The organism is Heliomarina baculiformis (assembly GCF_019966545.1).
Taxonomy (GTDB): Bacteria; Pseudomonadota; Alphaproteobacteria; order Rhodobacterales; family Rhodobacteraceae; genus Heliomarina; species Heliomarina baculiformis.
Genome location: NZ_JAIMIC010000009.1, coordinates 57672 through 115342, shown reverse-complemented (window position 1 = coordinate 115342; position 57671 = coordinate 57672). Strand labels below are relative to the sequence as shown.

Sequence of the window (57671 nt, the reverse complement as noted above, 5' to 3'; positions counted from 1 at the left end):
ATCGTCCAGCTGAAAACGGGAACCTCGTTATCTTCTGCTTTTGTCGCGATGTAGAAATCGGTGACCTTGCCGTGGGGAACATCCTCGCCCCAGCCTTCGATCATGCCCAAGGCACCTTTTTTCTTGAACATGTCCCAGCCTTCGTCGGCCATTTTAACGTAAGGCTCTTTGTTGCCCTTGGGGACGGCCAGCAGGAAACCCTGATAATATCCGGCATCGGTACCATTGCCGCCTTCGTAGATCGGCGCGAAGCCGCCGTAGATCATGCGGCTGCCGTCAAATGGCATATCAGCCAGCGTGGCCATCTGGGGATCGGACGGCATTTTCTCCCAGGCTGCGTCTGCCGTCACCTTGTCGGGCCACTGGATCCAGGAAAACACGATTGCTTCTTCGGGCTTTGCCTGCACGGCCCCAAAGAAATCTGTGACTTTACCTTTGGGAACATCCGCGCCCCACGTCTCGACCATCCGGATTGCGCCATAGCCTTTGAAAATGGGCCAAGAGGCAGCGGCGTGCTTTACGTAGGCGTCTTTATTCCCGTTGGGTACTGCGGCGACCATGCCAGTAAAGTAAGTCATTTTCGAAACTCCCGTCGAAAGACAGCAGAGCGAATCTCGCTTGCACATGTAGCGTGCCAAGGTTAGTATTAAAAAGCAACTGTTGGTATTTTTTAATGACTGAACCGGCAAAAAACCGGAATATGCGATATGATGAGGGCTGTCTTGCCGCGCATGCACTGAATCTGATCGGGGATCGATGGGCACTGCTTGTGGTACGTGAGCTGATGTTTGCTCCAAAGCGGTTCCAGATGATCCGGGCCGGGATGCCCGGCATTACGGCAAGCGTTCTTACCGGGCGACTGGCGCAGCTGGCCGAGGTTGGGGTCATCAACCACGACGAACGGCTTGGCTTCTATACCCTGACCGACCAGGGGCGCGGGTTATTGCCCGTGCTCGAAGCGCTTTGCCGTTGGGCGTTGATCGTCCCCGGGCATGATCCAAAGCGTTTCATCAGCCCCTCTGCGCTGGTGATTTCAATGGGTGTCAATCTGGTCGCTGATCTTGCGAGCGGTGATGAAATAACCGCAGGGCTGGATTTTGGCAGCGAAGCCTTTGAATTGCACTTGGCCAACGGCAGCTTGCATAGCAGATCGGTCAGCGCCGCTGATGCCAGCTTTGTTCTGCGCGGTAATGGCAACCAGCTTGCCGCTGCCGCCTATGGTAAGCTGCCGCTGGACGAGTTGATCGCGAACGGGACGGTCAGCGCAGAAGGCGATCTGGACGCGGCCCGCAAATTTCTGGCCTTGTTTCGCCTTGCGCCACAAAGTCAGCCCGCGGTGGCCTAGAAGGATCCGCCCGCTGCCGGGTTTCTTATACGCGGTTGGTCATAATCTTGTAAGAACAGCCGGTCACCCTATCGGATGTCCGGCTGCATGGTCGGTTTCGACAAGGTCGAGCCGCGCTTATTTCCGCGACAGCTGCTCAACATCACGCACGGCGCCACGCGCCGCCGATGTCGTCAGCGCGGCGTAGGCCTTGAGGGCAGAGGAAACCTTGCGGGTCCTTTTTTCCTCGGGCTGCCAGCCCTTGGCGGCGCGATCTTCGCGGCGCTTTGCCAATATCGCGTCATCTACAGAAAGCTGGATCTTGCGAGCGGGGATGTCGATTTCGATCAGGTCGCCTTCTTCGACCAGACCGATGGTGCCGCCTTCGGCAGCTTCCGGTGAGACGTGGCCGATGGAAAGGCCGGAGGAACCGCCGGAGAAACGTCCGTCGGTCACCAGTGCGCAGGCTTTGCCCAGACCTTTGGATTTGAGGTACGAGGTCGGGTAGAGCATTTCCTGCATGCCCGGACCACCGCGCGGTCCTTCATAGCGGATCAGCACCACATCGCCTTCATGCACCTTGTTGGTCAGAATGGCGTTTACCGCGCTGTCCTGAGATTCGAAGATACGTGCCGGGCCTGAAAAGACCAGGATCGACTCATCGACACCGGCCGTTTTGACGATGCAACCATCTTCGGCGAGGTTGCCATAGAGCACTGCAAGACCACCATCTTTTGAAAACGCATGTTCGGCATCCCGGATGACGCCGTTCTCGCGGTCGACATCCAGCGTTTCATATCGGCGCGACTGGGAGAATGCGGTTTGCGTCGGTACCCCGCCGGGCGCCGCGCGATAGAAATCGTGCACGGTCTGAGAATCCGTCCGGGTCACATCCCAGCGTTCCAGTGCCTCGGCCATGCTGCCCGCATGAACCATGCCGACAGAAGTATCGAGCAGGCCGATCCGATCAAGCTGACCGAGGATCGACATGATGCCCCCTGCCCGGTGCACGTCTTCCATGTGAACGTCGTTCTTGGCAGGCGCGACTTTGCAAAGCACCGGCACGTTGCGCGAAAGCCTGTCGATGTCCGCCATGTCGAAATCGACTTCGCCTTCGTTTGCCGCCGCAAGAAGGTGGAGCACGGTATTGGTCGAGCCGCCCATCGCGATGTCTAGCGTCATCGCATTTTCAAATGCTTTCACCGTTGCGATGGACCTTGGCAGAACCGAATAGTCATCCTGTTCGTAATGCCGGCGGGCCAGATCGACGATCAGATGCCCCGCCTCGACAAAGAGCCGTTCGCGATCCGCATGGGTGGCAAGGGTCGAGCCATTGCCCGGCAGGGAAAGCCCCAGCGCCTCGGTCAGGCAGTTCATCGAGTTCGCGGTGAACATGCCCGAACAGGAGCCGCAGGTCGGACAGGCCGCTTGTTCGATGGTTTTGACCTGTTCATCGGAATAGCTGTCATCTGCGGCAGCAACCATCGCGTCGACCAGATCCAGCGCGGTTTCTTTACCATCCCAGACGACCTTGCCGGCCTCCATCGGACCACCGGAAACAAATACCACCGGGATATTGAGCCGCATGGCCGCCATCAGCATACCGGGCGTGATCTTGTCGCAGTTCGAGATGCAGACCATCGCGTCGGCACAATGCGCGTTGACCATGTATTCGACGCTGTCGGCAATGATCTCACGCGAGGGTAACGAATAGAGCATGCCATCATGGCCCATTGCGATCCCGTCATCGACCGCGATGGTGTTGAATTCCTTGGCCACGCCACCTGCCTTTTCGACCTCGCGCGCGACCATCTGGCCAAGATCCTTGAGATGCACATGCCCGGGCACGAACTGGGTGAAAGAGTTCACGATGGCGATGATCGGTTTACCGAAATCGCCTTCTTTCATGCCGGTCGCCCGCCAGAGACCACGGGCCCCTGCCATATTACGTCCATGCGTTGTTGTTCTTGAGCGATAGCGGGGCATCTGGCTTTCCCTTGGCTGGATTGGTCCGGCCTGACTAAGCCACTCGCCGATGCGAGTAAAATATATTAAACATGTATTATTGATATTTTTTGAGTATGAGAAGATGAACGCGCGACAATTGAAGCACTTTCTGACAGTGGCCGAGACACTGCATTTCGGGCGCGCGGCAGAACTGCTGGGCATGACGCAGCCGCCGCTCAGCCAGTCTATCATGTCCCTTGAGCAGGAGCTTGGCGCGCCCTTGTTCCTGCGGAGCCGCCGCCATGTTGAACTGACGCCCTTTGGCGCTCAATGGGCGCCGCATGTTGCCAGCGCGATTGCCGATCTGGAGACGTTGCCCGAAATCGCCGCGCGCCTGATCGAAGGGCGCGCAGGCAGCCTCTCTCTGTCATTCGTCAGCACCGCAGATTACAGCGTTTTGCCGGTTCTGGTTCATCGTTTTCGCCAGCTCTACCCGGATGTGAACCTCTCCCTCACTGAGGCGACGAGCGACAAGCAGACGGCGGCGCTATCGAATGGGGTCGGCCATGCAGGGATCATCATCCCGCCCAACCGGGAAAGACTTCCGCAGGAATTTTTCTATCGTCGCCTGATACGCGAGCCGCTTGTCGCGGCCGTACCTGAAAGCTGGATCAACGAAAAACGTCTGAACCCGGTTGGTGGGCAACTAAAATCAGAAGACGTGATTGCCTCGCCCCTGATCGTGTTTCCACGTGATGCAGCGCCCCTGTTCCATGATCTCGTCACCGAATATTATGCCGCCAGAGGGGCATCGGCCGATGTCATTCAACATGCCATTCAGATGCAAACAATCATCAGCCTTGTCTCTGCCGGAATGGGCATTGCGCTTGTGCCGCAATCGCTGCGCCACCTCGCCCGGACCGGTGTGCGCTACATTGATCTTGAGGGAGCCGCGCCCGAACTGGAGACCGGCCTGATCTGGAGGCGCGACGACAATTCATCCACCTTGGCGAACCTGCTTGAACTGGTGGAGGAAATGGAACTGGATTGAGCAGTCTTGCCTGAACTTCCTTAATTAGGCCCAGCCTAAGCCAAGCTCAGGAACTAAGTGCTTTCCTCCGAAGCATGACCACGTCAGGCTACGGTTAATCATTGCTGAACCAGTGTGCCGAGGGCCAAAGAGGCTGATACCGATGCAAAAGATCGAGATAACAGATGTGCTGGTCGTTGGAGCAGGACAGGCCGGTATTGCGGCAAGCGAACATCTAAGCGCCAATGGCATCGACCATATCGTGCTGGAGAGAAATCGTATCGCGGAACGCTGGCGTTCGGAGCGCTGGGATTCTCTGGTGGCAAACGGTCCCGCGTGGCATGATCGCTTCCCGGGGATGGAATTCCAGAACGACGGTCCCGATGAATTTGTGGCCAAGGAGAGTGTCGCCGATTATTTCGTCGACTACGCCGACAGGATAAAGGCCCCGATCCGTACCGGTGTCGAGGTCAGGAACGTCTCGCGTCTTAACGGATGTCCGGGATTTCGCGTTGAAACATCGGAAAATGTCATCGAAGCCAATTACGTGATCGCCGCGACGGGGGCTTTTCAGATTCCCGTGATCCCGCCTCTCGTACCCGAAACTGCCATGCTAACTCAAATCCATTCATCGGTTTATCGCAATCCGGCGGCCTTGCCCGCAGGCGCGGTGCTGGTGGTCGGGGCCGGGTCATCGGGTGTGCAGATTGCCGACGAATTGCTGGAGGCCGGACGCAATGTCTATCTGTCGGTTGGTCCGCACGACCGCCCGCCACGCGCCTACCGAGGGCGGGATTTCGTCTGGTGGCTGGGTGTGTTGAATAAATGGGATATGGAAGCGACTCCGGGCGCAGAACACACGACCATTGCGGTCTCCGGCGCGCGCGGAGGCGAGACCATCGACTTCCGTCGTCTGGCGCATCAGGGGATGACGCTGGTCGGCAGGACGGAGACGTATTCGGATGGCAAGCTGACTTTTGCCACTGACCTGACCCGCAATATCCGCAATGGCGATGCCTATCTGCAAAACCTCCTTGATGAGGCCGATGCCTTTGTCGCGCGCAATGGGCTTGAGCTGCCAGAAGATCCAGAGGCACGCAGGCTTTTGTCCGACCCGGTCTGCATGACAGATCCGATCCTGTCGCTGGATCTCGCCGAGGCGGGAATCACCACGATCGTCTGGGCGACCGGCTTTTCTTCGGACTATTCCTGGCTGCCCTCCGGCGCATTGGACGACAACAATCGCCCGAAACACCAACGAGGGGTTTCCGCCGAGCCGGGCATCTATTTCCTCGGGCTGCCATGGCAGACCCGTCGCGGGTCTTCGTTTATCTGGGGAGTCTGGTTCGACGCCCGGTACGTCGCCGATCATATTGCAAAGCAGCGCGGCTACATGGCTTATACCACCGCTGCGCACCGAGAAACCATCGACGCCTGAGCGTCACCCGGAGACAGACTGACATGGCCCATACGCGCATCCGCAAGTTCAACACGCGGGATACCTACCCTGAACAGAATCTCGACAACGACCTCTCTCAGGCGGTCGTCGCCCGCGGGCGTTTGGTCTTTCTGCGTGGCCAGTGTCCGCAGGATCTGGATACCGCGAGGAACATCGACAGCCACGATCCCGTTGAGCAGACCCACAAGGTCATGCAGAACATCCGCCAGTTGATGGAGGAGGCAGGCGGCGGAATGGAACATGTTTGCCGCGTGCAGGTGTTTCTGACCGATGTCCGCAACCGCGAAGCCGTCTACCGGACCATGGGTGAATACATCAAGGGTGTGCACCCGGTTTCGACCGGTTTGGTCATAACCGCCCTCGCCCGACCCGATTGGCTGGTCGAAATCGAAGCCACTGCCGTGATCCCGGACTAGGCGCATGACCTTTTCTCTCGTCGCCCGTTGCCCCGAGACCGGCATGTTCGGACTTGCGATCTCATCCTCCTCTCCTGCCGTGGCCGCGCGATGTGCCTATGCCCGCGCGGGCGTCGGTGCGGTCGCCAGCCAGAATGTCACCGACCCGACTCTGGGTCCCCTGACACTGGACCTGATGGAGAGTGGACTTTCCGCATCCAACGCCATTGCAGAGGTGCAATCCCGGGCGAAATTCATTGACTACCGCCAGGTTCTTGCGGTGGATGTGAATGGAAAAACAGCTATCCATTCCGGTCCCAACAGCCTTGGCATCTGGACGCACGCGCAGGCTGAAAATGTCGCTTCTGGCGGTAACCTTCTGGCCAACGAAAGCGTGCCACAGGTCATTGTCGATGGCTACCTTGCCGCAACCGGCCATATCGGAGACCGGTTGATCGCCGCGATGCGTGCTGGTCTTGCAGCAGGGGGCGAAGCCGGGCCGGTCCATTCTGCCGGCATGCTCATCGTTGACAGGGTCAGCTGGCCGGTGGCCGACCTGCGTTGCGACTGGACGGAAGACAACCCGATCGAGAATATTGCCCGTGCTTGGGAGGTCTACAAACCCCAGCTCGATGTTTATATCCAGCGTGCGCTGGATCCGCGCGAGGCCCCCTCCTACGGTGTGCCCGGCGACGATTAGAGAAAAGTTACGCTCAAATTTTCGCGCCACTTTTGCGAGAATTCAAAATCGCTTTCTTGACCAGGCCAGCGCATGTAACGGGTCAACCCCTTGTTCCTTCTTTGGGTGTCAAAATATCCCCGCCGGAGGCATCCGACAGAATCCTCAGAACGTGCCGGTCTGTTCCAAAAGCGCTTGAAGCACGGGATAACTACTCTATGTCCGTTCGATTTTCTTGACCCGGAACGCCCCGCATCTTAGCCAAAAGCTAACAGTAACCGAGTCAGGCTTTGACATGCCCTTACGATTTACCTTGCGACAGCTGGAATATTTCGTAGCCGTCGGCGAAGCGCGCTCGATTGCCCGGGCCGCAGAGAAGGTGAATGTTTCCTCGCCCTCTATCTCGACCGCGATTACACAAATGGAGGCTGAATTCGGATTGCAGCTGTTCGCGCGCAAACATGCGCACGGTCTTGCTCTGACACAGGCGGGCCGGCAGTTCATTGAGCAAGCCCGGACCGTTTTGTCCGAGGCAGACCGTCTCAACAGTCTTGCCAATGAAATCTCTCGTCGGGTGCGTGGACCGCTCAACATGGGGTGCCTGCTTACCTTTGCCCAGATCGTTCTACCGCATCTGCGCCGAAGCTTCATTGCGCGGTTTCCAGAGGTGGAATTCCATCAGTTTGAACGCGATCAACAGGCGATTTTCGACGGCTTACGTCATGCCGAACTGGATATTGCGCTGACCTACGATCTCGGAATTCCAGACGATCTCGAGTTCGTTCCCCTGTTCAGCTTGCCGCCCTATGCGCTTTTACCGGACATGCACGAACTGGCCCATCGCCGGGTGCTGACCCCGACGGACCTTGCGCCTCATCCGATGGTTCTGCTCGACCTGCCCCATTCCGGCCCGTATTTCCTGTCGTTCTTTTCTCAAGCCGGAGTCGAGCCGAACATTGTCGAGCACACACGTGACCTTGAAGTCATGCGTTCCCTGGTGGCTAACGGGTTTGGATACTCCATCGCCAATATCCGCCATACCTCCGAACGCGCGCCCGATGGCAAACCGGTGCGCTTTGTACCGCTTTCAGATGCTTTGCGGCCCTTGCGTATGGGTCTAGTTCTCGCTGACGGTGTCAGGAACACCCTGACTGTGCGTGCGCTGATCGACCATTGCAGGGAAAACCTGACGCCGGAACTTACGCCGGGTTTGAAACTGTAGGCACCTGCTCCCGGTCCCTAACAGTGATCTAAACTAAGGCGAATGTGCCGAACCCTCACGCATAGGGTCTGCCTAAGTTCAGCTTTATCAAAGCCTTGTTTACCCGGCGCGCGCTTTGCGAAACACTGGCCCGCATAATGTGAGGCCACATGAATTCGAAAGAGATTCTTGACCACCTGATAGGCTTTCCCACGATCAGCGCCGAGAGCAATCTGGACCTGATCGGCTGGGTCGAACGGTACCTCCGCGATCTGGAGTTCTCTCTGTGGCGGATCGAAGATCCAACAGGAAAGAAGGCCGGTCTCTTTGCCCGTATCGGGCCGGACCTGCCGGGCGGTATGATGTTGTCAGCGCATTCCGATGTGGTCCCGGTCAGCGGACAGGACTGGAGTCATCAACCGTTTCGGCTCCGCGAGAGTGGTGGGCGTCTTTATGGACGCGGTACAGCGGATATGAAGGGGTTCCTTGCCAGCATGCTCCGCGCCGCTGCAGCGGCTTCGAAAGCTCGGTTGCAAGAGCCGCTTAAGCTCGTCGTTTCCTACGATGAGGAAGTCGGTTGTAAAGGCATCGCCGAGATGATGCCCGTACTGGTACCTTTGATGGAGCGACCACGGCTGTGCATCGTGGGCGAGCCGACATCGATGCAGATCGCGACAGGGCACAAGGGCAAGGCGTCTTACAGGGCGACCTGCACAGGAGAGCCCGGCCACTCAGCCATGGCACCCCTGTATCGGAACGCGCTGCATCTGGGGGCGGATTTCATCGGCGCACTGCGGGCGCTTCAGATGGATCTGTCGGCCTCCGGTGCGCAGGATACAGGCTACGGTGTTCCCTATTCCACGGTTCACGCCGGACGTATGGCCGGCGGTACGGCGTTGAATATCATCCCTGATCTTTGCCATATCGATTATGAGATCAGGCACCTTGCCGCTGATCCGCTGGCGTCTTTGGAAGCCCGTCTTGAGGAAGCTGCTGACCGGATCGGACATGTGACAATTGAAAAGACCGGCGCGTATACGGGTCTGGAGGTGGACCCCGGTTCCACGGAGGTTCAGATGCTTTCTGCGCTGCTTCCTGCTCCAAAGTTTACCAAGGTCGGTTTTGGAACCGAGGCTGGCCATTTCCATGCTGCAGGCATACCCACGCTCGTCTGCGGTCCCGGGAATATGGATCAGGGCCACAAGGCTGATGAGTTCATTGAAATCAGTGAACTCGAGGCCTGTGACAGGATGATGGACCATCTTGTCGAAGAACTCGCGGGTTGATCTTGGGATGGAAGCTCAACTGGATTGTGCTTGGGTAAAAGAATCCGCCGTTTGACCTGGGAATGCGGGCAGCCGGTGGAGTGATCCTTCGCAGTATTTATCGGGTGATTTCCCCCGTCGTCCTGCACTTTTTTTCAAGCCATTCGTCTAGCAAAGCGAACAGCCTTTCGCGGTGCTTGAGATACGTGAAGGTGTGATCGCTGTCCTTGAAGTAGTGAAGGTCAAGTTGTTCGCCAAAGTCGACCTTTTGCAGCGCATCCAGCAACTGCCTGCGGTAGTTGTGCTGAAAACTGTGGCCCCCCGTAAATACGGCGAGCATTTCTGCCCCGTTGGTTACGGCCTTCTGGTAGGTTTCTTCGAGAAAGGCGATGGCTTCGGGGGTTTCCAGCTGTGGCTGGGCAAACTCTCCCTGTCGCGGTTCGGGGGCCTTGCCGCCAAAAAGGTGCCGGATACGAGCCCAGGTACTGCCGCGACCGCTCAGGATGTTCCGATAGATCACCGGTCGCTTAAGCCGGCTTAGCGTGTCGCGCAGGAAAAACTGCCAGGTTCGCGGGATGGTCGGGTCAATCAGAACCACACCGGCGACCCGTGGGTCGCGGGCCGCGTAAATAACCGAGTGGTCGGCGCCGGAACAAAGACCGATCAGCACGAAACGCGACAGTCCCAGATTGCTTTCGACCCAATCGCAGACCTCGCCGATGCTGATGAGATTTGCGTCGAGTGGAGGCAGTTCGTCGCTTTGTACCGGGCTGTCGCCGATCCCGCCGAAATCAAAACGCACAACGGGATGGCCCTGCGCGGCCCAGCGACGCGCGAGAGTCACGTACATGCGGTGATGCCCGACCCGGTGGATGATCCCCGTGTTGAGTACGACAATCGGGATCCCGGGCGTCTTGGTGGTAGGATGGGTCACGATACCGCAAAGGGATTGTTTAGCGCCGAACAGGACAACTTGCTCACGCGGAGGTTTTGCGTTGCCATCCTGCGGCTGGTTCATGTCATCCATGCCTCGATGCGGGAAATGGCGAGTGCAGGAACGTTTCCGGCGTTGAGCGGCCAATCTTCTTTCCAGGCGGCGCGGTCTTCAACCTGTTCAAACCGGGGGTTCTCCGGGGAACCCTCGGCGTCGAGGGCAGATCGAAAGATTTCATGGGATTTCAGCGGTTTGGTCACCAGCGTAAACCATCGCCGAGGCAGCTTTGAAAGATGCGGCATGATATCGACGCCCGCTATTTCGCTGCGTTGCGAGTCCGTCAGGGGAAAGCCGCAGATTTCATATTCGCCGTTCGGCGTCCTGGGCAGGTTGTGTGGATGTTCAATGCCGATTGGCATGGTCGCGGCTGCCTCGAACAGTGCCGCCACGTATTCTTCGCCTTCGATGATGGGATCCCAGAGCACGACACGGTCGATCCTCTGAGGATCGCTCGCAGCGACCTCGACAGCCAAAGTGGCACCAAGACGCAGACCGACTAGCGAAACGCGGTCGGCGCCGCTCATGTCCAGAAGTTCTTCGATGGCCATGTCGATGTCAGCACGGCAACCGGCCAGGGTAACATCGCGTGCCTCACCGCCGGAATCTCCGGTTCCGAAGTAATCAAAGCGCAATACATGGAATCCGGCGGCGGCGAGTGTCGTGGCCAGTCTTGCCATGGACCGGTGGGAATAGATGTATTCATGCCCGAACGGTGGGCAGAGGACTACGGCACGTTCAGCACCTCTCGAGAGGCGCGGCGGATGATAGACGCCAAACAGCCGGCGTTTTGAATTGCCCAGAAAAAACGGGTTCATATGAAAATTTGTCTTTCAACTTAATTGTTGTGTCAATTCGAGAGCGATCTGACGGAGGCTCTTGAAAAACAGCAGCCGTGGATCGAGAGCCAGCCCCAGTTCAGATCGCACCCTTTTCGCAACTCGCAAAGTTATAAGCGAATGCCCTCCGAGTTCAAAGAAATTGTCGTCCGCACCCACGTCATCCAGTTGCAGGACGTCAGCCCAGATATCCGCCAGCGCCCGCTCCATTCCCGGGCGTGGGGGTACCGCTACCGGGCGGCCCAGACCGCCGCCCTTGAAAGGCGCAGGCAGCGAGCGACGATCAAGTTTACCACCCGGCGTCATCGGTAATTTCGGCAGTTCCATTATTACGGACGGGATCATGTAGCGGGGTAACGTGGCCCGCAGATTTCGCCGGACTTCGCTGGCAGTCATTTCTTCGCCATCCTCGAAGACGAGATAAGCCACGAGGCGCAGATCTCCCTGACCAGAGTCCTGAACGAGCACTGCCGCCTGACGTATCTGGGGCGATGCCAGAAGCGAGGCTTCGATCTCGCCAAGCTCGATCCGCACACCGCGAATCTTTACCTGATTATCTCGTCTCCCCAGATGGTAGAGTTGACCGTTCGGCGCCCAGCGTCCGATATCGCCGGTGCGGTAGAGCTGCGCGTTCTGCGGTGAGATTGGATCCGTTACGAGGCTTTTCTCGGTCTGTTCAGGTTTGCCGACATAACCCTCGAACACCCCTGCCCCGCCTATGCAGATCTCGCCTTGCATGCCGATCGGCACCAGTTCCCCGGTTTCGTCGAGCAGCAGAACCCGTGTGTTGCGCACCGGTCGTCCGATACTGATTGCGTTTCGCCCCGGTGTGATCCAAGCCCCAGTCGAGTAGATCGTGGTCTCGCTGGGTCCAAAGCCGTTCCAGAGACTACCGACACGGTCAAGCAGATCATCGGCGAGATCTCGGGTAAGCGGTTCGCCTCCGGTGATCGCAAGAATGTCTCGGCCACCTTTCCATCCGCCTTCTATCAGAAGTCGCCACGCCGAGGGGGTTGCCTGAACGATCGTAGCGCCACAGGCGGCCAGAGTTGCGGCAAGATCTTCACCATTGGTGGCGACCTCACGGCTGATCAGTTCGATCGTGGCTCCGACGGTCAGTGGTAATTGTAATTCGACCGCCGCGATGTCGAAAGACGCCGTTGTGGTTGCGGCAACAATGTCGTTGGGACTCATTCCCGGTTCGTCGCGCAAAGCGGCCAACAGGTTGGACATTGCGCGATGGGAAATCTGTACGCCCTTTGGCCGCCCGGTCGAGCCTGATGTATAAATGAGATGCGCGCGCGAGTCCGGATCGACGTCGTGGTCCAGATCATCCGGAGACACGGCGTCGATCACCTGAGTGTCCGAGTGCAGATTGATCTCGGTTACGTCTTCGGGGAGCGTCAGGTATCCGGCTGTGCCCTCGCCGGTCAGCACCGCAGTGGCCCTGCTGTCTGAAAGAATGTAGTTCAGCCGGTCTTCGGGAAACCCCGGGTCCAGCGGCAGATGTGCTGCACCTGTCTTTTGCACGGCGATGATCGAGGCGATCAGATCGGGCGTTCGATCAAGGCATAACCCAACCACCTGACCTGGTCCGATGCCGAGAGACGACAGATACCGGGCAATTCGGTTCGCACGTGCGGCAAGTGCCGCGTAGCTGACCGTTTCACCTTCGTGCCGGATTGCGGCGGAATCCGGGACCTGTTCGGCAATCCGGGAAAACTGGATTGGATAGGGAACCGCATCGCATTCGACTTCGGTGGGTATGAATTCATTCGACAGAATTCGTCGGTCGCTTTCCGATAACAGGGGAATGTCGGCTAATTTGATTTCGGGGTGATCAAGCATACAGCGCAGGATCAGTTCAAGCCGTTCGATGATGCGCTCTACCGTGTCCCCGAGATATATATCGGAGCGATATTCCATTGCGCCCATGACCTGTCCGCCGGACGTACGTACGATCCACGTCATGTCGTGAATCGCACCACCGCCGAATATCGGTTCGACCTGAGTGTCGTCGGCGTTTTGAAGTACCACGGCAAACTGAAAGAGCGGTGACCGGTTCAGGCTGCGCACCGGCTGAAGCCGGTCTACGACCATTTCAAATGGCACGTGACTATGCGGGAATGAATCCAGCATGGAAGTCCGGCAGGCCTCCAGAACCTCGGCCACCGAGGGATTGCTGGAAAGGTCCATCCGCAATACGTGAGTGTTCACGAAGGGGCCTATGATGCCTTCAAACTCAGCCCGTTCACGAAGCGCGACAGGGCTACCGAGTACGATATCCTCGAGGCCGGTGTGGCGATGCAACGCGATCGAAGCGGCGGCGAGAAAACAGATGTACAAGCTGATATTGCGCTCGTTCGCAAAGGCTTGCAGCCGGTCTGAAAAGTCTCTGTCCCAGACAAACGACCGGCTGGTGCCCTCAGGTTCGAGCCCCGGAACAAGGTCGGCGTGAAAGGTGCACATTTCGGGGTGGCCGCCAAGTTTCTTTTCCCACCAATCGAGATGCTCGGAAAGGCGCGACGGGTCCAGTCGCCGCCGCTGCCACCCTGCATAATCGGCGTATTCTGGAACCGCGGCCTGTTTTGAATAAGCGGATGGTTCAGAAAGCGCTGCTGTCAGCTCGCGCCGCAGGATCGAGAGAGACCAGTGGTCGATGGCGATATGATGTACCGCAACAAGAAGCGCGGTATCGCCATTCGCCAAATCTAGTATCACGAAGCGTGCTGGCGGTGTCTTGTCCAGCTCGAAAACACGGTGGGTTTCGCGCTCCACAAGTTCGGCCAGCGCTTGTTTGCTTTGCGCTTCGTTCAGGTCCGACAGGTCGACGTCCACGATTGAGACGCGATCCGGCTCCAGCACCTCTGCTTCGGGGCCGGTTGGAGTTTCATGAAAAACAGTGCGCAATATGCTGTGCCGTGTCACGACGTTTCTTAACGCCGCTTCGAGTGCTTCTGCACCAGTATGCTCCATGGCCCAGACCGTAACCAGATTGTATTCGGTCGCTGACGGATCAAGCTGCTGGATGATCCAAAGGCGTTCCTGGAAATGGGACAGCGGCAGGGGACCGTCTTTGGGGAGGATGGTCGCGCCCTTGTTTTCCTCTTCGCGTAAGATCGCCATGATCTGGGATTTGTGATCGAGGATTTTCTGGCGCAGTTCCTCGCTCAGGCTACCGACATGTCCCGACAAGCGGAGGTTTTCGCCAGCCAATGCAATGCGACCGCCCCGCGCGCGGACTTCCTGCAATAATTCTGTCGCCGTCACAGAATGAACTCCTCCCGGTCCGCGTCATGTTCATCGCCATCGGATGCTCCATTAGAGCTTGCGATTTTGCTGGCAATCGCAGCAATCGTTCGACCGTCGAAGACATCCCTGAGAGTCAACTGCGCGGATGTCGTGGCTTCCAGCCGTGACAGGAACCGGGTCGCCATAAGGGAGTGCCCTCCGAGTTCGAAAAAGTCTTCTTGCGGGCCGGTGATCTCGGTCTGCAGCAATTCGGCCCAGAGCAACGCAACCTGATATTCTTCCTCACTTTCAAAGCTGTCTCGCGTCGCAAACTCGCTGCCGGTGAGCCGAGCCTCGGGCGCGATTTCAGGTTGTTCGGTGGGGGTGGGTGCAATGGCCGCACGCTTCATCTCGACCGCGAGCCTTGGTAGGTCGTGGGGCGATACGACAACCTGACGCTCTGGACCGGCGGCGATGCGCATGAATAGATCAGTCGCGGCGGCAGGATCAATCATGCGCAGGTCAGGGTCTTCGCGTTGCATCTGGCGGCGCGCGGCCATGCCGATATCCGCCCACGCGTCCCAGTTGAACACGGTTACCTTTTTCCAGCACTCGGGGCGTTCCGCGCTATGCGGCCAGACATCCAGAAAGGCGTTCGCGGCGGCGTAGTCGATTGCCCCGGCCGCCGGGACCAGCGAGTTGATCGAGCTCATCAAGACAACAAGGCCCAGCTCGTCCTTTCCAAAGACGCGGGCCAAAGCTCGAAGTCCGCCCACTTTCGGTACGATGGTGCGCGACACATCCTCGGCGGTCTGACGTATCGCAAGAGCGCCGCTGCCTGCGTAACCGGCGGCATGTATGATGGCATCCAGCGCCCCCCAACGTTCGAGGATTTCACTGCGGATGTTTGATAGCCGCGACTCGTCACCCATATCGCAATCGGCAACAAACAGTTCGGCACCCTGGTCTTCAATCTCGATCAGATCGGAAAAGAGTTTGGCATCCTCTTTTGTGCTCGAGATGATTTCTTCCCATTCGGCGCGAGGGGGAAGCTTTTTGCGCGAGGTCAGCACCAATCTGATCCGCCCTGCTTTGGCCAATGCCAAAGCGATTTGCCGTCCAAGGTCGCCAAGCCCTCCGGTGATTAGGCAGACTGCACCATCGGGCAGAGCGAGACCTTCGGCCGGCGGCGAGACCGGTTCGAAACGCCGGTGGAGACGAATGCCCGCGCGGCGGGCGCAGGTCATTTCGAAATCGTCGCGACAGGCTTCGTCCGCGATCATGGCAGCGAAGTGCAGGTCTCCTTCATCCGTGTCGTTAGCGGAAAGATCGAGATGGCGCAGTTGGAGGCGCGGGTCTTCGACAGAAAGCGCAAGTACCGGCCCCGCTGATTGTGCCATGTCAGGTCGCAACGCGCGTTCACCCAGAACGGATTGCGCGGATACGGTGACAAAGACCACTTTAACCGGCGCAGCAATCGGGACCTCCTGTGCGAGGTGGGCGATTGAAAGACCGACGTCCAGAGACATTCGTCCGTCGATCTTGTTATCCGAAGCTCCCCATGCCACGACGATGCCTGAAATGGGCGCCCCTTCAGAACCGAGAGCCGCCACCAGATCCTGATGATTTCCCGGCCGGGCAACGGCAATCGGGCCTGTCCGTGGCAGATGGCCAGGCAGAATGGCCACGACGTTATGCGCGCCTTTATCCTGTAATTCTTTCTTTAGAGCCTGGGCCTGATCGGTAGTTTCGACCAGTACAAGCCAGCGCCCTTCAATACGAAGAAGTGGCACGGCCGGTGCGGTGGACCATACCGGCTGGCAGAGGTACGGATTGGCGGTCACGCGCGGCAGTTGTGGCTCTGCGTCGATTGCGAAGCTAGTCTCGGTTCCGGGCGCAGGATCGACCCAATGGCGCGATCTTTCAAAAGGATAGGTCGGCAGTGGCACGCGGCGTGCTGTTGCATCCTCCTGCGCTTGAATAGTTGTGTGCGAGATCGGTACGCCAGCAGCCCACAGCCTGCCGGTCGCTTCGAGTATTGCCTTGCTTTCAGGTTTCTGCTCGCCCGGGTGGGAAAGCGAAGCGCTTATGCGTGCGCGGGATGCCGGGAAGGTCATCTGTGCAAGCGTCGCGAGTGTCGTACCCGGGCCGACCTCCAGCATGAAAATGGACGAGTCCTCTCCGAGAGCGCGCAGACCTGCTTCGAATTTGACCGTGCCACGCAGGTGGCGGGCATAGTAGTCGGCTGAGATTGCCTCTTGTGGCGTGATCCACGTTCCACTCACGTTGGAGACATAATTGATCTTGGGTGCACTCAGGTCGATTTTTTCGACTGCGGCGATAATGCGATCAAGGGCAGGCTCCATCATGCTTGAATGAAAGGCATGTGATGTCCGCAGTATCTTGGCAGCAATCCCGTCACGGGAGAACTCGGCGACGAGTTCCTCGATTGCTTCGGTTTCCCCCGAAATGACGTTCAGTTCAGGGGAATTTTCTGCCGCGACTTCGGCCCGTCCGGCAAGTCGTCGCCGCAGTTCGCCCGCAGGGAGAGGAACGGCTGCCATGCTTCCCGGCGCCATTTCTTGCATGAGACTTCCGCGCAGGGTCACCAGCGACAGGGCATCTTCGAGCGACATGACACCGGCGAGATGCGCGGCGACGTATTCGCCGATGCTATGCCCGATCATCGCAGTCGGGGCGATGCCAAGGTCCACCCAAGTTTTGGCAAGGGCATATTCATGCGCAAAAAGCGCGGGCTGCGTCAGCCATGTTTCATTGATACGGGGATCATCGCTCTTCAGGACCGCGTCGCGCAGGTCACAGCCCAACGGGGTCTTAAGGATTTCAGCGCAAAGGTCGAAAGCATCCTTGAAGGTTGCGTTTTCGGCGTACAGACCGGCACCCATTCCCGAGAATTGGCTGCCCTGACCACTGAACATGTAGGCCACGCGGCGTGCGCCGCCGTCATGCACGCTGCCCCGGCTTTGACGACGCAATTCCTCAGCTGCCTCTTCTGCGTCGGAGGCAACGACAAACTTCCGGTGACGAAATGCCTTTCGGCCCGAAAGCAATGTGTGTGCGACGTCATGCAGTGTCGGCGCGTCAGGTTCGCTCAGCCTGCCCGCAAGTCGGTTCGATACCTCTGCCAGTGCTGTTTGGGTACGGGCCGACAGGACAAGCGTTCTCGGTCGAGTGTCGGCGGGCCTCGCGCTGACTTGCGGTGCCTCTTCGATAATCAGATGCGCATTTGTACCCCCGATCCCAAAGGAACTGACGGCGGCACGACGAGGTCCCTCGCAGATCCAGTCCGAACCCTCAGCCGATATGGTGAACGGGCTGTCTTCCAGCGCTAGCTTGGGATTGGGTTCGCGGAAATTGACCACTGGCGGGATATAAGCGTTTTTGAGGCAGAGGATCGTCTTGATCAGACCGGCCACGCCTGCAGCTGCATCGAGATGGCCGATGTTCGCCTTGAGAGCACCAAGGCGACAGAATCCGGTATCGTCGGTACGGTCGCGAAACGCCTTGGTCAGACCCGCTATTTCGATCGGATCACCAAGCGGAGTGGCGGTCCCATGCGCCTCCATATAAGTAATCGTCCGCGGTTCTACCCCGGCGATTGTCTGCGCCGTGGCGATCACCTCTGCCTGCCCATCGATGCTGGGCGCGGTATATCCTGCCTTGGCAGCACCGTCGTTGTTTACCGCTGCGCCCCGGATCACCGCATGTATGGTGTCGCCATCGCGCAGGGCGTCCGTGTAACGTTTGAGCATGACCAGTCCGGCACCTGCCCCGGCGCGGGTGCCACGGGCCTCTACATCGAAGGGCCTGCAATGGCCGTCGGGAGAAAAGATCATTCCTTCCTGATAGAGATACCCGGTCTGTTGCGGAAAATTGATCGATGCGCCCCCGGCAAGCGCCATGCCGCATTCACCGCGCGCCAAGGCACGGCAAGCCATTTCGACCGCGACAAGTGAGGTGGAACAGGCGGTTTGAACAGTTACGCTCGGACCTTTCAGGTCCAGCTTGTAGGACGCCCGGGTACAGAGGAAATCCTTGTCGTTGCCGAGCATAAGCTGATACGCGCCCGCCGCTTCTGCCTGTTTGCGATTTCCGAGAATATGGAACGTCAGGTACGTGTTCATGCTGACGCCTGCGTAAATACCTACAGGCACGTCAAATCCACCGGGCGTATAACCGGCGTGTTCCAGCGCTTCCCAGGCGCATTCCAGAAACAAGCGCTGCTGAGGATCCATAATTTGCGCTTCGCCCGGAGAAATCTGGAAGAACTCGGCATCGAACATGTCAGAGTTATCTAGAACCGTGCCCTTGCGCACGAAACGCGGATTGTTTTGCAGCGCCGTCGGCACGCCAGCGGCAGTCATCTGGTCGGGTGTGAAATCACGCAGGGATTCAACACCATCTCTGATGTTTCGCCAGAAGGTTCCCAAATCGGGCGCATCGGGAAATCTTCCAGCCATTCCGACCACGGCCACGGCGTGGGCGGGAAATCCGGACCCGCTGACAGGCGCATCAGACATTGGCAAATCTCTCTGCGCGCTGGCGTGCCAGTGCAACCGATGCGTTGTCGGTTTCGGTTGTCCCTTGTTCGAAGGCCGCAGCTTGAAGCGCCACGGTCGTCAGGCGGAACAACTCGACCAGAGGCAGGGTTGCTTTGAATTCGCTGCTGAGCCGTTCGTGCAGTGTTACAAGGATCATCGAGTAGCCTCCGACGTCGAAAAAACTCTGGTGGAGTCCGACGCCGGAGATATCGAGCAGATCGCACCATATTTCGGCGACGCGACGTTCGGCATCGGACATCGCGACGTCGGCGAGTGGCAGTCCTACCCGATTTGCATCTTCGACTTTCGGCTTGGGGAGCGCTCTTCGATCAACCTTGCGGTTGGGTGTCAGCGGTATTGCATCCAGCGTCACAAAAGCCGCAGGAACCATGTATTCTGGCAGCACTTTGCGCAGCTCTGAACGCGTCTTTTCGTTATCGAAGGGAAAGCCGGTCGAGGGGACGACATAGGCCACTAGTGAAACCTGCCCGCCTTCCGGCAGCCAGGTATCCACCGCGCAATCGGCGACGCCAGTTAGAGTTGCCAGACGGGCCTCGATCTCGCCCAGTTCGATCCTGAAACCGCGAATCTTGACCTGAAAATCGTTGCGTCCGACATAGATGATCTGACCGTCGCTGCGCTGGCGAACCAGATCACCGGTTCTGTATGCTCTGACAGGCCCGCTACCCGGAAACTCCAGAGCCGTGAATTTTTCCGCCGTAAGGTTGGGGCGGTTCCGGTATCCTCGGGCCACGCCAGCACCAGCGATGCAAAGTTCTCCGACGACGCCGGACGGGAGCGCGTTACCCTTGTCGTCCATCACGGCAATGCGGGTATTCGCGATGGGTTTGCCAATGCAGACTGCGTCTTCTTCCACTTCGATTTTCGAGCAAGTCGACCAGATCGTGGTTTCGGTCGGACCGTACATGTTCCAAAGTGACCCCACCCGCGGCAGCAATGCGGCGGGCAGCGTCCGTGGCATTGCCTCGCCGCCACAGAGCGCCTTTAGCCGGAGCATTCCGGACCAGCCGGAATCCAGCAGCAGCCGCCATGTGGCCGGAGTAGCCTGCATGATGGCGATCCGCTCCTGGCTGAGCAGTGACGCCAGTGCCCGTCCGTCCAAACGCTCGGAGCGGTTGGCGAGAACAACGGTCGCGCCGGTCGTCAACGGCAGCCAAAATTCCAACCCTGCGATGTCGAAGGATGGTGTTGTCACCGAAAGCAGCCTGTCGCCGGGCTTCAGGCCCGGCTCTTTCCGCATAGTTTCGAGGAACGAGACTAGATTGCGATGTTCGACTTCAACTCCTTTCGGGCGGCCTGTGGAACCGGATGTGTAGATGACATAGGCAAGGTCTTCCGGAGCGCTTTTTCGTGGCGCTTCATCGCTTTCGGATATGTCGATCAGGTCCAGATCTAGCCTTTGCGTACCTACATCCGGCAAATCGCTGGCAAGGGCCGAAGTGCTTATCACCATGCCGGGCTGGGCATCTTCGAGAATATCGGCCAAACGCTGTGGTGGGTGGTGGGGATCAAGCGGCACATATGCTGCGCCTGCTTTCCACACTGCAAGCAAGCTGACCACCAGATCGCACCCGGGTTCAAGTGCTACAGCTACGAGATCTTGGGGTTCCACCCCACCTGAGACCAGCTGATGCGCAAGTCCATTGGCGCGTCGCACGAGTGTTCCGTAATCCAGCGCTGATTCGCCGGCGACAACCGCCTCGTCCTCGGGGCTCTTCCCAGCTTTGGCGTCAATGAGTTGCGCCGTAGATACTTGCGGGAATTCCAGGCTGGTGACACTGGATAACTCGGCCATCTGAGCCTTGTCGGCCGCAGCAACAATGTCGAGTTCCTGAATGTTCTGGTCAGGGTCGCGACAGATCGACCAAAGCAGGGTTTCGAAGCGATCATGCAGTCGTGAGATTGTCGCGGCGTCAAACAGATCCGTCGCGTATTCGTAGGTGGTTTTCAACAAGCCGCGAAACTCGGTCATCTCAATCGACAGATCAGTTCGTGTCGCGCCGTTCTGGAAGGGAATCGGGGTGGTGGCAAAACCCGCTGCCTCCGCGTTGTTTTCGGGAAAGCTCATCAGCGTGAACAGCACTTGGAAGACTGCGGCATGGCGGGGCGTGCGTTCTGGACGCAATGCCTCAACTACCATATCGAAAGGAGGGCCACTGTGATTCTGCGCTTCCAGCAAGGTTTCCTTGACCTGCTGAAGATAGGCACGAAAGGGCATGTCCTGTTCCAGATCGCCCCGCAATACGATGTTGTTAATGAGGCAGCCGATCGTATTTTCGAACTTCTGGTTCATACGGTTGGCGACGGGTGATCCGATGAGGACAGTTTCCTGCTTCGAATGGCGATGCAGGAGTACTTGCAGCGCCGCGAGCACGATCATGTAGAGCGTCGTTCTCGAGTCGCGCGCCGTCTTCTGCAAAACTTCGACCAGATCCGAAGAGAAATCTAATGTCGCTCGCGCACCTCGATAGCTTGGACGTTCGGGATGGGGCCGGTCGGTTGGGAGTTCGGTTAGTGCCGGGGCGTCCTTGAGGTGCTCGACCCAGTAGTCGAGATCGCCACGCCAAGCGCCCGAGTCGGCGCGGTCGTGTTCCCATAAAGCATGGTCGAGACTGTGTACTTCGACCTTTGGCAAATCCGGGTTTTTGCCTGCGCTCAAAGCTTCGTAGATCGTCAGCAACTCACGAGAGATCAGCGCCAGCGACCAGCCGTCCGAGACGATGTGATGGATTCGGCAGAACATGACGTGGTCTTCTGGCGCCAGCCGAAGCATAGACACCGATATCAGCGGTGCCTTCGAAAGATTGAACGGAGCGGGCATCTGCGATTCGATAAGCCGGGCGATCTCGACTTGCCCGATATCCGGATCTGCATCCGGGACATCGTATAGTTCGAAATCTGGCGAAATCTGATCCAATACCTCGGTGTAGGGAACGCCGTCGGCCTCGCCAAAGCGGGTTCGCAGCGCCTCGTGGCGCTGAGTGAGGAGCGCGTATGCTTTTTCGAGTAACGCAATATCAATCCGGCCCTGCATCCGCATCGCGCCGCTAATCACGTAAGCATTGGATGCCGGGTTCACCTTTTCTAGGAACCAGAGCCGTCGTTGTGCAAAGGAAAGAGGGAAACGCGTGCGTCCATTGCGGTGTTGACCGGGTTCAGCGGCGCGTCTGCGCGCCGCTTCGCGACGGGTTAAAACCTCTATCAACGCCTCTTTCTGTTCGCGAAGCCGATTCTTGAGCGGATCGTTCAGCATGCCAGCTGGCGCCGATATGCCAAGGTTGTCACCCTTTAAGCTGATCGAAATCCGGCGTTTTTCCAGTTCTTCAAGAAATTGCTTGGCAACGGAAAGCCGCCTTTCATAGTCTTCCATCAAACACTCAACCCAAAAGAAAAAATATAAGAATTAATATAACGGCAACTGTCCTACACAACTTGCCACGGTTCAATAAAAGAATTTCCGGAAATCTGCCGGTGGTTGTTAGCATGTAATTAAGTGCCCAGAACTTCATAACTTTAAGAGTAATTTTCTGAAAATGCCTAATGATACAGCGGCTGCGCAATCTAGAGTTGAATTCCCAGAGCCAGCATCTGCTTTGATCGGGGAATCGCGGTTTTACGGCGACTTAGACTTCGAATCGCCGGGAGCCGGGGAAGCAGAATCGGTGATTTACACGACCTTCCCGCCGCTAAATGCGGCAGCTCTGATTGAAGAGGATGAGGTGCATGTCTGGCTGATGGATCTGGATTTACCCGCACTGTCGGAAGCGACGATGGATGCCCTGCTGTCAGATGACGAGGCTGAACGCTGCGAAGCCTTTGCCTTCCCACACCTGCGGAGACGCTTTCGGGCGGCTCATGCACAGTTGCGGGAAATACTGTCTGCTTATGCGGCCACGCCAGCGGTAGCGATGAAGTTTGACAAAGGAGCTGAGGGCAAACCATTCCTGCGTAATGAAAGCGGTCCGTCCCCGGTTTTCAACCTGTCGCATTCCGGCACTCTGGGGATGCTCGCCATCGCAAATGACGGCGATCTGGGCGTCGATATAGAACAACAGCGCAAGACGGATGATCTAGACAGTCTGGCTGCCAGTGTATTCGCACCGTCAGAGTATGCGGCTTATAAATGCCTTCTGGGGGACCAGCGTCTTGGCGCATTTTTCAAATGCTGGACCCGGAAAGAAGCCGTCATCAAGGCCGACGGGCGTGGGTTAGCAATGAAGCTTGATAGTTTTGTCGTATCCGTTGAGCCGGGTACGCACCCATCAGTAACTTTTGAAGCGGGTGCGGTGCCGAACGGGTTTCGACCAAGGTTGATCGATCTGCCAGCTCCACCGGGCTTCAGTGCTGCTCTCGCCGCTCCGGCTGGGAGTCAAAAGATCAGGTTCTTGCGCCTGCCAAGTAAAGAAACAGGGAACACGATCGGACGCGAAAACTCTCCATCAGTGCGCGTGGATCAGGAATGAGCAGGATAAGATCGGCTCTGCTTCATGCCACGGCAGGGAATTATGCCACCACGATTATCGGTTTAGGCACAACTGCCGTGGTCTCGCGACTCATACTGCCTTTTGAGTATGGAATCGCGGTGCTTGGCATGGCCACGCTTGCTGTCGCGGGTGCTGTAAGAGAGCTAGGATCGGCGGCGTATCTCGTACAGGTCGAAGAGCTGACCGAAGACCGCTTGCGCGGGGTCTTTACCATCAATTTAGGTATTACACTGGTGCTTGCGTCGATTTTGGCATTGGCTGCCCCGATCATCGCGAAAATTTTCGATCAGCCGGGGCTGACGGCTTTTTTGCATATCTCACTGGTTGGTTTCCTGTCGGGTTCGATCGCTTATCCGATCTATGGGCTCCTCTCGCGTGAGCTGGCTTTTCGGAGACTGGCGGCCATAGCGGTCTGTAGCGCGGTCGTAAACTCTGCCGTACTGCTCTTCTTTGCGGCTCTCGATTTTAGCTATCAAAGCTTTGCTCTGGCCAACGTCGCCTCTGGACTGACCGGCGCGCTGTTGCTGTTATGGTTGAAACCTGAATGGCAGATGTTCAGGCTTGGATTTGCGTCGTGGCGTGAGATTCTGTCTTTCAGCCTGTTCACCGGCGGCGCGTCGATCCTGCGCGACGCGTCTAACTATCTCACGATATCCTTTCTGGGGGTTATCCTCACGCCCGGTGTGGTCGGGTTGTTGCACCGGGCGACGCAGATCTGCCAGTTTCCCGAAAAAGTCATTCTTGCTGGCGTGACCGAAGTGGCACTGCCAGCTTTTTCCGATCTCGCCCGGCGCAGGGAGGACCTGTCGGCCACATATCTTGTCGCGATTGAAAAACTGACCGCCTTCATGTGGCCCTGCCTTTTGCTGGTTATCCTTCTGGCGCATCCACTTGTGCGCGCCTTTCTTGGTCCGGACTGGCTGGAGGTGATTCCACTGGTGCAGATCATCGCCGGTGCGTTGTTGCTGAATTTTTCACCGGGCATTAATTACCCGTTGATCGTCGCTATGGGAAAAACGCGTCGCCTGTTCCTGCTTGCGCTCTTGCAGATGTTGGTGTCGCTACCAGTGGTTCTGGTTGCCGCCCAGTTCGGCATGCTCGCTGTTGCCTGGAGTACCTTCATCATTGTTGGTGTTTCCGTCGTGGCATCGACTTTGACAGTCCAATCACTGATTGGTTTTTCGATCCTCGAACTTTTGGCAGCGTTGCGCCGGAGCTTTGGAACGACGGTATTCTCGATTCTACCAGCGATCGGTCTTGTCATGATTCTTGGCGACCCAGAGATGCTTGGGGCCATCGCGAGCTTTGCTGTTTTGTGTATCGCGGGGACAGGCTGGATTGTGGGAATCATTGTACTCGATCATCCGATCCGATTGGAAATATTGCCATTATTTCGCTCAGTTTTAGGACGACTGACGAGAAACCGTGATGAACCCGGGCATTCAATGCCAGAAACGGATTGACAATAGACAGCTTAAAAAAGCTGCGATACTACTTAGCATGTATAGAACGACAATTTTATTTTTCGATGTGATGATTTTTGGGACTCCGTTCCGAAAAAGTATTTGTACAGGAGTTTGTCTTTGCGCGACTTTCCCAAGCCAGAGATCCCCGCAAGAAAGCGGTCTCAAAGTTTAGTATCGAGCCCCGATCGAGTATCCTCTGAGTCGACAGACGAGAAGTGGTTTCTGCGTCCCGGGGCGCGGACGAATGATGGTGTCCGCCTGTTCTGCTTTCCCTGTGCTGGCTACGGTGCCGCGATGTACCGGCCATGGATCAATGCGCGGCCAGGGGTTCTGGATGTGTACCCCGTGCAGCCACCCGGTCGCGCCAATCGTCTTGGCGAACCGGCGGTGGCTTCTATACCCGATCTTGCCACGCGTCTTGCCAAAGCGATCGCGCCACTGACCGACCGACCCTATGCCTTTTTCGGCCATAGTTTTGGCGCAACACTTGCGGCTTTTACCTGCTTGGAACTGGAACGCGAGGGCTGTCCAGTGCCGGTTCATCTGTTCCTGTCCGCGCGGCATCCACCAAATTGTCCGAGCCCTGTATCGCCTATGTCGCACATGAGCGATGACGATTTCGTTTCCGAGATCAACACGCGCTATGGCGGCATTCCGGAGCAAATACTTAACGAACCTGATATCCTTGCGATGCTCCTTCCGGCGCTACGCGCAGACATTCGTTCGCTTGAGCTAATCGAAGGCCAGCGTGTAGTAGACATTCCAGCCCCGATCACGACATTCGGCGGGCTTTCGGATTCAATTATTTCGGCCGATTTGATCGATTACTGGCAAGACTGGACCTCTTACGGCTACCGAAGAATGATGTTTGAGGGCGATCATTTCTTCCTCGACAATCAGCGCGAAGCACTGCTGGACGAGATTGCCGAAACGCTGAAATACGCGCTAGGCGACAGTCCAAGGCAACGGCTGCAGCCGTGAACCAAGTTTACGATCCGTCCCGCTCGGCCGCGATCGTCGGCATCGGGCTAAGATTTCCGGGAGGGCTCTCTTCTACCGAAGAATTTTGGCGTTTTCTGATGGAAGGCGGCGACGCTATTACCGAGATTCCGCCTGATCGCATGGATTTGGGTCGTCTCTACGACCCTGCACCGGCAAAAGCCGGTCACATCATCACCCGCCATGGCGGTTTTCTCAAGGATATAGAAAGCTTCGATGCCCGGTTCTTCGGGATCGCTCCGCGCGACGCTGAAAGCATGGATCCTGGGCAGAGGCTGGTGCTTGAGACCGCTTGGGAAGCGATAGAAGACGCAGGCATAGATGCCGCACAACTTCGGGGTCGCCCGGTCGGCGTTTTTGTTGGGCAATGGGTATCGGATTTCGAAGCGCGGCTTCTTCGTCATGAAGGAGGAATGGATTTCCGCAAGACCTCCGGTAGCGGTCGCTATGCGACGCCCGGCCGCCTTTCATACTGTCTTGGTCTTCAAGGCCCAAGCCTCTCGATCGATACTGCCTGTGCGTCATCGCTGACGGCTGTCCACCTAGCTCTGCAAAGCCTGCGTAGCGGTGAGAGCGAGATGGCCTTTGCGGCGGGCGTCAATATCATTCTTAGCCCGCATATCACAATAGGCTTCTCTCAAAGCAGGATGATGGCACCCGATGGGCGTTGCAAGTTCGGCGACGCGGACGGAGACGGATATGTGCGCAGTGAAGGCGCGGGTATGCTTCTGTTGAAACGGCTCGACCGGGCGCTGGCGGACGGAGACAGGATCCACGCGGTTGTGCGCGGCAGCGCCGTCAATAACGACGGCCGCAGCGGGCAGTCCTTTGGCACGCCGGGACGAGGCGGTCAGGAACAGTTGCTACGTTCGGCGCTTGCCGACGCGGGCGTCAAGGCCAGGCAGATATCTTATGTCGAAGCGCATGGCACCGGCACCCGAAAAGGCGATCCCGTGGAACTTGGCGCTATAGGCGAAATTGTCGGTGATCGTCGGCATGAAAAGCTGTTCGTCGGGTCGGTGAAAACCAATATCGGACATACTGAGGGTGCCGCAGGGCTGGCAGGTCTGATCAAGACGGCGCTCATTTTGAAGCACGGCGAAGTGCCACCGAGCCTCCATTTGAAAACGCCGAACCCGGAGGTCGATTGGGATGGCATGAGTGTGGCTATCCCGAAGGCCCGCCAGACCCTTCCCGAAAGCGAAACCGGGTGGCTGGCCGGGGTCAACAGTTTTGGCATCGCCGGATCCAATAGCCACGTCGTGTTGCAGTCGCCCCCTGCCCCGAGCATGACCCGGTGCCACTCGCATCGCGTACTCACGGATTTCACTCCCGTCTTGCCAATTTCAGCACAGACAGGGTCTGGGCTTCAGGCTCTTGCCGGGCGCTACCTCGATATGATTGAACGATCCTGTGATGCCGACCTTGAGCCAGTTTGCGCAGCGGCGTCGCAGCACCGGACCGGCTTGATGGAACGCGCGGTTCTTGGCGGATATGGCTCAGACGAAATACTGACAGAGCTTCGTGCTCTCGCTGCTGGCGAAAGTTCGGGCTTGCGTGGATTGGCCTCTGATCCAACTCCAAAAATCGTTTTCGTTGCTCCAGGTCAAGGGGGCCAATGGCAAGGTATGGCTCGGGAATTGTTGAAAAACAGCTCCGTATTTAGCAAATCTATTGCCGACTGCTCCGAAGCACTTTCAAAGTTCGTCGACTGGCATCTCGAAGACGTTCTGACGATTGACGACTTGCCGGATAATACGCGGATCGATGTGATACAACCGACGCTGGTGGCCTTGGCGATTTCATATGCCAATCTGCTGAAAGCGATGGGTATTCACCCTGATATGGTTGTCGGTCACAGCATGGGCGAGGTTGCCGCGGCGACAATTTCAGGATGCCTTTCTCTCGACGATGCGATGCAGATTGTCGCGAAGCGCAGTCTTCTGATGGCTGATTTGAGTGGCAACGGCGGAATGGCACTTGTCGAGCTTGTCGAAGAGGCACTCGAAACCCGCCTGCGGGAATATCCTGGCCTAGGACTTGCCGCGAGGAACGGGCCGAGAAGCTCGGTCGTTTCTGGCGAGACGGTGGCGCTGGACAAGTTTCTTACCAAGCTTGAGCACGAAGGGATTTTTTGTCGGCGGGTGAATGTCGATGTCGCCTCGCACAGTGCCCAGATGGAACCGCTTGCGATAGAACTAAGCGGCGGTCTGTCGAATCTGACTGCGCAGACTGGCGAGATACCTATAATCTCGACTGTCTTGGGACGCGAAGTTGCCGGCACTGAGCTCGTCGCGGATTACTGGGGTGAAAATCTCAGACAGCCGGTTCTTTTCGATACCGCTGTGCGCAAAGCCATCGGCGCGGGTGGGGCCGTTTTTGTCGAACTTGGCGCTCACCCGGTGCTTCTGCCTTCGATCATGGATATCGGCAGCGATCTGGGAGAGACTGTCCATGCCTACGCTTGTGGCAAGAGGGATGTCGACAGCGGTGATGCGATGGTTGCCTGTGCCGCCGGTCTCTGGACAGTCGGGTGTTCACTGGATTGGCGGAGTCTGTATGGAGACAGTCCGCGTGCAACCGATTTGCCGGGCTATCCGTGGCAACGCGAAAGATATTGGGTTCAGGAAGCCGAGATTGGTTTCGGCGCCCATGCGGACCGGCTGCCTCAGCCAGACGCGGAAACCAAAGGTTGGCTTTATCACGTCGAGTGGCATACGGCAGATATATCGGTGATCTCGCCGGAAACGGATTTGTCCAATTGGTTTGTTCTTGGCGACAGCCCAGAGGACCGGATGGCTCTCAGCATTCGGGATGCGCTCGAGGTCAACGGCGCAAAAGCGCGCGTCGGATGTCTGGAGGACGCTGCCGGCGAAGAACTGGATGGTGTTTCGATCATCGCGCTGGCGCCGGAAGGCCGGGCAGCGGCGAGGCTGCCGGTCGCTTTGAATCAGTGCCTGCAAGCGCAGGATTCCCGCCCTCGCCAGCTTGTCTATGTAACCCTAGGCGCAATGACACCGGACATCGGTGAGACGGGGAAACGGGGCGCTCCAGATCACGCTGCGCTATGGGGTGCGGCACGGGTGGTCGCGAAGGAACAACCTGAACCACCGGTTCGGCTGATCGATCTTGACCCCGCGGAGGAACCAGAGCGGTCGGCTGCATTGGCTATACAGGCGCTGATCGGATTTCCGGACGAAGACGAGATTGCGTTATGTGGTAATGATTGCAAACTGCCTCGCCTGAAAAGCGGGCTTGCCGCGCCTTCCGCTAGCGCTTTGCCGTGGCGTGCTGATGCGGCCTGTCTCATCACCGGCGGTCTTGGCGGCGTCGGAACCCGTGTTGCACGACGATTAGCCGCCGAAGGCGCGCGCCATCTCGTATTGCTCGGTCGTACGCCGCTGCCGCCTCGGTCGAAGTGGCAAACGGTTGGTTCTGAAACGCATGCCGGTCGGGCAATTGCCAATCTATGCTCGATCGAGGCAAGTGGCGCATCGGTACATTATATTGCTGCAGACGTGTCTGATGAGACCGTGATGCGAGAAGCTCTTGCAGGTTATGAGGCCGAGCGACGTCCCCCGATAAAAGCTCTGATCCATGCCGCCGGTCGTGTGCGCAACGGGCTGGCGGCGCAAATAAACGAGGCGGATTTCGACACTGTCCTGCAGGCAAAATTAGAAGGTGCCAAGGTTCTCGACCGGCTTCTGCCCAATCTGGATTTGTATGTTATTTTTTCCTCTATCGCTTCAACGCTCGCTCCGATTGGTATGGCGAATTACGCTGCCGCTAATACCGGTGCCGAAGCGGTCGCGGAAAGGCGCCGCCTAAGAGGACAACCGGCCCTCAGCATCTCTTGGAGTGCGTGGGCCGGGACCGGCATGCATGAGCAGACCGGGGACTTTACCGATTCCAGCGAACTTGAAAGAGTTGGCGCGCGCACGCTGGATCCTGACCAGCTCGAACCGCTGTTGGGGTCGATTGTACGTAGCAATCGATCAGCTATTGTTATGGATCTGGATTGGTCGACTTTCGCTGCAACAGCTGACCGCAAGCGCGCTGTATTTGGGGAACTTGTCCGGGCGGCGGGTCCGGTTCCTGTGCTTTTTTCTGCGCTTCCTGAAAAAGCCACGCCGCAGGAAAGGCGAGTGTTGATACTCGATTTGGTTCGAAGGGCGGCAGGTTCAGTGTTGCAGATTGCGCCGGACACGATTGACCCGGATGTCGCTTTTGGTGCGCTCGGCTTGAACTCTTTGATGGCTATGGAATTGCGTGCCGAGCTGGAACGCAAACTTGGTCGCCGCCTTCCTGCTACGCTTGCCTGGAATTATCCAACTGTCACCGCGCTTGCGCGTCATCTGGCTGAAAACGGGGTAGGTTCGCCGGCTACAAAATCCCAAGAGATTTCGACGAAAGACTTGTCCTCGCAGGACGCTGGGTTCTCGTTCGACGATCTGGCTGAGGTTCTCGCCGACAAAAGCGACGACGATCTCGCCTTAGCTTTGCGTCCGAAGCGCACAGAGGTGCGAGGATGACAGATTCAACCAATGGCATGTCCGCACTCAAGCTTTCGATGCTGGCTAAAGATGTCCGGGCAAAGGCGGGTGATATTCTTGTCGCCGATCCTATTGCGGTGGTTGGCATGTCCTGTCGTGTTCCCGGCGCAGAGTCTCCTGATGCATTTTGGAACGTTTTGGCCGAGGGGCTGGACACAACTTCAGAGGTCCCGACAGACCGCTGGGACAATGAAGCTTGGTACGATCCGGAAGTTGCGACCCCCGGTAAATCGAGCACGCGCCGCGGCGGGTTTCTGGATCAGATTGACGGATTTGACGCGGCATTCTTCAACATTCTGCCTCGCGAAGCCGACACGATGGATCCGCAGCAGAGGCTTTTTCTCGAATGCGCCATCGAGGCATTGGACGATGCGGGCCAAGTCAATACTGGCCTGCGTGGTAGCCGCACGGGTGTCTTCGTTGCGAGTTATCACAGCGATTATGCGGGGTTGTCGTACCGGGATCTTTCCAAGGTCGACCTGCGCACTTTAACCGGGACAGTCCATAGCGTCGTGCCCAACCGTCTGTCGTACCTGCTTGATTTGCGAGGACCGAGCGTATCGATTGACACTGCGTGTTCCTCCTCGCTCGTCGCAATCCACATGGCTTGTCAGAGTCTCCGCAGCGGTGAGAGCGATATGGCCATTGCGGGTGGCGTTTCGCTGATGATTACGCCGGACCTAATGGTTTCGTTGTCGAAGGTTGGGTTCATGGCACCAGATGGGCGGAGCAAAGCCTTTGATGCTACAGCCGACGGGTTCGGACGTGGTGAGGGCTGCGGCGTGATGGTGCTGCGACGTCTTTCCGACGCAATCGCCGAAGGCGATCAGATCCATGCGGTTATCCGTGGTTCGGCCGTAAATCAGGATGGCGAGTCGACCTTGTTGACCGCGCCCAACGGACCGGCGCAAGAAGCCTTGATCCGCGAAGCTCTGGATACCGCGCACATCGACGGAGCAAGCATCAGTTTCATAGAAGCCCATGGCACAGGTACGGCGCTTGGCGACCCGATCGAGGTTGGCGCGCTGGTGTCTACGGTGGGGATCGCGGCCGAAGGCGCCGCTCCTTGCTACGTTGGGACAGCGAAAGCCAATATCGGCCACCTTGAGGCCGCAGCCGGCGTCGTTGGGGCCATCAAGAGCGTTCTGACGTTGAAACATCGCGTCCTGCCGCCACAACCGCTGTTTGATACGCTCAACCCCAACATCGATCTGGCTGGAAGCCGATTGAAAATCTCGAAACAGCCTGTTGCTTTCGATCTTCAGACTGTTTTGCGTTGCGGGGTCAGCGGGTTTGGCGTTGGCGGTACCAACGCTCATGTTGTTCTCGAGGAAGCTCCTAGATTGGCCAATGCCAATACGGCTGAGCCCCCGGTCGGGCCGGTCATTCTGCCGCTAACTGCAAAAACAAATGAAGCGCTGGATGATCTGGCGGGAAAATGGGCCGAGTTTTTATGTAATTCGCCGAATTCGCTTAATGATATAGCGTTCACCGCCTCGGAGCGACGCAATCACTATGATGCACGTCTTGCGGTCGTCGGACATGACAAGGATCAACTGGCCAAGGCGCTGAGCGAGGCGACGGACACCGGGTTCAGCCAAGCCGCGCTGGGGGGAATCGCGAAAAAGCGCAAGCTGGTTATGGCCTTTTGTGGACAGGGACCACAATGGTTCGCCATGGGACAAGACCTTGCTTTGTCCTCGCCGAGTTTCCGCGCAGCACTTGATGATTGCGATGCCGCACTGGCGCCGCACTGGGATACCAGCCTGAAAGCGGAACTCTCACGGAGCGAAGATGACACGCGGTTGCAGCGTACCGAGATCGCCCAGCCCGCGCTCTTCGCCATTCAAGTCGCGCTGGCTCGTATGTGGATGGCCCGCAGTATCGTTCCTGACGCTGTAACTGGCCATAGTGTTGGCGAAATCGCGGCGCTCCACATTGCGGGTGTGATTGATCTGGCCACGGCGGCGCGCATCGTTGTCCATCGTGGACGGATCATGCAGCAGGCGGACGGCACCGGCGCCATGGCTGCTGTCGGAGTTACCGAAGAAGAGGCACTACGCCGGATCAGCCCGTTTAAAGGCCAGCTCAGTCTTGCTGCCGTCAATAGCCCACGGATGTGCGTTTTGTCAGGCTCGCGCGAAGCGCTGGACAGGGCGATCCAAGATTTCGCTCGCGACGGGCTAGAGGCGCGCCGGCTGCCTGTGCGCTATGCGTTTCACAGTGTGCAAATGGAACCGTTCGCGCCTGATCTTCGCTCCGCTCTGGAAGGTATTAGGACCACGGCTCCCTCGATCCGGATTGTTTCAACGGTTACCGGCAAAACGATGGATCGGGGCTTTACCGCCGATTATTTCGCCCGGAACATGTGTGAGCCGGTACGCTTTGCCGCGGCTATCGGCGAACTTGCAGGCGTCGGGCACGATTGCTTTCTGGAGATTGGGCCGCATCCTGTTCTGGGTGCTGCAATTGCCGAAACGGTGGATAATCCCGAAGTGCCGGTGATTGCATCCTTACGACGGAACCTGCCAGACGCAGAATGCGTCGCATTGGCAAGTGCCGCGTTATTCGTGGCCGGAGTAGAGCCCGATTGGACGGCGTTCGGGCCGGAAGGCAAGGTCGTACCACTGCCATCCTATCCATGGCAGCGTCGTCGACATTGGTTAGAGAACTCTCCAGCTGTCGAGCCCGTGAACCAACGAATGCATCCGGTGCTCACGCGTCGAAGTGTCTTGGCTCCCGGCGATATCACTCAGTTCGAAGGAGATGCGGGAGCAATCTTTGATTGGTGTAATGATCACGTCATCTTTGAAAAGACGCTTCTGCCCGGCGCAGCGATCATCGAAGGTTTGTTGGCAGTTGCGCGTGACCTGCTTGGCGAAGCTGCAGAGCTGTATGATTTGGCCTTACTCAAGCCAGTTGAGGTTACCAGCCTGGATACGAGCTGGCAGATCGTCGCCCGCCGGATTTCTGATACTGAACAGAAGCTTGAGTGGTTTGTCCCTACTGAAAAGGCATGGGAATTGACTGCGACGGCGCTGTGCAAGTTGCAGGCAGGAAATGAATCTGAAGGACTGCGCATAGCGTGGCCCACAGGGGAAACAAGTCAGGCGCGGTTTGAACGTTACGGACTTGGATTTGGTGCCAGTTTCAGGTTGCTGTCTGACATCCGTATCGATGAGAATTCGGCTTCGGGGGTGGTCTTGGCACCGTCGGGAAGTGCTGAGCATATTCTCCATCCCGCGATACTGGATGCAGTGTTTCAGCTTGCGCTGATCGCTGCCGAGGGTGTGATCGATGCACCGGAGAAAGCGCCATTCGTTCCAGTCGCTGTCAGCTCTGTATCGCTGGCAAGTCCCTCCGATGGGCCGCTTAAGGCGGTAGCTACGCTTACGGAACGCGGCGCGGCGTCGTGCCTGGCTAATATCGCGTTATTCGATGCGTCCGATGTCTGCTGCGCGCGGATCGAGGGATTGCGGTTTTTGGAGGCCAAGGCGGAGATCGGTGGCGTAGCGGATAACAAGCTCACCTACATCCGGGAATGGAAGCCGTACCCAGAGGAAGGGACATCGGAAGATGTCGGCGACTGGTTGCTGATTGATCTCGGCGGCAGTGCGGAAACCGTTCGTGGCTTGAAGAAACTGTCGCGGTCGACGTTGGATCTTCCAATTCGAGACTTTGGTGATCGAGAAGCAGTGGCAAGCGAGATTGACAAGGTTTTTAGACGGGTCAGGCCGCCAACTGGCGTTGCGCTTTGCCTGAAGCTTGATCCGGTTCAAAATGAGAGTTCTGGTTTAGCCGGAGCAGTCACCTGTGCGATCCATGTGATTCAGTCACTTCTCGCCATGGAAAACGTCTCTGCCCCCCGTCTGAGATTGCTGACAAGGGGTGCCCAAGGGATAACCTCGGACGAACCCGGTTGCCATATTGGGGCGAGCCTTTGGGGGGCTATGGGAGCGCTTGCAATAGAACACTCCGAATTCGGTTTCAGGGCTATTGACGCGGACTGCACTGCTTCGGCTGCTGCCATCTTTGGCGAGTTGACTCGAACCGGGCCTGCTTGGACAGCACTGAGAAATGGCGCTCGTTTTGCGCCGCGTTTGGAACGAGCGCGTGTTGCTAGCGGGGCAAACAAACTCCAACGACTTGCGGTGACAGGCGAAAAAGCCATCGAAGCTATCGAACTGTCGCCTATGGATGCAAGCGGGGTCGGACCGCACGAGGTCCGCGTCGCTGTACGCGGCTCTGGTGTAAATTTCCGCGATGTACTCCTAGCCCTCGGCAGCTATCCAGATGCATCCGCTACCATTGGTGCCGAATGCAGCGGTGTTGTTCTCGAAGTCGGTAATTCTGTGACCAGGTTCAAAGCGGGTGACCGTGTCATGGGAATGGTGTCTTCCTCACATGCCACCGAGGCAGTGGGGTCCGAAGATCTCCTTGTGCATGCACCAGACAGGCTTTCCGATGCTGTGGCTGCCGCGCAGCCTGTGGCCTATCTGACCGCAAATTACGGGCTTGAACATCTCGCTGGGATAAAAAAGGGCGACAGTGTTCTTATCCACGCTGCTGCGGGCGGGGTCGGCCTTGCCGCGCTTAGGATTGCCAAGAACCGTGGTGCCCGGATCTTTGCCACGGCGGGTTCCGAGGAGAAGCGTGTCTTCGTGTTGCGCGAAGGTGCCGCCCATGCCTTCGACTCTCGCAAGGCGGACTTCGCTGACCAAATCATGAGGCTGACGGAAGGCCGCGGAGTGGACATTGTGCTCAACTCCCTCGCGGGTGAATTCATTGCGGAGAGCTTGCGCGCCACCGCCAAGGGCGGCTGGTTTCTTGAGCTTGGGAAGCGCGACATAATGACGACCGGAGAGGTCGCGTCAAAGCGCCCGGACATCAACTACGTCCCGTATGATTTGGGCACAGAGGTTATCAAACAAGCCGGTCTTCTGCCTGAACTGATGAGCTCAGTACTTCAACGGTTCGAGGCGGATGAACTGCAACCCTTGCCAGTGCGAGAGTTTCCCCTCGACGCAGCCAAGTCGGCGTTTCGGTTCATGGCCGAGGCCAAGCATATTGGCAAGACTGTTCTGCGTGTCAGTAGCGCGCCGTTCTCCGTCGACCGGGAAGGTGTGTATTGGATCACCGGGGGCCTGGGTGCTATCGGGCTTGATGCAGCAGGGTGGCTGGCAGGGCATGGCGCGCGACAACTGGTGCTGACCGGAAGGCACGATCCGGATGACCATGTGGCGTCTGTAATATCCGATCTCGAGTCCTCAGGCGTTCGCGTTCATGTCTTCCGTGCAGATGCTGCTGACCGGGACAGCATGACAACAGTTCGGGAACAGATAGACGAATTTGGCATTCTGAAAGGCGTCATTCATGCGGCGGGGGTCCTACGGGATAAGGCGTTTCACCTGCTGACCGCTACGGATGTACGTGAGGTCATGGCCGGTAAATTTGACGGCGCGCTTTTACTCGACGAACTGACCAGGGATCGCCCGCTGGATTTCATGATCTTGCTGTCCGGCGCAGGACTGAGTCTGGGTTCGCCGGGACAAGGCGTCTATCTCGCGGCCAATGCGGGGCTGGACTCTCTGGCGCATAATCGCCGGTCGCGCGGACTTCCTGCGCTAAGCGTTGCACTCGGGCCGTGGAAGGGCGGTGGCATGGCCGCAAACCTGCAAAAGGGCGGAAGTGATGTTTGGGCGGAACGCGGTGTATCCGCATTACCTCCCGCTGACGCTTTCGCTGCGATTGAAGCAGCAATTTCACAAGGAAGAGCGACGGTAACCGTTGCGCGCATTGATTGGCCGACATTTCTGCAAACTGCGCCGGCGGGACTCGATTTGACGATATTCGAGAACTTTACTCAAAGCGCCCGTATTGCCCCCGAGAAAGCAAAAAAATCGAAAGAAGCACATCATTTGATTGGTCGTCTTCGTGCGCAGCCTGATGCGCTGCGAGCCGAGGCGATGACAGATGCCTTGACGGAACTGGCCAAAAAGGCAATCGGACTGCCTGACAGTGCCTCGATTCCGCTCTTTGCATCGCTAAAGGATGAGGGTCTCGACTCTCTCATGTCGGTCGAATTCCGCAACACGCTTGTACGCGTGGGTGGCGTTCCGTTGCCGGTAACCTTGCTGTTCGACCACCCCACCCTTCACGACTTGGTACTATACCTTGCCGGGGCGTGGTCAATCGATATCGGTCTGACATCGGAAAACCTTGAAAGTGAGTTTACGGACGAACTCAGCGACGACGACATCTTGGCCGAACTTGAAGCGGAACTCGCTAATTCATTGTCTAGTGGGACGGTGTCATGACGCAGGCGAGATCATCGGACGCCCAGAACACGATCCGCCGAGCTCTGAACGAGATTCGGGATCTCAAGGCGCGGCTTGCAAGGGCGGAGCGCGATAGACATGAACCTTTAGCAATCGTTGGCATGGGGCTTCGTTTGCCAGGCGGAGTGAAGGACGCGGCCGGGTTTGAAAACCTTCTCTGGTCCGGCCGGGACGGTATCATGCCAATTCCCAAAGATCGTTGGGAAATTGACGAGTTCTACAATGAGGATCCTGACGCTGCCGGTTCTATGACCACACGTTATGGCGGGTTCATCGAAGATGTCGATATGTTCGATGCGGAGTTCTTTGGCATCGCCCCAGAAGAAGCGCGCCATCTGGATCCGCAACAACGGCTTGTGCTCGAGGTCGCTTGGGAGGCGCTTGAAAATGCGGGAATTGCGGCGGCCGATCTGCGCGGTTCCCGCACGGGGGTCTATCTCGGCATCGCAAATGTCGATTACGGGCGCACTGCTTTTTCCGATAGATCAAGTGTCGGGCCATATCATGGGACCGGTACGGCGCAAAGCGTGGCCGCAGGCCGGATTTCATACATTCTGGGGCTGCGCGGCCCGGCGATCTCGATCGATACCGCCTGCTCTTCATCACTTGTCAGCCTGCATCTTGCGGCGCAGGCACTGCGCAACGGTGAGTGTGATCTTGCCTTGGCCGGTGGCGTAAACCTGATCCTTACGCCGGACTTAAATATTGCTTTTTCCCGAGGCCGGATGATGGCCGCAGACGGGCATTGCAAGACATTTGATGCGGGTGCGGATGGATATGTGCGCAGCGAAGGCTGTGGCATGATCGTACTTCGCCGGCTGTCAGACGCCCTTGAATCGCAGGACCCTCTGCTGACCGTCATGCGCGGCAGCGCGATCAATCAGGATGGTCACAGCGCTGGACTGACCGCGCCGAACGGTGCTGCCCAGGAAGATCTTATCAGGGCTGCGCTGAAGGATGCCGGACTTGAAGGGCGCGACCTCGACTTTGTCGAAGCCCATGGTACTGGCACCCCGCTTGGTGATCCGATTGAGGTTCGAGCTTTGATCGCAAGTTGTTGCCATAAAAGACCGCCTGAACAACCTTTACTTTTGGGCGCGGTTAAAACCGTTGTCGGCCATCTGGAAGCGGCAGCCGGGATCGTTGGGGTCGCCAAGGCCGTGATCGCATTGCGGCGGAGGGAGCTTCCGGCCAACCTTAATTTCTCCATAGGGAATCCGGAGATCGACTGGAGTTCTCCAATTGCTGTTCCGATAACCCATACGCCGCTACACTCTGAAAACAGACTGCTGCGCGCAGGGGTAAGTTCGTTCGGGTTCAGCGGCACCAATGCTCACGTGATCCTGGAAGAGGCTGATGTGCCTGCGACGGTTGAGAGCGCGACGGCGCATCTTGTGCTGCCTCTTTCTGCGCGGCATCCGCAAGCACTGCGCGATCTTGCCGGAGCTTACGCGACGGGTTTGGAAACGGATCAGGCCGCGAAAGATTTTTGCCGGACCGCTGCACTCGGGCGTTCACACCTGCAGCATAGGATTGCTGTGACGGCTGAGAGCGCCGAAGGGCTGCGCTCTGGCTTACGTGATTTTCTGGCAGGTCGACCGAACGAAGGGTGCCATACCAGCCAACTGGGAAATGCCCGGAAGCCGCGCATTGCTTTCCTGTTTTCCGGTCAGGGCGGGCACTACCCGTCGATGGCTCGGGAGTTGTTGGCCACCTCATCCGTTTTCCGCCGCAGCTTCGAAACGGCAGATGCAGCGCTCAGGGATATCATCGAGCTTCCTCTGGTAGAGGCACTCAACTCGAATGCCGGAAACATACTCGATCGGACCGAAATCGTTCAACCGGCGATGGTTGCAGTGCAATGTGCGTTGAGCGATCTCTGGCGAGCTTTTGGAATTCTCCCGTCAACGGTTCTGGGTCACTCGTTGGGTGAATTCGCGGCGGCCTATGCTGCCGGAGTACTCACGCTCAAAGATGCCGTACGAGCTGCTGCGATCCGAGGTAGACTCCTCGCGTCGCTTCCGAAGGGCGGATCAATGGCATCGGTGTCTGCTGCACCTGAGGTGATCGAAGCAGCACTCAAGCAATATGACGGCCAGGTCTCTATCGCAGCTTACAACAGCGCCCAGAGTGTTACGCTTAGCGGGCCGGAAGCTCTTCTTTCTCAATGCCTTGATGTCATTTCCGACAAAGGAGCGCGTACTCGTAAACTAAATGTGCCTTTTGCGGCGCATTCGGCGTTCGTGGAACCGGTTTGCGACGAAATGCGCAACAGCATGGTGCACGTGAACCTGCGCCATGCAAGAGTTCCGATTATTTCGACTGTTACAGGAAAGTTCCTTCAATCGGAGGCGATGGCCGAGGCCAGTTATTGGTCTGAAAACCTTCGGCAACCCGTTCGCTTCGCTGAAGCGATGGAAGCGCTCGTCGATTCCGGGACCACCCATGCAATCGAAATAGGCCCACATCCGATGCTGCTGAGCTTGGCCGAAGAATGTGCAAGCGATAGCGCGATTTCATTGCTTCCAAGTCTGCAACGTGACCGACGCGACTGGTGCGAAATGGCCAACAGCCTGTCGCAACTCTTTGTAGATGGTGCCGAAATCAACTGGGGTGGATATCTGGAAAACAGCAAGGCCGGAGGACGCCGAGTAGCGGCACCGGCTTACCCGTTCCAACGCAAACAGTTTGCGCTTTCTACGAAGGCACCGGAACCTCGCAGTTATTGGGAAACCGTTTCGGCGGCACTGTCTTTGCAGGCCGAACGTGGGCCACTCGATCTCGATATCAGCAGCTACGATGCGAAATGGGCGCTTATGACCCGCATTACGATCGCAGTTGCTCAAAAAACGCTTCACGACGCTGGTGTCTTTTCCGTATCTGGTTCGAAACTGACTTTTGACGAGATCATGGCAACCCTTGGCGCCGACGAAATGTATCGGCACCTGATCGCGCGATGGCTGGAACGCTTATGTGCTCAAGGCCTCTTGCAGCATTACAATAGCGAATACGTGGCGACTGCGCCGCTGGCAGCGCCGGATATGAAGGTTCTCTGGGAAGAAGCGCAAGGACTCTTTGCTGATAACACGGCATTGCTGAATTACGTGCGCCATTGTGCCAGTCTTGCGCCAGACGTGATCAGTGGCAGATGTTCGCCGCTGGAAACCCTGTTCCCCGACGGCACATTTGAATTAGCGCAGGCCCTCTACGAAGACAGCGCGATGATGCGTTATATCAACGGGCTGGCTCGGTCGGCCGTGGCATCGATGGCTGGCATGCAGGGTGTCGGTCACGCGCTCGATGTACTGGAGATCGGCGCAGGCACCGGAGGAACGTCCTCCAGCATTCTATCAGCCCTGCCCCAAGGCACGGCGCGATACATCTACACCGATGTCAGCGACGCCTTTCTGGACCGGGGCCGTGAAAGGTTCGGAGACCGGTCCGATGTAGTTTTCCGTAAATTAGACATGGAAAATTCGCTCGAGTGCCAGGGGTTTCAGACTGCAAGCCTTGATCTTGTGATTGCGGCAAATGTCGTCCATGCGGGCTCGGATCTGCCCGAAATCCTTGAGCGCCTGCGCAGCCTGTTGCGCCCCGGTGGCTTACTGATGCTCGTGGAGTCAACTGAACATCTAGACTGGTTCGACATTACCACTGGGCTGATCGAAGGTTGGCAGAAATTCGACGACGGCTTGCGTATGGATAACCCGCTGATGCGGCCAGAAATCTGGTGCCGTACGTTGGAGGAAGCGGGGTTTGTCGAGGCTATGGCATGGCCAGAAGCAGGTTCGGCTGCAAGCGTTCTTGGCCAGCACGTCATTCTTGCGCGTCAGGCGGGTAAAACCCGGCCGCCCCAAGCGGAAACTGGAGTCCCCGAACACGTTTCATCCACGCCGGAACAGGCGCGAACCGGCTTTACTAAACTGTTTGCCGAAGCGAGCGACACAGAACGCGTTGAGATGATACGCGAGCAGGTTCGCCGGACAGTCATTCGCGTGCTCGGACGAGAACGTGACGATGCGCCGGGACGGCACGAGAGGCTTATGGATCTGGGTATGGATTCTCTCATGGCGATGCGGATCAGAAAACTGCTCACCGAGGCGCTGGAACTGTCGCACCCATTGCCCGCGTCGATCGCTTTCGACCATTCATCGATAGAAGCCATTTCTACTTTTGTTCTTGAACGAATGACAGGGAAAGACGTCGATGACGTGATCGCTTCCCCAAATCCAGTCCCGCAAGTTTCTGACGCACCGGATATCACCGATATGACGGATGAAGAGGTCGAAGCCTTGCTGCTTGAGAGAGTTTCCCGACAATGACCCAGACACCGGAGAATTCAGGGGAACTCAGCCCGATCAAACGTGCGTTTCTTGCGCTGGACGAGGCCCAGTCGCGGCTGGCCCGGGTCGAAGCTGCCGCCTCCGAACCTATCGCAATAATCGGGCTGGGGTGCCGGGTGCCCGGTGGTGGAGATAACCCGGTAGAATTCTGGAAGTTATTGCTCAGTGGTACCGACGCTATCAGCGAGGTACCTCGGGATCGGTGGGACCATGATGCGCTTTACGATCCGGACCCTGGCGCTCCGGGAAAAATCTCCACACGTTTCGGGGGTTTCCTGTCTTCTGTTGATCGCTTCGATCCCGGGTTTTTCGGTCTGGCCCCTCGCGAGGCACAGGGGCTTGATCCGCAACATCGGCTGATGCTTGAGGTCTGCTGGGAGACGCTGGAGCATGCTGGTCAAGCCGCTGACAATCTTATCGGTAGCGCTACTGGCGTTTTTGTCGGCGCAGCTGGAAACGATTACAGCTATGAGCAACTGAAGACTCGTGATCCTGCGCTTTTGGACGCGCATTTTGCGTCTGGGATTGCCCACAGTACGCTGAGTGGCCGGCTGTCCTATATCCTTGGCCTTCAAGGCCCTAGTGTCACGATCGATACGGCCTGTTCTTCCTCACTGGTGGCTGTGCACTTGGCTTGTCAGGCCCTTCGAACAGGTGATTGTCGCATGGCATTGGCGGGGGGCGTCAATCTGATCCTCGGACCGGATATCTTTACGGCCTTGTCGCAGGCCCGGATGCTGGCCCCTGATGGGAAATGCAAAGCTTTTGGCGCGGGTGCCGACGGGTTCGGGCGCGCAGAAGGTTGCGCGGTTGTCGCTCTCAAGCGCTTGTCCGATGCACGCGCAGATGGCGACCGGATCATCGCTCAGATCCTTGGCAGTGCCGTCAATCAAGACGGGGCAAGCAGCGGTTTGACGGCGCCGAATGGTCCGGCTCAGGAAGCGGTGATCCGCATGGCGCTGAAACGCGCCGGAGTCACACCTGAAGAAGTTGGTTATGTCGAAACGCACGGCACCGGAACTTCCCTTGGTGATCCCATCGAGGCTGGCGCTCTTGCGGGCGTGTTCCGTAGACATTCCAAATCCAATCCACTTTTGATCGGTTCCGTAAAATCCAATCTCGGACATTTGGAGGCGGCAGCCGGTGCTACCGGCCTCATAAAACTGGCTCTGTCTTTGCAGAATGGACTTATCCCTGCCAGCCTGCACGCTTCGGAACCAAGCCCTTTGATCGACTGGGACAACATGCCGATTTCCGTATCCAGCCAGCCTTACGAATGGCAGGCTCGAAATGGTCGGCGTATCGGCGGTGTCAGTTCGTTTGGCTTCAGCGGGACAAATGCTCACATCGTGCTCGGAGATGCAGAGCCCGCGCCCGTCTACGATTTTGGTATTCCTAACGTACCTATGATCCTGGGTCTGTCTGCCGCTACCGAAAACGGGGCAATTAGTGAATTGGCAAGAGCTTATGCTCTGAAGCTGGCTAACCCTCAAACCAACGTTGCTGATTTTTGCTATACTGCGACGGCAGGCCGTGCACAGCTAGCGGTGCGGGCAACCGTTACCGGCGCCGATAGCGCCGAGCTTTGCGAAGGTCTTCGGGCTCTGGCACAAGGGCGCAGCGCAAAAAATGTTTCTGGCCCCGCGCCAGCACCTCGCGATCCACCCAGAACCGCGTTCTTGTTTACCGGGCAAGGTGCTCAGTACGCTGGAATGGGCAAAAGCCTGTACGACACGGAACCTGTGTTCCGCGCGGCGTTTGACCGTTGCGCTGCCGTGCTCGACAAAGAACTCGAGATACCGCTGAAGACACTCGTGTTCGAGGTTAGTGATGACAAGCAAATTAACCTGACAGGAAACGCGCAACCGGCACTATTTGCGATTGAATACGCTTTGGCCGAACTTTGGGGTGCCTTTGGCGTCAGGCCCGATATCGTGGCAGGCCATTCGCTGGGTGAGATCGTGGCAGCGACAATTGCCGGCGCATTCTCCCTTGAGGATGCGCTGCGGCTGGTTGCCGCGCGGGGGAAATTGATGCAGGCGCTTCCGGCAGGTGGCTCCATGGCAAGCGTATTTGCGCACGAAACGAAGGTTCAACACATACTGGATGCGCTTGCCAGTACCGCGGTGATTGCGGGTGTGAATAGCCCGACCCAGACCGTCATTTCCGGCTTGACCGAGGATATTGCCGGCGCTTGCGAGAAACTCGAAGCCGCTGGAATAGCTACCCGGCCTCTTACTGTTTCTCATGCCTTTCATTCGTCGCTTATGGAACCAGCTTTGGATGATTTCGAAGCAGCGATCAAAGACATTCACATGCAGCGTCCGCGCCTTCGGATCATGTCCAATGTCACCGGCCAACCGGTGAGGGATGAGATCGCGACACCACAGTATTGGCGGCGACACATGCGAGAGGCTGTGCGTTTTGGCGATTGTCTGAACAATATTGCTGCGCTCGACCCCGGCCTCGTCATCGAAATTGGTCCGCATGGAACCCTGCTGCCGCTGGCCGTCGAGATATTCGACGAAACCAGCACGACAGTCGCTGCAACACTACGGCGCGGCAAAGACGACCGAACCGCTCTTTTGGCGACGGTATCAGATGCTTGGCGGGCAGGCGCTCAGATCAACTGGCGCGCCGTCAGTGGACCCGGCAGACGCATCGTGGATGTGCCGACCTACCCGTTCCAACGCGAGCGGTACTGGTTTCGTGCAAACAAACGGATCGCGACCGGCGACACGACTGAAGTGCATCCATTACTTGGCGAAAAACTACAGGTCGCCATCGATGGCCACAGTGTTTTCCAAAAGCGCCTGATGGCCAATGACCTTGACCATATCGCCGACCACGTGGTTCATGGACGTTGCATCGTTCCGGGCGCAGCCATGATCGAGATGGCCTACGCAGCCGCTCAGTTCACGCTTACCGGGCGATACAGCCTCGCGGATCTCACGCTGCTGGAACCGCTGGCACTCGTCTCGCAGGAAGAGATGTTGATCCAGACAGTCGTCACTCATGACGAAAGTGGTGGCCGTTTGGACATACTGTCTTCCGAAAGCGACTCCGGCGCATGGCGACGCCATGCCTCCTGCCGGATTGTGCCGGAAAGTACGATCTCACAGAACGTATCGACAGCGGAACTTCGAAGCTATGAAGATGATCACCGGGATGGGAAGACACATTACGCCGATCTGTTGGCGCGCGGCTTTAATTTTGGCCCTAGTTTGCAACGGGTTGAACAGATTTTCCGTAGTGGAGAACATGAAGCCCTAGGAGAAATAAGCCCTCGCGAGACAAGAAACCGCTATTTCTTCGATCCTGCACAGCTAGATGGCTGCCTTCAGGTCATCGCTGCGGCTCTTCCTGCGGCAACTGATGAAGCTACTGCATACCTTCCGTTTTCTATCGGAAGTGTATCGATTTTTCGCAGCCCTGGCCCCGGTCTGCGTGCGTTTGCCCGGACAGAGCCAGCAGGCACATCAGCCGACCCGACCCTGCGAGCGTCCGTCACGATCACGGATGATGATGGACTTGTGGCAGAGCTGTCTGACATCGTCTTGCGCGAAACCCGACAGGGACCAACGGACGCCTTCTATGCCGTCGATTGGACTGTACTTAGATCGCCAACTTCTATGCCTTCTCCCACAAGTCTGACCGCTGATGCGCGCAAAATTCTTGATACGTTTTCGGAAGAATTGGATCTTGCCGGGTACGATGCCGCAAACACAGCGCTTGATGGTCTAACGACAATATGGATTTCTGATTGTCTTCAGAACCTTGGCTGGGTGCCAAAGATCGGTGATAAGGCAACATTGGAAGGCCTCGCCAGACAACTTTCCATCCCCAAGCGCCTCTGGGCGCTACTCGCGCGTTTTCTTGAAATCTTGACAGAGGATGGAATTCTTCGTCGCGATCAGCAGTCTTGGGTCGTTCTGAGCAAGCTGGTTGAGGCAGATCCAATTCTTGCATCGAAAGCGACCCTCGCAGGACACCCCCATGCCCAAGTGAAGCTTCGGTTAATGGAAAACTGCGGTCCGAACCTGCCAGAAATTCTGCGGGGCACTCGCAACCCGGTATCAGACTTGTTCCCGAGCGGCGACCTTTCGATTGCCCGCGAGCTTTACCGCAATAGTCCCGAGTCGCTTGCATTCAACGGCACGATTGCCGCCATTGTCCAGAATCTCTGCAAAGTGCGCTCTGGGTCAGATGAACCTTTGCGCATTCTCGAAATCGGTGGAGGTTCGGGCGGAACCACGGCAACGGTGCTTTCCCAACTCAAGGGCATGAATTTCTCCTACACATTCACGGATATCGGTCCGGCGATGGTTCGTGAAGCTGAAACCGAGTTCGGCAACCGCAACGGTATGAATTTCCGCACGCTCGACATTGACGACGACCTGTCGGCGCAAGGCATCACTCGCCAAAGCTATGACTTGGTGATTGCCGCCAACGTCCTGCACGCCACCACTGATTTGCGGAAAACAGTGGAGCGTGCGGGTGACGCGTTGGCGCCAGGCGGAATGATGTTGCTATTGGAAGTTGTCGCTCCGGAACGATGGGTTGATGTTACCTTTGGTCTGACCGAAGGCTGGTGGCTTTTTAAGGACAAGGAGCTGCGCCCCAACTACCCGCTGATTGACGCCAAAAAATGGATCGCTCTTCTTGAGGACTGCGGGCTTGAGGCAGAGGATCTATCTGGTTCTAGTCCTTTGTCACGGCAATCAATTTTTGCTGCGCGCAAACCGATTTCAAAAGTTGGGAATACCAACGAAAGATGGCTTATCCTCGCTGATGGCGCAGCAGGCAAAGCCGCCGCAGAACACTTGGCTGTGGCGGGCATTTCGATCGAATTGCGAAGTTTGCCTAGCGAATGGAATGCCGAATACAACGGATCCTTCGACGGCGTTCTTGATCTGAGACCGCTTGGGGCTGACATGAACGACGGCGGGCCCGAGCCACCTCTTTCAAGTTTGCGAGAAACCGTTCAGCAACTTGTTCGGAACGGCCCGGTCGACGACATGCCGCGCCTTGTCGTCGCGACCTGCCAAGCTCAGAGGATCAGGCAGTGCGATCGTCCAGATCCGGCACAGGCTGCACTCTGGGGCATGGTTCGCGCCTTGCGAGCGGAATTTCCGGATTTGGACACGACACTCATCGACCTTCCACAAGACAACGACGGACAACCAATCCTGACTGAACTTGCCGACGTGTTGTGGGGGCTTGCAGGTGAAACAGAAGTTGCAGTGCGTGACAGAACTCGACATGCGTCCAGGCTTACGGCAATCGCTCCCGTCTCGCCCAATCACCACAACGTAGCACTTAGGAAGTCGCCAGACGGTGTACTTGAAAATCTGCAACTGGTGCCGGTGCCAGAACCGCGCCCGGGGCCGGGCGAAGTGCTCGTTGAGGTCCTCGCCGCAGGTCTCAACCTTCGTGATGTAATGAATGCGCTTGATATGCGTGACGATCCCGAACCGCTTGGCGGTGAATGCGCGGGTATCGTGCAGGCTGTCGGCGATGAGGTAGAAGGATTGGAGGCAGGTGACCGGGTGGTTGGCATTGCGACCGACTGCTTTGCAAACCGCGCAATCGGGCGTGCTGCTGAGCTGACGCATATTCCGTCCGGAATGTCTCCGGTCGAGGCCGCTACCCTGCCGTTTGCATTTATGACAGCCCATCACGCCTTAATAGACATCGGCAAATTGCGTGCAGGCGAATGGGTTTTAATACACGCTGCTGCCGGTGGGGTCGGATCGGCGGCAGTTCAGATTGCTCAGGCAGCGGGTGCCCGGATTATCGCGACCGCAGGCAGCGAAACCAAACGGGGATATTTGCGGGCGGCCGGGATCGAACATGTTTTCTCATCGCGGGAGACAACTTTTTCGGAAGGAATTCTAAAAATTACCGGCGGTAAAGGGGTCGATTTAGCGCTGAACTCTCTGTCAGGATCGTTCATTGACGCGACAGTTGACTGCCTGGCCAAGGCGGGACGGCTTGTCGAGATCGGTAAACGTGATCTCTGGACACATAGCAGATTTCGCGGGAACTGCCCCGAGGGGGATTATCACATTCTAGATCTGTCCAAGATCCGCACCACGTCACCTGAAGTGTCGGACGCCTTGTTTGCCAAAGTGATGAAAGCAGCGCGCGACGGTAAAATTCGCCCCCTCCCCGTCACCAGCTTTCCGCTGATGCAGGCAGGCGAGGCGTTCGAATACATGGCGCAGGCAAAGCACATTGGAAAGATCGTGCTGCTGCCATCTTACAAAAATCAAGGTTTCGCCAAACTGAACCCGGAAGCAAGTTACCTGATCACCGGAGGAACGCGTGGGCTTGGGCTTGAAACAGCCCGTGAAATGGTCCGAGGCGGCGCTCGCGCTCTTATTTTGGTTTCGAGAAGTGAACCTGAAAGCGCAGCCTCTGATGTCCTGAACGAGTTGCGCGCACAAGGAGTTCGTATCGAGACCTATCAGGTAGATATCTCTGACCGAGCGGCAGTTGCCATTCTCTTCGAAAACATCAAGCGCGATCTGCCACCGCTACGAGGCATTGTGCAGTCAGCCGGGCAGCTGTCGGACGCAAGCATTGTGAACATGACACGCAAGGAGTTTGGCGTACCGCTCAAAGCAAAGGTAGACGGGAGCTGGAACCTGCATCTTGAAAGCCTCTCATGCGAGCTGGACTTCTTTGTGCTCTATTCATCCGTTGCCGGAACACTAGGCTCAGCAGGCCAAACCAACCATGCGGCAGCAAATGCTTTCTTGGACGCGCTCGCGCAATATCGACAATCTCTCGGGCTGCCCGCAACAAGTATCGCATGGGGGGCATGGTCGGAGGCTGGCATAGCTGCCGAGATTTCGGCTGACCAGACTGCGGGCAGACTGGGCATTCGCCCGATCAAGACCTCGGCTGGTTTGGAAATGGCGCAGGCCGCAATCACGTCTGGTCGGGCGCAGGTTATGGCTTGCCCGATGGACTGGAAGACCTTCCGCGCCCAGCGACCTGACATGAGCGCTTCGCCATTTCTTGAACGATTGGGCCAATCTTCGTCCGAACTTCGGAAGACGGTTAAACTTCGAACACCCCCTGCCCGTGTGATTGATGAGTTAGCCACCGTAAACGGGGCGGCGCGGCGCAGCATCATTTTGGAGTTTGTCGCTGAACAAGTCGCCTCAACGCTCGACTTGGTAAATCAGAACGACATCGACATTGATCGACCCTTGCGCGAGATGGGCCTCGACTCGCTCATGGCAGTGGATCTTCGCAATAAGCTGTCTGCTGGCATGGGGAGTAACCTCAACCTCCCTGCTACGATGGTCTTTGACTATCCCACAGTGACAGCTCTTGCTGAAGGACTGCTGGGCCGGCTCGCAACGACTCTGCCTGAGGAAGCCAAACCCGCGTCTGCCGTTAGGGAAACCGGTGCGGCCGACATCGAAAATCTTGAAGACCTGAGCGAAGACGAAATCGAGGCCCTCTTTGTCACTGCCACAGGAGGCTCGGCGTGAGCGATTTCCTCAAAAGGATTAGCAGTTATTCTCACAAGCGACTGGCGCTTCTTGCGGCGCAGCAAAAAGCCCGGATTGATGCACTGGAACTGCGGTCACCGATCGCCATAGTTGGAATGGCCTGCCGCTTTCCCGGCGGGGCCGATACGCCTGCTGATTACTGGTCGCTGATCAAACGAGGCGCCGAGGCGATCACCGAAGTGCCCTCTGATCGCTGGGACGTCGACGCCTATTATGATCCGGACCCGGACGCTCCTGGAAAGACCGCAACCCGTTGGGGCGGCTGGATCAAGGACATCGACAAGTTTGACCCGCAATTCTTTGGCATAGCACCTCGCGAAGCGCAGTCTCTGGACCCGCAGCAGCGTCTCTGGCTCGAAGTCGCCTGGGCCGCATTGGAAGATGCCGGTATTCCTGCAAAGTCTTTGTTCGGTACAAGAACTGGCGTGTTCTGCGGCGTCTCGGGCAATGACTATCATGGTATACTTCGTGATGCGGGGCATGCAGATTATAACGCTTATACCGCCTCCGGAATTGCCCACTCGATGGCATCTGGCCGTTTGTCCTATGTGCTTGGCACGACCGGACCAAGCGTTTCGGTGGATACGGCCTGTTCTTCTTCGCTGGTTGCGATCCATCAGGCCGTTCAAAGTCTTCGGCAAGGTGAATGCGATGCCGCACTGGCGGGTGGCGTCAACCTGATTTTGACGCCCGAAACGACAATTGCACTGTCTCGTTCGCACATGATGGCACCCGACGGACGTTGTAAGACGTTCGACGCGAGAGCCGACGGGTTTGTGCGGGGCGAGGGATGCGGTGTCCTAATGCTCAAGCGATTGGCGGACGCTCAGAGTGACAAGGATCGCATCTTGGCGGTTATCTCTGGGTCGGCCATCAATCAGGATGGCCGCAGTAACGGATTGACCGCTCCGAATGGCGTGGCGCAGCAAGCGGTGATCAAGGCTGCACTTGAGGATGCAGGTGTTGAACCGTGCCAGATCGGATTTGTGGAAACCCACGGAACCGGCACAGCGCTTGGCGATCCGATCGAAGTACACGCCTTGGGTGCAACGCTTTGCCCAAGTTCAGAGCGTGAGGAACGGTTGCGGCTAGGCTCGGTGAAATCGCAGATCGGACATCTTGAATCCGCGGCGGGCGTAGCCGGAGTGATTAAGGCTGCGCTGTCCATAAGCAATCGATTCCTGCCGGGCCAAGTCAACTTGAAAGAACTCAACCCCCTGATAAACTGGGATGATCACGCACTTGAGCCGCAGCGCGTAAACGAGCCATGGCCCGACAGCTTACCTTTGCGGGCGGGTGTCAGCTCCTTCGGGTTCAGTGGCACAAATGTGCATGTTATTGTTGAAGCCGCACCGGCAACGAACGCTTCGACGACCTCGGCGAATGAACGCCAGCATCAAGTGCTGACCGTTTCGGCGCGAAGCAGTAGCAGTCTCGCCAATCTGATCGAAGCGCGGCGCGCCGATCTCGCCAGCACCGAAGAACTGGCCGACATCGCTTACGTCGCAAACGCTGGTCGCGATCATTACGCGCAACGTATTGCCGTCGTCGCACAAAGCACTGCAGAAGCGAATGCCTTGCTGAAAGCGCGGGACCGAACAGATGCGCGCTATGCAGAAGGCGTGATTCCTCAACGTACGCCAAAGCTGGCTTTTGTCTTCAGTGGCCAAGGTGCCCAGTATTCGGGTATGGCCTCTCGACTTTACGCAAGCCATCCCGTTTTCCGTGCTGAAATCGACCGCTGCGCCGCCATCTTGGAAGGCAAAATTCCAGTGCCACTTCTAACGATGCTGGAAGGTTCGGCGGCAGAGGTAAACAAGACCGCTTTTGCCCAACCCGCTTTGTTTGCTGTTGAATGGGCTTTGGCCAAACTTTGGAGAAGCTGGGGCGTCGAGCCCGACATGGTGTTGGGTCACTCACTCGGCGAATACGTGGCAGCCTGCGTCGCCGGAGTATTTTCTCTCGAAGAAGCACTCCATCTTGTCGCGACACGTGGCGCACTGATGCAATCGCTTGAGGAGCCCGGCGCAATGTCTGCGTTAAGGATGACGCCAGAGGCCGCTGGCGTTCTGATAGCTCCTTGGCGCGGACAGATTGACATTGCCGCGATCAACGGTCCGCAAGATATCGTCATATCCGGATCACTCGACGCGGTAGACGCAGCGGATACAGCGGCAAAAGCGCTCGGCGTCATCCCGAAGAGACTGCATGTTTCGCACGCCTTTCATTCGCCTCTTATGGACCCGATTCTGAAAGAATTTGAAGCTGCGGTAAGCGCCTGCAGCCTTTCCTTACCCGCGATTACGCTGATCTCAAACCTGTCCGGACAGACTACATCGAACGAAATCTTGCGGGCGAGCTACTGGCGCGAACATGTGCGCTCACCGGTACGCTTCGCCGATGGGCTCCAAAGTGCCAGAACAGCGGGCGCGCGCATATTTCTCGAAATCGGTCCGCACCCGACTTTGTTACCAATGGGGCAGGCCAACCTCAAACCAGACCGTACGACTTGGTTGACCTCCCTGCGTCGCGAACATGATGACCTGCAGGAAATATTGTCGACGTTGGCCAAGCTGTATGTGGCTGGTGTAGACATAGACTGGCGCGCTTTTGAGGCGCCTTGGCCACGGGAGCGGCGTCGGATTTCAGGTTATCCGTTCGAGCGGGCGCGCTATTGGATAGACCCGCCTTCCATTCCTAAAGAAGAAAATGCCATGACCGGTCTGCCGGGCCGTGAAATCGTGCACTCGCTCGGTGATACTCGGCTCTTTGAGATCGACCTGAATCCTGCAGCACTGCCTTGGCTGTTCGATCAATCAGCGCATGGCCGTTCGATGCTGCTGTCAACGTACCAGATGGACTGGGCTTGGCAGGTAGCACAGCTGCATTTTGGCTGTAAATCGGTCGAAATTCGTGATTTGCTTCTCCGCCGTCCGCTTATTCTGACCGAGGGCGAAGTTCATAAGTTGCAGCTTTCAATGATCCCGAAAGGTGAGACTTCAGCCAGTTTTCGCATCTCCGCAAGAAAAACCGAAAATACCTGGGTCACGCTATGCGAAGGTTCGCTCGGTCCCGCATCTGATGTTTCTCCCGCTGAGGTAAGTGCGGATAAGGCGACGTCTCCCATACCAGTCAACGAATTTTACGCGAACCTTGGGTCGCTCGGCATCAACGTCGGCGAAGCATTCAAGATGATTGACACGTTGAAGGCAGGCAATGGTCTGGCGGTCGGCGATATCACCGTCTCCAATGTATCCGGCCCTCAGTTCCTTGCAGATCCGGTCTCAACCGACACTGCTTTGCAGGTGATCGGCGCGGCTCTAGATCTCCCCAACTTGGACGATCCCTACATGATCTTCGGAGCCGCGCGCGTTGTATGGCACGCGCCGCTTACTGACAGGTTTCGAAGCAAGGTGAGGGTTTCACAATCCGGGGAAACGAACAGCCTTCTCGCAGACGTCTGGCTGGTTTCTCCAGAGGGCGCGCCTCTGGTGTCTTTCAAGGAGGTCACCCTGCGGAAAGCCAGCGCGAATGATGTTGGAGGGGAAACGGGGGTATCAGACGTCAAACGGATCGTTCAAAAGGTTGTCTGGCGTCCGGATAGCGTTCCCACTCGACCGTCCGAATTGGTGAAGTCTGCGGCTCCTTTGCTGAAGTCTATGTCCGACAGTCTTAATCTTGAAACTGATTACGGGAACTTTCTTCGACGACTGGATACTCTGTCCTCAGGCTTCATTGAAGCCGCGTTAAATAATCTCGGTCTTCCGCTTGCAACGGGCGACCAGCTTGCAGCGGCCCACATAATATCTGGCGTGCGTGTCCTGCCGAAGTATCAGCGCTTGGTAGATCGTATGCTGGAAATACTTACGGAAGACGGCACCCTGACACCAGCAGGCGATGCTTATCAAGTTGTAATGCCCCGCAAACGCCGTGATATGCTGGCAGAGGCCGCCCGGTTGCTGAAAGATTTCCCTGAATGTGCGGCTGAAATAGAATTGACTCAGCGCTGCGGCAGCGCGTTGGCAGAGGTTTTGCGCGGCCGAACGGATCCGTTGACCCTTCTGTTCCCAGAGGGCTCACTTGAACTGACCCAAAACCTGTACGAACTTTCGCCGCCTGCGCGCGCCTATACAGCTGCCTTGGCCGAGATGGTCGGTCAGATAGCAAGAAACTGGCCTAAAAACCGCCGCCTGCGCATCCTTGAGATCGGGGCTGGTACGGGCAGCGCCACGGCGCGCATCCTCGAACAACTTGGCGATCAATCAACCGACTACGTTTTCACAGATATTTCGCCACTGTTCCTGAATCGGGCGCGAAGCCGTTTTGTGCAATGCGACGGAATGGACTTTCGTCCGTTGGATATCTCTATGCCTCCAACCGAGCAGGGATTCGCCCGAGGAAGTTTTGACCTGATCCTTGCTGGCAACGTCATTCACGCAACCCCTGACCTTGAAACCTCTCTCGGCCACGTCCGCGACCTTCTGGCCCCAGAAGGTGTTTTGCTCATGCTCGAAGCGACCAAGCCTCAACGCTTCGGGGACCTGACTGTCGGAATGTTGGAAGGCTGGTGGGCCTATGAGGATACTTCACGCAGGTCATACGCGTTGCTTCCGCTGCCGGAATGGCTGGCACTTTTCGACGAAATGGGGTTCCGAGAGGTCGAGTTCCTTCCGACGGGTGAGGCAAAAGGCGCCTTGGCAGAACAGACGATTCTCGCCGCAAGGCGGCCTGCTGAATCGAGCTCAACTGCTCGCTGGGTCATTTGTCCCGGCGGCAACCTTGAACAATCTTTGAAGACTGCGTTGGAGGCTTTGGGCGATGAGGCATTGATCGCATCCGACAGTCTCATGTTGCGTGACTATCTACACCAGAGTCGTGTGGAAGGGATCATCCATCTTGGTGCGCTGGATGCGACGACAGATTTGGAAATGAGCACCAATGCGGTAATGGACGGTCAGAAAACGCTATTCGAAAACCTGCTTGGCACGGTTCATACTGTAACAGCCGCTTCGGGTGCTTTGCCACAGCTTTGCATCGTGACTCGCGGTGGCCAGGCGACACATGACGGTGCCGGCGCCGAACCCGCACAGGCAGCAGTCTGGGGCTTCTCACATACGCTGGCACTTGAACATCCAGAGATGGCTGTCAGGCGAATTGATCTTGATCCAGATGCAGACAATGACGAGGGTGTCTCTGCCGCCGAGTTGGCGGCTGCGGTGCGCTACTCTACGGACGAAGACCAATTCGCGCTACGCGGCAGCGCAAGACTGGTTCGACGGCTGGCTCCGGCAGGTAATTCTCTAAGCCTCACAGCCCCGGGTGTTACCACGGTTGGTACCTGTCTTATAACGGGCGGGCTTGGCGGTCTGGGCCTGGCCACAGCGGAATGGCTTGTAAACCAAGGCGTCAAGCATATCGCGCTTCTGGGTCGGTCGGAGCCGAATTCGGCTGCGCAGAAACAAATCGACAAACTGACCGAAAGTGGCGCCGAGATCCTCGTATTGCGTGGCGATGTGTCGAACCCTTCCGATGTTGAGCGTTGCCTAGACGAGCTTGCAGAGGCGCTGCCGCCGGTGGTTATCTCTATCCATGCGGCGGGCGGACTGGCTGACGCTGCGGTGCTAAATCTTGATTGGCCGCAGATCCAAAAGGTGATGCAGGCAAAGGTCGCCGGGACATTGAATTTATTGCATTCTTTGCCAAAATCAGCCCGTTTCATCATGTTCTCTTCGGGTGCATCGGTAGCCGGATCGGCCGGGCAGGCAAACCATGCAGCCGCCAACGCCTTCGAGGATGCGCTGGCATACCGGCTGCGTGCGGCAGGCCGAGATGCAGTGACCATCAATTGGGGGTTATGGGCTGACATCGGTGCAGGCGCGCGCCAGAGCAGCCGTGGTTTCCAGTCATTGCTCCCCATTGACCCGAAGGTCGGATTGCAGGCGCTCGGCGCAATTCTGGCAAGCTCCAAACAGATTGGGCCTCAGGTATGCGTCATTGATGCCAATTGGCGGGATGTCGCTATAGGGCAATCAGCAAGATTGTTTGCCGAGTTGACACCCGAAGCTACTCCATCGGTCTCTGATGAGAAATCGAGGCTAAATAAGGATGCGATGAGTGGTCCGTTTGATCTCCCCGCGCTGATCGCAGCAACGCCCCGAAATAGACAGCGCACCGTCCTCGAAGGTGCGGTACGTGATTTTGCGCGCAAAGTTCTGGGACTCGCTCCCGAAGATAGTATCGACATAAATGAGCCTCTCCAGCAGCGAGGACTCGACAGTCTCATGGCCGTTGAACTGCGAAACCTGCTTAACACCGCTTCTGGTCTGCAACTGCCCGCGACAGTCACGTTCGAATACCCCTCAATTGCAGCGCTCGCCGAGTACATCGGTGAAAAGATCACGCCCGATCAACAAAACACGCGAGTTAAGCCACCAGAGAAGCACCAGGAAAAACTAAACGTTGAAACAGCGTCTGAAGAAGACCTCGCGGCACAACTTGCGCTCCAACTGGATCGACTAGACAGGACCTTTAATTCATGAGCGACAAACCAAGCCCCGACTATCACGGACTGCTGCAACGTTCTGTCGTCACGATCCAGCGCCTTGAAGAAGAACTTTCGCAACTCAAGGCACAGAACTCCGAACCGATTGCCATTGTCGGGATAGGATGCCGCTTTCCCGGCTCCGCCAACACGCCGGAAGCCCTGTGGGAACTCCTCAGCGAAGGCCGCGATGTCGTGACGGAGGTGCCGCCACATCGCTGGAACATTGAATCGATCTACGACCCCGATCCGGATGCCCAGGGCAAGACTTATGCCCGCTGGGGTGCCTTCCTTGATGACGTAGAAGGTTTCGATCCGGCTTTCTTCGGCATTACACCACGAGAGGCCATCAGCCTTGATCCTCAGCAACGCCTTTTACTTGAGGTTACGTGGGAAGCACTCGAAAATGCCGGCATCGCGCCAGCCTCGCTTTTGGGTAGTAGTACCGCAATCTATGTCGGCATGACCGCGCACGACTATGCGATGCGTTCCGCCAAGTTCCAAGGCGAACTGACAGCCGACGCATATGAAGCATCGGGTTCGTCCCATTCTATCGCCTCTGGCCGTTTGTCCTATTTCCTTGGGGTGCATGGCCCAAATTTCGCACTTGATACAGCCTGCTCATCGTCAATGGTGGCCGTACACGAAGCAGTCCGCGCTTTGCGAAATCGCGATTCAGACATGGCTCTTGCGGGTGGCGTGACGCTCACGCTATCGCCGACCGGCTCCATCCTGACGGCACGTGCACGGATGATGTCGTTCACAGGTAAATGTCATACCTTTGATGCCTCTGCTGACGGGTATGCCCGCGGCGAAGGCTGCGCAATGATCGCCCTGAAACGTCTGAGTGATGCGCAGCGCGACGGAAACCGGGTTGTCGCCGTCATTAAAGGGAGCGCAATCAATCAAGACGGGCGCAGTACCGGTATGACCGCGCCAAATGGACGTGCCCAAGTCGCGGTTTTGCGCGCAGCGCTCAAGAACGCAGGGCTGGATCCTTCAGATATCTCTTATATAGAAGCTCACGGTACCGGCACATCCCTCGGCGATCCAATCGAGATCAATGCGCTTGGCGAAGTCTTTGGAAACCGTCCGAAGGACGCGCCACTTATGGTTGGCTCATTGAAGACGAACATCGGCCACACAGAAGGCGCTGCCGGAATTGCAGGAATAATTAAAGCCGCACTCGCTCTTCAGCATCGGCAGATACCGGCCCACCTCAATCTTGAAAATCCCAATCCGCTGATCCCTTGGGACAGTCTTCCTATTAAGGTGCCTGACACGCTCACACCTTGGGTAGCACCGAACAACGGCAAACTTCGGGCCGGTGCCAGTTCATTCGGATTCAGCGGCACCAATGCGCACATCATTCTCGAAGAAGCGCCGTCAATCGAGGAGCAAAAGCCATTGGCGGAACGGTCGCATACCATCCTGCCGATGACCGGACGCAGCGATAAGGCACTGGCATCGATCGCTGGACAGTTGGCAAACCACATACGCTCACACCCGAACGCCAGCGTATCTACATGCGCCGCGGAACTCTCTCTTGGTCGGTCGCATTTGAACCGGCGGATCGCCTGCGTCGTATCAAACCAGGAAGATGCGCTGGCAAAACTCGATGGCATCGCAAAGGGCGAGTTCCTGACCGGCGTAGAGCGCGGTTCGGTCCCCGGCGGCAGCGCACCCGAAGTGGTCATGATGTTCACTGGTCAAGGTTCACAGTATCCCGGTATGACCCGAGATCTATACGCCAGCGAACCCGTGTTCGGTGCCGCCCTTGATAGATGCGCAGCGGAATTGGACAGGCAACTTCCGCGCCCGCTTTTGGACGTGATTTTCAACGAAAATGCGACCTTGCTGAATGATACAGCCTACACACAACCAGCGCTCTTCGCAGTAGAATGGGCACTGTTCAAGCTTTGGGAAAGCTGGGGTGTAAAACCTGCGGCGGTCATTGGCCACAGCGTTGGGGAATATGTGGCCGCCTGCGCAGCCGGCGTCTTTACACTTGAAGATGCACTGCGATTGATAGCGACCCGCGGCCGCCTGATGAGTGAATTGCCGCGCGATGGAACAATGGCTGCGGTTTTTGCCGATGTCGAAACGATTCGCTCTGCTCTCAAGGGGTACGAATCCGCTTGCGGTATCGGCGCGATCAACACGCCGTCGAACACAGTTGTTTCGGGCCGTCGCGAAGCCGTATCCGCCGTGCTCAAACGGTTACAGAGCGATGGCATCACTGGACAGGAGCTTACTGTCTCGCATGCCTTCCATTCACCGTTGATGGAACCGATGCTTGATAGCTTCGCGGCAGTTGCCTCGGAAATACATTATAATTTTCCGGAAATATCGCTCATCTCGAACCTGAACGGAAGAATTGCAGGACCGGAGATTGCCGATGCCGATTACTGGTCGCGTCATATAAGGCAACCTGTAAATTTCGCTGAGTCTATCACAACATTGCTGCAGTCCGG

General features: G+C 57.3%; 23 protein-coding genes (2 of these 23 cut by a window edge). 16 read left to right on the top strand and 7 right to left on the bottom strand.

What is annotated here, in order from left to right:
• Positions 1 to 578, bottom strand: the 5' portion of a protein-coding gene (locus tag MF268_RS19995; protein WP_238372633.1) for a DUF1428 domain-containing protein. Its footprint begins 148 nt before the window's first position; the window shows 578 of its 726 coding nt (coding positions 1–578); it begins with the start codon at positions 576 to 578; its stop codon lies off the left edge, out of view.
• Between the two features lie 122 nt (positions 579 to 700).
• On the opposite strand from MF268_RS19995, the gene MF268_RS19990 reads away from it, so the two are divergent.
• Positions 701 to 1345, top strand: a complete 645-nt coding sequence (locus tag MF268_RS19990; RefSeq protein WP_238372632.1) for a winged helix-turn-helix transcriptional regulator — start codon at positions 701 to 703, stop codon at positions 1343 to 1345.
• Positions 1346 to 1462: 117 nt separating this feature from the next.
• Here the strand turns inward: MF268_RS19990 and ilvD are convergent, their stop codons facing one another.
• Positions 1463 to 3310: a dihydroxy-acid dehydratase gene (gene ilvD, locus MF268_RS19985; RefSeq protein WP_238372631.1), complete on the bottom strand. Its 1848-nt coding sequence runs from the start codon at positions 3308 to 3310 to the stop codon at positions 1463 to 1465.
• Positions 3311 to 3413: 103 nt separating this feature from the next.
• Between ilvD and MF268_RS19980 the strand changes: the two genes are divergently transcribed.
• From MF268_RS19980 to argE, 6 genes are all read left to right on the top strand, one after another.
• Positions 3414 to 4322: a LysR family transcriptional regulator gene (locus MF268_RS19980; RefSeq protein WP_273545108.1), complete on the top strand. Its 909-nt coding sequence runs from the start codon at positions 3414 to 3416 to the stop codon at positions 4320 to 4322.
• A gap of 142 nt (positions 4323 to 4464) precedes the next feature.
• A complete protein-coding gene (locus MF268_RS19975) occupies positions 4465 to 5739 on the top strand; it encodes a flavin-containing monooxygenase (protein ID WP_238372629.1) in 1275 nt (424 codons plus the stop codon).
• Positions 5740 to 5762: 23 nt separating this feature from the next.
• Positions 5763 to 6176, top strand: coding sequence for a RidA family protein (locus MF268_RS19970; protein ID WP_238372628.1), 414 nt, complete (start codon positions 5763 to 5765; stop codon positions 6174 to 6176).
• Positions 6177 to 6180: 4 nt separating this feature from the next.
• The gene (locus MF268_RS19965; protein ID WP_238372627.1) at positions 6181 to 6855 is read left to right on the top strand and encodes a DUF1028 domain-containing protein; all 675 of its coding nucleotides are present in this window, start codon (positions 6181 to 6183) and stop codon (positions 6853 to 6855) included.
• Between the two features lie 274 nt (positions 6856 to 7129).
• Positions 7130 to 8056, top strand: coding sequence for a LysR family transcriptional regulator (locus MF268_RS19960; RefSeq protein WP_238372626.1), 927 nt, complete (start codon positions 7130 to 7132; stop codon positions 8054 to 8056).
• Positions 8057 to 8205: 149 nt separating this feature from the next.
• On the top strand, positions 8206 to 9321 hold the full coding sequence (gene argE, locus MF268_RS19955; protein ID WP_238372625.1) for an acetylornithine deacetylase: 1116 nt from the start codon (positions 8206 to 8208) through the stop codon (positions 9319 to 9321).
• A gap of 97 nt (positions 9322 to 9418) precedes the next feature.
• Here argE and MF268_RS19950 read toward each other — a convergent pair whose 3' ends face one another.
• From MF268_RS19950 to MF268_RS19930, 5 genes are read right to left on the bottom strand one after another with little or no spacing between them, the layout of a single operon-like run.
• Positions 9419 to 10318, bottom strand: coding sequence for an alpha/beta fold hydrolase (locus tag MF268_RS19950; protein WP_238372624.1), 900 nt, complete (start codon positions 10316 to 10318; stop codon positions 9419 to 9421).
• Entirely contained in the window at positions 10315 to 11109 is a 795-nt protein-coding gene (locus MF268_RS19945) for an alpha/beta fold hydrolase (RefSeq protein ID WP_238372623.1), read from the bottom strand. The genes MF268_RS19950 and MF268_RS19945 overlap by 4 nt, the downstream gene beginning before the upstream one ends.
• Positions 11110 to 11124: 15 nt before the next feature.
• Positions 11125 to 14400, bottom strand: coding sequence for a non-ribosomal peptide synthetase (locus MF268_RS19940; RefSeq protein WP_238372622.1), 3276 nt, complete (start codon positions 14398 to 14400; stop codon positions 11125 to 11127).
• A complete protein-coding gene (locus MF268_RS19935) occupies positions 14397 to 18902 on the bottom strand; it encodes a type I polyketide synthase (RefSeq protein WP_238372621.1) in 4506 nt (1501 codons plus the stop codon). Before MF268_RS19935 ends, MF268_RS19940 begins: the two co-directional genes overlap by 4 nt.
• Positions 18895 to 22314, bottom strand: a complete 3420-nt coding sequence (locus MF268_RS19930) for a non-ribosomal peptide synthetase (RefSeq protein ID WP_238372620.1) — start codon at positions 22312 to 22314, stop codon at positions 18895 to 18897. Before MF268_RS19930 ends, MF268_RS19935 begins: the two co-directional genes overlap by 8 nt.
• Before the next feature lie 292 nt (positions 22315 to 22606).
• On the opposite strand from MF268_RS19930, the gene MF268_RS25440 reads away from it, so the two are divergent.
• From MF268_RS25440 to MF268_RS19885, 9 genes are all read left to right on the top strand, one after another.
• Positions 22607 to 23407: a 4'-phosphopantetheinyl transferase family protein gene (locus MF268_RS25440; protein WP_238372619.1), complete on the top strand. Its 801-nt coding sequence runs from the start codon at positions 22607 to 22609 to the stop codon at positions 23405 to 23407.
• Positions 23404 to 24891 carry an oligosaccharide flippase family protein gene (locus MF268_RS19920; protein ID WP_238372618.1) on the top strand — a complete coding sequence of 496 codons (1488 nt, stop codon included), beginning with the start codon at positions 23404 to 23406 and terminating at the stop codon, positions 24889 to 24891. Before MF268_RS25440 ends, MF268_RS19920 begins: the two co-directional genes overlap by 4 nt.
• 102 nt (positions 24892 to 24993) lie before the next feature.
• Positions 24994 to 25875 (top strand): thioesterase II family protein, encoded by an 882-nt coding sequence (locus MF268_RS19915; protein ID WP_337926824.1) that lies wholly within the window; start codon positions 24994 to 24996, stop codon positions 25873 to 25875.
• The gene (locus MF268_RS19910) at positions 25872 to 30425 is read left to right on the top strand and encodes a type I polyketide synthase (protein ID WP_238372616.1); all 4554 of its coding nucleotides are present in this window, start codon (positions 25872 to 25874) and stop codon (positions 30423 to 30425) included. Before MF268_RS19915 ends, MF268_RS19910 begins: the two co-directional genes overlap by 4 nt.
• Positions 30422 to 36763: a type I polyketide synthase gene (locus tag MF268_RS19905; protein ID WP_238372615.1), complete on the top strand. Its 6342-nt coding sequence runs from the start codon at positions 30422 to 30424 to the stop codon at positions 36761 to 36763. Before MF268_RS19910 ends, MF268_RS19905 begins: the two co-directional genes overlap by 4 nt.
• A complete protein-coding gene (locus tag MF268_RS19900; protein WP_238372614.1) occupies positions 36760 to 41106 on the top strand; it encodes a type I polyketide synthase in 4347 nt (1448 codons plus the stop codon). Before MF268_RS19905 ends, MF268_RS19900 begins: the two co-directional genes overlap by 4 nt.
• The gene (locus MF268_RS19895; RefSeq protein WP_238372613.1) at positions 41103 to 48635 is read left to right on the top strand and encodes a type I polyketide synthase; all 7533 of its coding nucleotides are present in this window, start codon (positions 41103 to 41105) and stop codon (positions 48633 to 48635) included. The genes MF268_RS19900 and MF268_RS19895 overlap by 4 nt, the downstream gene beginning before the upstream one ends.
• Positions 48632 to 55195 (top strand): type I polyketide synthase, encoded by a 6564-nt coding sequence (locus tag MF268_RS19890; RefSeq protein WP_238372612.1) that lies wholly within the window; start codon positions 48632 to 48634, stop codon positions 55193 to 55195. Before MF268_RS19895 ends, MF268_RS19890 begins: the two co-directional genes overlap by 4 nt.
• A protein-coding gene (locus MF268_RS19885; protein WP_238372611.1) for a type I polyketide synthase crosses the window boundary here: on the top strand, positions 55192 to 57671 show its start. 3889 nt of this gene lie beyond the right edge of the window; the window shows 2480 of its 6369 coding nt (coding positions 1–2480); it begins with the start codon at positions 55192 to 55194; its stop codon lies off the right edge, out of view. Before MF268_RS19890 ends, MF268_RS19885 begins: the two co-directional genes overlap by 4 nt.

What these genes read in the sequence shown, in the direction of transcription:
- MF268_RS19960 (WP_238372626.1), top strand. Translation starts at nt 7,130, where the DNA reads ATGCCCTTACGATTTACCTTGCGACAGCTGGAATATTTCGTAGCCGTC.
- MF268_RS19905 (WP_238372615.1), top strand. Translation starts at nt 30,422, where the DNA reads ATGACAGATTCAACCAATGGCATGTCCGCACTCAAGCTTTCGATGCTG.
- argE (WP_238372625.1), top strand. Translation starts at nt 8,206, where the DNA reads ATGAATTCGAAAGAGATTCTTGACCACCTGATAGGCTTTCCCACGATC.
- ilvD (WP_238372631.1), bottom strand. Translation starts at nt 3,310, where the DNA reads ATGCCCCGCTATCGCTCAAGAACAACAACGCATGGACGTAATATGGCA.
- MF268_RS19945 (WP_238372623.1), bottom strand. Translation starts at nt 11,109, where the DNA reads ATGAACCCGTTTTTTCTGGGCAATTCAAAACGCCGGCTGTTTGGCGTC.
- MF268_RS19900 (WP_238372614.1), top strand. Translation starts at nt 36,760, where the DNA reads ATGACGCAGGCGAGATCATCGGACGCCCAGAACACGATCCGCCGAGCT.
- MF268_RS19930 (WP_238372620.1), bottom strand. Translation starts at nt 22,314, where the DNA reads ATGGAAGACTATGAAAGGCGGCTTTCCGTTGCCAAGCAATTTCTTGAA.
- MF268_RS19990 (WP_238372632.1), top strand. Translation starts at nt 701, where the DNA reads ATGCGATATGATGAGGGCTGTCTTGCCGCGCATGCACTGAATCTGATC.
- MF268_RS19950 (WP_238372624.1), bottom strand. Translation starts at nt 10,318, where the DNA reads ATGAACCAGCCGCAGGATGGCAACGCAAAACCTCCGCGTGAGCAAGTT.
- MF268_RS19970 (WP_238372628.1), top strand. Translation starts at nt 5,763, where the DNA reads ATGGCCCATACGCGCATCCGCAAGTTCAACACGCGGGATACCTACCCT.
- MF268_RS19965 (WP_238372627.1), top strand. Translation starts at nt 6,181, where the DNA reads ATGACCTTTTCTCTCGTCGCCCGTTGCCCCGAGACCGGCATGTTCGGA.
- MF268_RS19920 (WP_238372618.1), top strand. Translation starts at nt 23,404, where the DNA reads ATGAGCAGGATAAGATCGGCTCTGCTTCATGCCACGGCAGGGAATTAT.
- MF268_RS19895 (WP_238372613.1), top strand. Translation starts at nt 41,103, where the DNA reads ATGACCCAGACACCGGAGAATTCAGGGGAACTCAGCCCGATCAAACGT.
- MF268_RS19980 (WP_273545108.1), top strand. Translation starts at nt 3,414, where the DNA reads ATGAACGCGCGACAATTGAAGCACTTTCTGACAGTGGCCGAGACACTG.
- MF268_RS19935 (WP_238372621.1), bottom strand. Translation starts at nt 18,902, where the DNA reads ATGTCTGATGCGCCTGTCAGCGGGTCCGGATTTCCCGCCCACGCCGTG.
- MF268_RS19975 (WP_238372629.1), top strand. Translation starts at nt 4,465, where the DNA reads ATGCAAAAGATCGAGATAACAGATGTGCTGGTCGTTGGAGCAGGACAG.